The organism is Ancylobacter sp. 3268, from assembly GCF_031456575.1.
Taxonomy (GTDB): Bacteria; Pseudomonadota; Alphaproteobacteria; order Rhizobiales; family Xanthobacteraceae; genus Ancylobacter.
Map to the genome: position 1 here is coordinate 56,214 of NZ_JAVDUX010000017.1, position 56,240 is coordinate 112,453.

General features: G+C 66.8%; 51 protein-coding genes, 2 tRNA genes and 1 pseudogene. 31 read left to right on the forward strand and 23 right to left on the reverse strand.

What is annotated here, in order from left to right; translation table 11 throughout:
- The first annotated feature begins 282 nt into the window (after positions 1-282).
- The 7 genes from J2X65_RS21355 (at position 283) to J2X65_RS21385 (ending at position 10,713) form a co-directional block, all read left to right on the forward strand.
- Entirely contained in the window at positions 283-2,106 is a 1,824-nt protein-coding gene (locus J2X65_RS21355; protein ID WP_404977775.1) for an extracellular solute-binding protein, read from the forward strand.
- A gap of 80 nt (positions 2,107-2,186) precedes the next feature.
- Entirely contained in the window at positions 2,187-4,151 is a 1,965-nt protein-coding gene (locus J2X65_RS21360; RefSeq protein WP_404977771.1) for an extracellular solute-binding protein, read from the forward strand.
- Between the two features lie 77 nt (positions 4,152-4,228).
- The gene (locus tag J2X65_RS21365; RefSeq protein WP_310205522.1) at positions 4,229-5,338 is read left to right on the forward strand and encodes a microcin C ABC transporter permease YejB; all 1,110 of its coding nucleotides are present in this window, start codon (positions 4,229-4,231) and stop codon (positions 5,336-5,338) included.
- A 3-nt stretch (positions 5,339-5,341) separates the two neighbouring features.
- Positions 5,342-6,532 carry an ABC transporter permease gene (locus J2X65_RS21370; RefSeq protein WP_310205524.1) on the forward strand — a complete coding sequence of 397 codons (1,191 nt, stop codon included), beginning with the start codon at positions 5,342-5,344 and terminating at the stop codon, positions 6,530-6,532.
- Entirely contained in the window at positions 6,529-8,190 is a 1,662-nt protein-coding gene (locus J2X65_RS21375; RefSeq protein WP_310205526.1) for an ABC transporter ATP-binding protein, read from the forward strand. Before J2X65_RS21370 ends, J2X65_RS21375 begins: the two co-directional genes overlap by 4 nt.
- Complete coding sequence (locus tag J2X65_RS21380; RefSeq protein ID WP_310205529.1) at positions 8,187-8,840, forward strand: NUDIX domain-containing protein; 654 nt, start codon at positions 8,187-8,189, stop codon at positions 8,838-8,840. The genes J2X65_RS21375 and J2X65_RS21380 overlap by 4 nt, the downstream gene beginning before the upstream one ends.
- 97 nt (positions 8,841-8,937) lie before the next feature.
- Positions 8,938-10,713, forward strand: coding sequence for an alkaline phosphatase (locus tag J2X65_RS21385; protein ID WP_310205533.1), 1,776 nt, complete (start codon positions 8,938-8,940; stop codon positions 10,711-10,713).
- Positions 10,714-10,875: 162 nt separating this feature from the next.
- Here the strand turns inward: J2X65_RS21385 and J2X65_RS21390 are convergent, their stop codons facing one another.
- The 8 genes from J2X65_RS21390 to J2X65_RS21425 all read right to left on the reverse strand — a co-directional run bounded on the left by J2X65_RS21390 (position 10,876) and on the right by J2X65_RS21425 (position 17,696).
- Positions 10,876-11,733, reverse strand: coding sequence for an NlpC/P60 family protein (locus J2X65_RS21390; RefSeq protein WP_310205536.1), 858 nt, complete (start codon positions 11,731-11,733; stop codon positions 10,876-10,878).
- A 125-nt stretch (positions 11,734-11,858) separates the two neighbouring features.
- Entirely contained in the window at positions 11,859-12,221 is a 363-nt protein-coding gene (locus tag J2X65_RS21395) for a MarR family winged helix-turn-helix transcriptional regulator (RefSeq protein ID WP_310205539.1), read from the reverse strand.
- Positions 12,222-12,398: 177 nt separating this feature from the next.
- On the reverse strand, positions 12,399-13,787 hold the full coding sequence (locus tag J2X65_RS21400; RefSeq protein WP_310205542.1) for a leucyl aminopeptidase family protein: 1,389 nt from the start codon (positions 13,785-13,787) through the stop codon (positions 12,399-12,401).
- An 86-nt stretch (positions 13,788-13,873) separates the two neighbouring features.
- Positions 13,874-14,464 carry a histidine phosphatase family protein gene (locus tag J2X65_RS21405; protein ID WP_310205544.1) on the reverse strand — a complete coding sequence of 197 codons (591 nt, stop codon included), beginning with the start codon at positions 14,462-14,464 and terminating at the stop codon, positions 13,874-13,876.
- Positions 14,461-15,114: a hypothetical protein gene (locus J2X65_RS21410; protein ID WP_310205547.1), complete on the reverse strand. Its 654-nt coding sequence runs from the start codon at positions 15,112-15,114 to the stop codon at positions 14,461-14,463. The genes J2X65_RS21405 and J2X65_RS21410 overlap by 4 nt, the downstream gene beginning before the upstream one ends.
- Positions 15,115-15,183: 69 nt before the next feature.
- Entirely contained in the window at positions 15,184-15,981 is a 798-nt protein-coding gene (fabI, locus tag J2X65_RS21415; RefSeq protein WP_310205678.1) for an enoyl-ACP reductase FabI, read from the reverse strand.
- A gap of 158 nt (positions 15,982-16,139) precedes the next feature.
- Positions 16,140-17,114 (reverse strand): J domain-containing protein, encoded by a 975-nt coding sequence (locus J2X65_RS21420; RefSeq protein ID WP_310205549.1) that lies wholly within the window; start codon positions 17,112-17,114, stop codon positions 16,140-16,142.
- A gap of 168 nt (positions 17,115-17,282) precedes the next feature.
- The gene (locus J2X65_RS21425) at positions 17,283-17,696 is read right to left on the reverse strand and encodes an RT0821/Lpp0805 family surface protein (RefSeq protein ID WP_310205551.1); all 414 of its coding nucleotides are present in this window, start codon (positions 17,694-17,696) and stop codon (positions 17,283-17,285) included.
- 121 nt (positions 17,697-17,817) lie between these two features.
- Here J2X65_RS21425 and pdxH point away from each other — a divergent pair, with 121 nt between their 5' ends.
- Together pdxH and J2X65_RS21435 are read left to right on the forward strand one after the other, a co-directional pair.
- On the forward strand, positions 17,818-18,459 hold the full coding sequence (pdxH, locus tag J2X65_RS21430; RefSeq protein ID WP_404977772.1) for a pyridoxamine 5'-phosphate oxidase: 642 nt from the start codon (positions 17,818-17,820) through the stop codon (positions 18,457-18,459).
- Between the two features lie 45 nt (positions 18,460-18,504).
- Complete coding sequence (locus tag J2X65_RS21435) at positions 18,505-19,251, forward strand: SDR family oxidoreductase (RefSeq protein ID WP_310205554.1); 747 nt, start codon at positions 18,505-18,507, stop codon at positions 19,249-19,251.
- 48 nt (positions 19,252-19,299) lie between these two features.
- On the opposite strand, the gene J2X65_RS21440 is transcribed toward J2X65_RS21435, so the two are convergent.
- Both J2X65_RS21440 and J2X65_RS21445 read right to left on the reverse strand, forming a co-directional pair.
- Positions 19,300-20,271, reverse strand: a complete 972-nt coding sequence (locus J2X65_RS21440; RefSeq protein WP_310205556.1) for a magnesium transporter CorA family protein — start codon at positions 20,269-20,271, stop codon at positions 19,300-19,302.
- 155 nt (positions 20,272-20,426) lie between these two features.
- Entirely contained in the window at positions 20,427-20,654 is a 228-nt protein-coding gene (locus J2X65_RS21445; protein WP_310205558.1) for a hypothetical protein, read from the reverse strand.
- Between the two features lie 295 nt (positions 20,655-20,949).
- On the opposite strand from J2X65_RS21445, the gene J2X65_RS21450 reads away from it, so the two are divergent.
- Positions 20,950-21,552, forward strand: coding sequence for a L,D-transpeptidase (locus J2X65_RS21450; RefSeq protein ID WP_404977773.1), 603 nt, complete (start codon positions 20,950-20,952; stop codon positions 21,550-21,552).
- A 286-nt stretch (positions 21,553-21,838) separates the two neighbouring features.
- Here the strand turns inward: J2X65_RS21450 and J2X65_RS21455 are convergent, their stop codons facing one another.
- Together J2X65_RS21455 and J2X65_RS21460 are read right to left on the reverse strand one after the other, a co-directional pair.
- Entirely contained in the window at positions 21,839-23,221 is a 1,383-nt protein-coding gene (locus J2X65_RS21455) for an aminotransferase (RefSeq protein WP_310205561.1), read from the reverse strand.
- 87 nt (positions 23,222-23,308) lie between these two features.
- Positions 23,309-24,889 (reverse strand): extensin family protein, encoded by a 1,581-nt coding sequence (locus tag J2X65_RS21460; protein ID WP_310205564.1) that lies wholly within the window; start codon positions 24,887-24,889, stop codon positions 23,309-23,311.
- Positions 24,890-24,939: 50 nt separating this feature from the next.
- Between J2X65_RS21460 and J2X65_RS21465 the strand changes: the two genes are divergently transcribed.
- Both J2X65_RS21465 and J2X65_RS21470 read left to right on the forward strand, forming a co-directional pair.
- Positions 24,940-25,647 (forward strand): HAD family hydrolase, encoded by a 708-nt coding sequence (locus J2X65_RS21465; protein WP_310205566.1) that lies wholly within the window; start codon positions 24,940-24,942, stop codon positions 25,645-25,647.
- A gap of 7 nt (positions 25,648-25,654) precedes the next feature.
- A complete protein-coding gene (locus J2X65_RS21470; protein WP_310205570.1) occupies positions 25,655-26,440 on the forward strand; it encodes a DUF1499 domain-containing protein in 786 nt (261 codons plus the stop codon).
- A gap of 15 nt (positions 26,441-26,455) precedes the next feature.
- On the opposite strand, the gene J2X65_RS21475 is transcribed toward J2X65_RS21470, so the two are convergent.
- Entirely contained in the window at positions 26,456-27,370 is a 915-nt protein-coding gene (locus J2X65_RS21475) for an MBL fold metallo-hydrolase (RefSeq protein WP_310205573.1), read from the reverse strand.
- Between the two features lie 271 nt (positions 27,371-27,641).
- Here J2X65_RS21475 and J2X65_RS21480 point away from each other — a divergent pair, with 271 nt between their 5' ends.
- On the forward strand, positions 27,642-28,256 hold the full coding sequence (locus J2X65_RS21480; protein WP_310205576.1) for a carbonic anhydrase: 615 nt from the start codon (positions 27,642-27,644) through the stop codon (positions 28,254-28,256).
- A gap of 116 nt (positions 28,257-28,372) precedes the next feature.
- Complete coding sequence (locus J2X65_RS21485) at positions 28,373-28,999, forward strand: FkbM family methyltransferase (protein ID WP_310205579.1); 627 nt, start codon at positions 28,373-28,375, stop codon at positions 28,997-28,999.
- 65 nt (positions 29,000-29,064) lie between these two features.
- Here J2X65_RS21485 and J2X65_RS21490 read toward each other — a convergent pair whose 3' ends face one another.
- Positions 29,065-29,241 (reverse strand): hypothetical protein, encoded by a 177-nt coding sequence (locus J2X65_RS21490; RefSeq protein ID WP_213365476.1) that lies wholly within the window; start codon positions 29,239-29,241, stop codon positions 29,065-29,067.
- 163 nt (positions 29,242-29,404) lie between these two features.
- Between J2X65_RS21490 and J2X65_RS21495 the strand changes: the two genes are divergently transcribed.
- Positions 29,405-30,886 carry an NAD(P)/FAD-dependent oxidoreductase gene (locus tag J2X65_RS21495; RefSeq protein ID WP_310205583.1) on the forward strand — a complete coding sequence of 494 codons (1,482 nt, stop codon included), beginning with the start codon at positions 29,405-29,407 and terminating at the stop codon, positions 30,884-30,886.
- A gap of 26 nt (positions 30,887-30,912) precedes the next feature.
- On the opposite strand, the gene J2X65_RS21500 is transcribed toward J2X65_RS21495, so the two are convergent.
- Positions 30,913-31,563, reverse strand: coding sequence for an arylesterase (locus tag J2X65_RS21500; protein WP_310205586.1), 651 nt, complete (start codon positions 31,561-31,563; stop codon positions 30,913-30,915).
- Between the two features lie 679 nt (positions 31,564-32,242).
- Between J2X65_RS21500 and J2X65_RS21505 the strand changes: the two genes are divergently transcribed.
- Entirely contained in the window at positions 32,243-33,007 is a 765-nt protein-coding gene (locus tag J2X65_RS21505; protein WP_310205588.1) for an acyltransferase, read from the forward strand.
- A 352-nt stretch (positions 33,008-33,359) separates the two neighbouring features.
- Here J2X65_RS21505 and J2X65_RS21510 read toward each other — a convergent pair.
- A tRNA-Pro gene (locus tag J2X65_RS21510) sits at positions 33,360-33,436 on the reverse strand.
- A gap of 187 nt (positions 33,437-33,623) precedes the next feature.
- Between J2X65_RS21510 and J2X65_RS21515 the strand changes: the two genes are divergently transcribed.
- Positions 33,624-33,698: transfer RNA gene (locus tag J2X65_RS21515), tRNA-Gln, on the forward strand.
- A 455-nt stretch (positions 33,699-34,153) separates the two neighbouring features.
- Here the strand turns inward: J2X65_RS21515 and J2X65_RS21520 are convergent.
- Together J2X65_RS21520 and J2X65_RS21525 are read right to left on the reverse strand one after the other, a co-directional pair.
- Positions 34,154-36,751: a PAS domain S-box protein gene (locus tag J2X65_RS21520; protein ID WP_310205592.1), complete on the reverse strand. Its 2,598-nt coding sequence runs from the start codon at positions 36,749-36,751 to the stop codon at positions 34,154-34,156.
- 311 nt (positions 36,752-37,062) lie between these two features.
- Entirely contained in the window at positions 37,063-37,659 is a 597-nt protein-coding gene (locus tag J2X65_RS21525; protein ID WP_310205595.1) for an NAD(P)H-dependent oxidoreductase, read from the reverse strand.
- A 107-nt stretch (positions 37,660-37,766) separates the two neighbouring features.
- Here J2X65_RS21525 and J2X65_RS21530 point away from each other — a divergent pair, with 107 nt between their 5' ends.
- Positions 37,767-38,342 carry a TetR/AcrR family transcriptional regulator gene (locus tag J2X65_RS21530; protein ID WP_310205599.1) on the forward strand — a complete coding sequence of 192 codons (576 nt, stop codon included), beginning with the start codon at positions 37,767-37,769 and terminating at the stop codon, positions 38,340-38,342.
- Between the two features lie 98 nt (positions 38,343-38,440).
- Here the strand turns inward: J2X65_RS21530 and J2X65_RS21535 are convergent, their stop codons facing one another.
- Complete coding sequence (locus J2X65_RS21535) at positions 38,441-38,944, reverse strand: hypothetical protein (protein ID WP_310205602.1); 504 nt, start codon at positions 38,942-38,944, stop codon at positions 38,441-38,443.
- On the opposite strand from J2X65_RS21535, the gene J2X65_RS21540 reads away from it, so the two are divergent.
- Positions 38,928-39,479: a substrate binding domain-containing protein gene (locus J2X65_RS21540; RefSeq protein WP_310205605.1), complete on the forward strand. Its 552-nt coding sequence runs from the start codon at positions 38,928-38,930 to the stop codon at positions 39,477-39,479. The two genes, J2X65_RS21535 and J2X65_RS21540, sit on opposite strands and share 17 nt — an antisense overlap.
- Positions 39,480-39,656: 177 nt before the next feature.
- Here J2X65_RS21540 and J2X65_RS21545 read toward each other — a convergent pair.
- Positions 39,657-40,035 (reverse strand): annotated as a pseudogene (locus J2X65_RS21545) (recombinase family protein); the annotation flags it as partial.
- Between the two features lie 41 nt (positions 40,036-40,076).
- Between J2X65_RS21545 and J2X65_RS21550 the strand changes: the two are divergent.
- The gene (locus J2X65_RS21550; RefSeq protein WP_310205692.1) at positions 40,077-40,265 is read left to right on the forward strand and encodes a hypothetical protein; all 189 of its coding nucleotides are present in this window, start codon (positions 40,077-40,079) and stop codon (positions 40,263-40,265) included.
- Between the two features lie 4 nt (positions 40,266-40,269).
- On the opposite strand, the gene J2X65_RS21555 is transcribed toward J2X65_RS21550, so the two are convergent.
- Entirely contained in the window at positions 40,270-40,920 is a 651-nt protein-coding gene (locus J2X65_RS21555) for a TetR/AcrR family transcriptional regulator (protein ID WP_310205609.1), read from the reverse strand.
- A gap of 153 nt (positions 40,921-41,073) precedes the next feature.
- Here J2X65_RS21555 and J2X65_RS21560 point away from each other — a divergent pair, with 153 nt between their 5' ends.
- From J2X65_RS21560 to J2X65_RS21570, 3 genes are read left to right on the forward strand one after another with little or no spacing between them, the layout of a single operon-like run.
- The gene (locus tag J2X65_RS21560) at positions 41,074-42,342 is read left to right on the forward strand and encodes an efflux RND transporter periplasmic adaptor subunit (RefSeq protein ID WP_404977776.1); all 1,269 of its coding nucleotides are present in this window, start codon (positions 41,074-41,076) and stop codon (positions 42,340-42,342) included.
- Positions 42,343-42,352: 10 nt separating this feature from the next.
- Positions 42,353-45,511 (forward strand): efflux RND transporter permease subunit, encoded by a 3,159-nt coding sequence (locus tag J2X65_RS21565; protein WP_310205612.1) that lies wholly within the window; start codon positions 42,353-42,355, stop codon positions 45,509-45,511.
- 46 nt (positions 45,512-45,557) lie between these two features.
- Positions 45,558-47,141, forward strand: a complete 1,584-nt coding sequence (locus J2X65_RS21570) for an efflux transporter outer membrane subunit (protein ID WP_310205615.1) — start codon at positions 45,558-45,560, stop codon at positions 47,139-47,141.
- 339 nt (positions 47,142-47,480) lie between these two features.
- Here the strand turns inward: J2X65_RS21570 and J2X65_RS21575 are convergent, their stop codons facing one another.
- Entirely contained in the window at positions 47,481-47,714 is a 234-nt protein-coding gene (locus J2X65_RS21575; protein ID WP_310205686.1) for a DUF3363 domain-containing protein, read from the reverse strand.
- Between J2X65_RS21575 and J2X65_RS21580 the strand changes: the two genes are divergently transcribed.
- Positions 47,641-47,838, forward strand: coding sequence for a hypothetical protein (locus J2X65_RS21580; RefSeq protein WP_310205694.1), 198 nt, complete (start codon positions 47,641-47,643; stop codon positions 47,836-47,838). The genes J2X65_RS21575 and J2X65_RS21580 overlap by 74 nt on opposite strands.
- Before the next feature lie 97 nt (positions 47,839-47,935).
- Here J2X65_RS21580 and J2X65_RS21585 read toward each other — a convergent pair whose 3' ends face one another.
- Entirely contained in the window at positions 47,936-49,156 is a 1,221-nt protein-coding gene (locus tag J2X65_RS21585; protein ID WP_310205618.1) for an MFS transporter, read from the reverse strand.
- Between the two features lie 93 nt (positions 49,157-49,249).
- Here J2X65_RS21585 and J2X65_RS21590 point away from each other — a divergent pair, with 93 nt between their 5' ends.
- The 7 genes from J2X65_RS21590 (at position 49,250) to J2X65_RS21620 (ending at position 56,092) form a co-directional block, all read left to right on the forward strand.
- On the forward strand, positions 49,250-49,684 hold the full coding sequence (locus tag J2X65_RS21590; protein ID WP_310205621.1) for a helix-turn-helix domain-containing protein: 435 nt from the start codon (positions 49,250-49,252) through the stop codon (positions 49,682-49,684).
- Positions 49,685-49,943: 259 nt separating this feature from the next.
- Positions 49,944-50,729 (forward strand): IclR family transcriptional regulator, encoded by a 786-nt coding sequence (locus J2X65_RS21595; protein ID WP_310205624.1) that lies wholly within the window; start codon positions 49,944-49,946, stop codon positions 50,727-50,729.
- Between the two features lie 312 nt (positions 50,730-51,041).
- The gene (locus J2X65_RS21600) at positions 51,042-52,208 is read left to right on the forward strand and encodes an aminotransferase class V-fold PLP-dependent enzyme (protein WP_310205627.1); all 1,167 of its coding nucleotides are present in this window, start codon (positions 51,042-51,044) and stop codon (positions 52,206-52,208) included.
- Between the two features lie 58 nt (positions 52,209-52,266).
- The gene (locus tag J2X65_RS21605) at positions 52,267-53,148 is read left to right on the forward strand and encodes an amino acid ABC transporter substrate-binding protein (RefSeq protein ID WP_404977777.1); all 882 of its coding nucleotides are present in this window, start codon (positions 52,267-52,269) and stop codon (positions 53,146-53,148) included.
- 59 nt (positions 53,149-53,207) lie between these two features.
- Positions 53,208-53,981, forward strand: coding sequence for an amino acid ABC transporter permease (locus J2X65_RS21610; RefSeq protein ID WP_310205633.1), 774 nt, complete (start codon positions 53,208-53,210; stop codon positions 53,979-53,981).
- Positions 53,978-54,670, forward strand: a complete 693-nt coding sequence (locus tag J2X65_RS21615; RefSeq protein WP_310205636.1) for an amino acid ABC transporter permease — start codon at positions 53,978-53,980, stop codon at positions 54,668-54,670. The genes J2X65_RS21610 and J2X65_RS21615 overlap by 4 nt, the downstream gene beginning before the upstream one ends.
- A gap of 579 nt (positions 54,671-55,249) precedes the next feature.
- On the forward strand, positions 55,250-56,092 hold the full coding sequence (locus tag J2X65_RS21620; RefSeq protein WP_310205639.1) for a MurR/RpiR family transcriptional regulator: 843 nt from the start codon (positions 55,250-55,252) through the stop codon (positions 56,090-56,092).
- The last annotated feature ends 148 nt before the right edge of the window (positions 56,093-56,240 follow it).

The following is a 56,240-nucleotide window of genomic DNA, read 5'->3' on the forward strand; positions in this document are numbered from 1 at the left end:
CACGATCACGTCAGGCCGGAGGCGCGGCGCGCTTCCGGCCTTATTGTTTTCCGAACGTCACCGTTCATATTCGCTTCGCGGGAGGTAGGCTGTGCCGGCCTGCCCGGTGCGTCGGCCGGTCCGCCGCACAGAGGCTCGAACAAGGAAGTGCGCCGCATGGTCGATCGCCGAGTCACCCCGGTCCGAGTTGCCCCGGTCCGTGTCATCCCGCCGGCCCGTGTCGCCCCGGCCCGTGCCGCGCCGGTCTTGGCCCGTCGCTCGCGCCGGTTGGCCCTGGCGCTGATGGGCGCGGCGCTCATGCTCGGCAGCTTCGGCGGCACCGGCCCGGCGCAGGCAGACCCGGAATGGCGTCACGGCCTCTCCCTGCTCGGGCAGCCGAAATACCCGGCCGACTTCAAGCGCTTCGACTATGTGAATCCCGACGCCCCCAAGGGCGGGCTGCTCAGGCTGTCGGCCAGCGGCACCTTCGATTCGCTCAACGACACCATCCCGCGCGGCAACCCCGCCGCCGGGCTGTCGCTGATCTACGACACGCTGATGAGCCCGGCCGCCGACGAGGTGGCGACCGAATATGGGTTGATCGCCGAGAGCGTGCGCTATCCCGACGACTTCGCCTCCGTCACCTACAAGCTGCGCCCGCAGGCCCGCTGGCATGACGGCCAGAAGATCACCCCCGACGACGTGGTGTGGTCCTTCGAGCAGACGATCAAGAACAACCCGCGCCAGGCGTTCTATTACAGCCACGTCAAATCGGCGGCGAAGACCGGCGACGACGAGGTGACCTTCACCTTCGACCAGGCCGGCAACCGCGAATTGCCGCAGATCGTCGGCCAGCTGCGCATCATGCCCAAGCATTGGTGGACGGCGAGCGGGCCGGACGGCAAGCCGCGCGACATCGGCCAGGGCACGCTGGAAGTGCCGCTCGGCTCCGGCCCCTATAAGGTGAAGCAGGTGGTGCCCGGCCGCTCGATCTCCTTCGAGCGGGTGAAGGACTATTGGGGCCGCGACCTGCCGGTGAACATCGGCACCAATAATTTCGACGAGCAGCGCTTCGAATATTTCCGCGACGACACGGTGGAGCTGGAGGCCTTCAAGGGCGACCAGTATGATTTCCGCATCGAGAGCTCGGCCAAGGACTGGGCCACCGCCTACGACTTCCCGGCGGTGAAGCAGGGCAAGGTGATCCTGGAGGAGTTCGCCAACCGGGCGTCCGGCCAGATGCAGGCCTTCATCCCCAATCTGCGGCGGGCGAAGTTCCAGGACCAGCGGGTGCGCAAGGCCCTCGATTACGCGCTGGATTTCGAGGGCATGAACCGCACGCTGTTCTTCGGCCAGTACAAGCGCACCTCCAGCTATTTCCAGAACACCGAGCTGGCTTCCTCCGGCCTGCCGCAGGGCCGCGAGCTCGCCATATTGGAGAGCGTGAAGGACAAGATCCCGGCGAGCGTGTTCACCACCCCCTACCAGAACCCGCCGCAGGGCGGGGAGGAGGAGCGCCGCACCAATCTGCGCGAGGCGGCGCGGCTGCTGAAGGAGGCCGGCTACACCGTCAAGGACCGCAAGCTGGTCAACGCCAGGGGCGAGCCCTTCACCATCGAGATCCTCATCGCCAACCCGGCCTTCGAGCGCGTGGCGCTGTTCTACAAGCCGGCGCTGGAGCGGCTCGGCATCACCGTGAACGTGCGGCAGGTCGACACCTCGCAATATATCAACCGGCTGCGCGCCCGCGACTACGACATGATCATCTCCGGCTGGGGGCAGTCGCTGTCGCCCGGCAACGAGCAGCGCGACTTCTGGGGCTCGGCGGCGGCCGACCGCGAGGGATCGGCCAATTATGCCGGCATCAAGGACCCCGGCATCGACGCGCTGATCGAGAAGGTGATCTACGCCACCGACCGCGAGGACCTGGTCGCCGCCACCCGGGCGCTCGACCGGGTGCTGCTCGCCTATGATTTCGTGATCCCGACCTGGAACTACCCGAACTACCGCACCGCGCGGTGGAACCGCTTCTCGCATCCGGACAAGCTGCCGGACTATTCCTTCGCCTTTCCCGACATCTGGTGGTGGGACGCGCAGAAGGCGGCGCAGACGGGAGGGGCGCCGTGAGCGGGGAGCGGCGGAATCCTGATCTACTCCCTCTCCTCACTGGGGAGAGGGATGGGGGGAGGGGTCTTCTTCATTCCCCCATGTCGTCCCCCCTCACCGACCCGCTTCGCGGGCCACCTCTCCCCACCGGGGAGAGGGAAAGCCACGGGGGCGTTCGTGATTTGTGCCTGTCCCGTCGAGCCTTGCTGGCGCTTGCGGCCGGGGCCGGCGCGGGGCTCACCCTTCCGCGCGGCGTGCTCGCGCAAGGCGCTGCGCCTGCCGATACGGGACTGCCCGCCGGTGAGCGGCACGGGCTCTCGGCCTTCGGCGACCTGAAATACCCGGCCGACTTCACGCATTTCGCCTATGTCGATCCCGCGGCTGTCCGGGGCGGGGCGTTCTCGCAGATCGGGCCGGTGGCCTATTACAATCAGGCGCTGCAGACCTTCAATTCCTTCAACGGCTATATCCTGCGCGGCGACGCGGCGCAGGGCATCGAGCTGACCTTCGACGCGCTGATGGCGCGGGCGCTCGACGAACCGGATGCCGTCTACGGGCTGGTCGCCCGCTCGGTGGCAGTGAGCGAGGACGGCACCGTCTACCGCTTTCGGCTGCGGCCGCAGGCGCGCTTTCACGACGGCTCGACGCTGGATGCCGAGGACGTCGCCTTCTCGCTGAACCTGCTCAAGGAGAAGGGCCATCCTATCATCCAGCAGGGCCTGCGCGAGATGGTGGGAGCGGAAGCGGAGGGCGCCGACATCGCGGTGGTACGCTTCGCCAAGGGGCGCGGCCGGGACGTGCCGCTCACCGTGGCCCAGCTGCCGATCTTCTCGCGTGCCTATTATGCGACGAAGAATTTCGAGGAATCGACGCTGGAGCCGCCGCTCGGCTCCGGCCCTTACAAGGTCGGGCGCTTCGAATCCGGCCGCTATGTCGAATATGCCCGCGTGACCGACTACTGGGGCGCCGGGCTGCCGGTGAATGTCGGCGTGAGCAATTTCAACACCGTCCGCTACGAGTATTTTCGCGACCGCGAGGTCGGCTTCGAGGCGTTCAAGGCGGGTGCCTGTCGCTTCCGCGAGGAGTTCACCTCCCGCATCTGGGCGACCGGCTACGACTTCCCCGCCTTCAAGGACGGGCGGGTGAAGCGCGAGGAACTGCCCAGCGGCCTGTCCGCCGGCGCGCAGGGCTGGTTCCTCAACCTGCGGCGGCCGCAATTCGCCGACCCGAAGCTGCGCGAGGCGCTCGCCTATGCCTTCGACTTCGAGTGGACCAACAAGAACCTGATGTTCGGCGCCTATAAGCGCACCCAATCCTTCTTCGAGAATTCCGAGCTGAAGGCGCAGGGGCCGGCGGGACCGGAGGAGACGGTGCTGATCGACACGCTGGTCGACCTGGTGCCGGCGGAACAGATCGCGGCGCTGAAGGGCGAGCCGTGGTCGCCGCCGGTCTCCGACGGCTCCGGCCAGGATCGCGCGCTGCTGCGCAAGGCCAGCGCGCTGTTGCGCGAGGCAGGGTTCACGGTGAAGGACGGCCGGCTTACCGACCGCGAGGGGCGGGCGGTCACCATCGAGTTCCTCGACGACGAGGGCTCGCTGGAGCGCCACACCGCGCCCTTCATCAAGAATCTCGGCATGCTCGGCATCCAGGCGCATTTCCGCGTGGTGGACCCGGCGCAATATCAGCGCCGGGTCAACGATTTCGACTTCGACGCCACGGTGCGGCGCTATTCGCTGACCTCGGTGCCGGGGGAATCGCTGCGCAGCTTCTTCGGCTCCAAGGCGGCGACGACGCCGGGCTCGACCAATCTCGCCGGCCTCGCCGACCCGGCGATCGACCGGCTGATCGACCGTGTCATCGCGGCGAATTCGCGCGCCGAGATGACCACCGCCTGCCGGGTGCTGGACCGTCGGCTGCGCTGGAGCCGATTCTGGGTGCCGCAATGGTATTCCGGCAAGCACTACATCGCCTATTGGGACGAGTTCGCCTGGCCCTCGGTGCCGCGCCCGACCTATGGCCGCGCCATTCCCGACATCTGGTCGGCGCGGCTGCGCAAGGCGGGCTGAGAATGAACGGACGTTAAGTTGACCGGCGGGCCGCATCCCGCCAACCTGTCCGCAACCGCCGGAGGTCTCTACCCCGCATGCTCGCCTATATCGTCCGCCGCATCGCGCTGATGGTGCCGACCCTCATCGGCATCATGCTCATCTCCTTCGTGGTGGTGCAGTTCGCGCCCGGCGGCCCCATCGAGCGGGTGATCGCCCAGCTGACCGGCGAGGGCTCCTCCGCCACCCAGCGCATCTCCGGCGGCGGCGGCGATTTCGGCGGCGGGGGCGGCAGCGGCGCGGGATCGAGCGACCCGGCCTCCTCGAAATATCGCGGCGCGCAGGGGCTCGACCCGGCCTTCATCAAGCAGCTGGAAGTGCAGTTCGGCTTCGACAAGCCGGCCTATGAGCGCTTCGGCAAGATGCTGTGGGACTATGCCCGCTTCGACTTCGGGCGAAGCTATTTCCGCGACATCTCGGTGATCGACCTGATCAAGGAGAAGATGCCGGTCTCGATCTCGCTCGGCCTGTGGATGATGCTGATCACCTATGCGATCTCCATCCCGCTCGGCATCGCCAAGGCCGTGCGCGACGGCTCGCGCTTCGACGTGTGGACCTCGGCGGTGATCATCATCGGCTACGCGATACCGAGCTTCCTGTTCGCCATCCTGCTGATCATCCTGTTCGCCGGCGGCTCGTTCTTCTCGATCTTCCCCTTGCGTGGCCTCACCTCCGACAATTGGGCCCAGCTCTCCTGGGGCGCCAAGATCCTCGACTATTTCTGGCATCTCGTGCTGCCGATCACCTCCATGGTGCTCGGCGCCTTCGCCACCATGGCGCTGCTGACCAAGAACTCGTTCCTCGACGAGATCCGCAAGCAATATGTCGTCACCGCGCGGATGAAGGGGCTGTCGGAGCGGGCGGTGCTGTACCGCCACGTGTTCCGCAACGCCATGCTGATCATCATCGCCGGCTTTCCCGGCGCCTTCGTCGGGGCGTTTTTCTCCGGCTCGCTGCTGATCGAGACCATCTTCTCGCTCGACGGGCTGGGGCTGCTCGGCTTCGAGAGCGTGCTGAACCGCGACTATCCGGTGGTGTTCGCCAATCTCTACATCTTCTCGCTGGTCGGGCTGGTGGTGAACCTGCTGTCCGACCTCACCTATAGCTGGGTCGATCCGCGCATCGACTTCGAGACGCGGGACGTCTGAGCCATGGACGCCTCGACACCTCACGCCTCGACCTCCCAGCCCCTCCTGCCGCCGACCACCGGGGCGGCACCCGCCGCGCCGGCTGCCGGACGGTCGCGGCTGTCGCCGATCAACCAGCGGCGGCTGGCCAATTTCCGGCGCAACCGGCGCGGATTCTGGAGCTTCTGGCTGTTCATGGCGCTGTTCGTGATGAGCCTCGGCGCCGAGTTCATCGCCAACGACAAGCCGTTCCTGGTCGAATATGACGGCGGCTATTATTTCCCCGCCTTCAAGGCCTATCCCGAGACCGCCTTTGGCGGCGATTTCGAGACCGAGGCGGATTATCGCGACCCCTATCTGCAGAAGCTGATCGCCGACAGCGGCGGCTTCATGGTGTGGCCGCCGATCCGCTACTCCTACTCCACCCATAATCTCGATCTGCCCACCCCGGCACCCTCGCCGCCGACCTGGATGCTCACCGAGGCGCAATGCGCGCCGGTGGTGGAAAAGCTCGGCCGCACCGGCGGCTGCGGCGCGCTGGAATGGAACTGGCTCGGCACCGACGACCAGGGCCGCGACGTGCTGGCCCGGCTGATCTACGGCTTCCGGATCTCGGTGCTGTTCGGGCTGATCCTCACCATCATCTCCTCGGTGATCGGGGTGGCGGCCGGCGCGGTGCAGGGCTATTTCGGCGGCTGGACCGACCTGCTGTTCCAGCGTTTCATCGAAATCTGGACGGCGATCCCGGCGCTGTACCTCCTGTTGATCATCTCCTCGATTCTGGCGCCGGGCTTCTGGATCCTGCTCGGCATCCTGCTGCTGTTCTCCTGGGTGGCGCTGGTCGGCCTCGTGCGCGCCGAGTTCCTGCGGGCGCGCAACTTCGAATATGTGCAGGCGGCGCGGGCGCTCGGGGTGTCGAACGGCGTGATCATGTGGCGGCATATGCTGCCCAACGCTATGGTGGCGACGCTGACCATGATGCCGTTCATCGTCTCCTCCTCGGTGATGACGCTGACCGCGCTCGACTTCCTCGGCTTCGGCCTGCCGCCCGGCTCGCCCTCGCTCGGCGAGCTGCTGGCGCAGGGCAAGTCGAACGTGCAGGCGCCGTGGCTGGGGCTGACCGGCTTCTTCACCGTCGCCTTCATGCTCAGCCTGCTGATCTTCATCGGCGAAGCGGTGCGCGACGCCTTCGACCCGCGGAAGACCTTCACATGAGCGCGACGTCCGCCTCCGACGCCCCCCTGCTCGCCGTCGAGGATCTCTCCGTCGCCTTCGCGCGCGAGGGCGGTGCCGCGGCGGTGGCGGTCGACCATGTGTCGTTCCAGCTCAAGCGCGGCGAGACGCTGGCGCTGGTCGGCGAGAGCGGCTCCGGCAAATCGGTGACCGCGCTGTCGATCCTCAAGCTGCTGCAGTATCCCGCCGCCTCGCACCCCTCCGGCCGGGTGATGTTCGAGGGCCAGGACCTGCTGGCGATGAGCGAGCGGCAGCTGCGCAAGGTGCGCGGCAACGACATCACCATGGTGTTCCAGGAGCCGATGACCTCGCTCAACCCGCTGCACACGGTGGAGCAGCAGATCGCCGAGATCCTCTCCCTGCATCGCGGGATTGCCGGTGCGGCGGCGCGCCGGCGGGTGATCGAGCTGCTGACCGAGGTCGGCATATCCGAGCCGGAGACGCGGCTCGGCTCCTATCCGCACCAGCTCTCCGGCGGGCAGCGCCAGCGGGTGATGATCGCCATGGCGCTGGCCAACGAGCCGAAGCTCCTGATCGCCGACGAGCCGACCACCGCGCTCGACGTCACCGTGCAGGCGCAGATCCTCGCGCTGCTGAAGCAGCTGCAGGCGCGGCTGGGCATGACGCTGCTGTTCATCACCCATGATCTCGGCATCGTCCGACGCATCGCCGACCGCATCTGCGTGATGAACAAGGGCAAGATCGTCGAGGAGGGGACGGTGGGCGAGGTGTTCGATGCCCCCCGGCATCCCTATACCCGCCAGCTGATCGCCGCCCAGCCTTCGGGCACGCCGGCAGCGGCGCAGCCCGACGCCGAGTTGATCATGGAGGCGAAGGACCTCAAGGTGTGGTTCCCGATCAAGGCCGGGCTGCTGCGCAAGACCATCGGCCACGTCAAGGCGGTGAACGGGGTCTCGGTCGCCATCCGCAAGGGCGAGACGCTGGGCGTGGTCGGCGAGAGCGGCTCGGGCAAGACCACGCTGGGATTGGCCTTGCTGCGGCTGATCTCCTCCGACGGGCCGATCGTGTTTATGGGTTCCCAGATCGATACGCTGGGCTTCAAGGACATGCGGGCCCATCGCCACGACATGCAGATCGTGTTCCAGGACCCGTTCGGCTCGCTCTCCCCGCGCATGTCGATCGCCGACATCATCGGTGAGGGGTTGCGGGTGCACCGGCCGGAGCTTTCCGCCGACGAGCGCGACGCCCGGGTGGTGGAGGCGCTCGGCGATGTCGGCCTCGATCCGGCGAGCCGGCACCGCTACCCGCACGAATTTTCCGGCGGCCAGCGCCAGCGCGTCGCCATCGCCCGCGCCATCGTGCTGGAGCCGACCTTCGTGGTGCTGGACGAGCCGACCAGCGCCCTCGACATGATCGTGCAGGCGCAGATCGTCGACCTGCTGCGCGAGCTGCAGGAGCGGCGGGGGCTGACCTACCTGTTCATCAGCCACGACCTCAAGGTGGTGGCGGCGCTCGCCTCGCGGCTGATCGTCATGCGCCATGGCGAGGTGGTGGAGCAGGGCGAGGCGGGGCCGATGTTCGCCGACCCGAAGACGCCCTATACGCGGGCGCTGTTCGCCGCCGCCTTCCATCTGGAGGAGGCGCCGGGGGCGGCGGGCGCCAGCGGGGCTCCGGCGTGAGCCGTGCGCGGTCCGCGCCGCTCGGCGACCGGGCGGTGGCGGTGACGCTGGAAGGCCCGGGCGCCATCGGCGACGGCTTCCGGCCGTATGAGCGTTTCACCGTGACGCTGCCCGGCGCTGGCGGCGCATCGCTGACGCAGGTGCGCGACATTTTGCGGGTCGGGCCGGTGGCGGGGGTGCTGGCCTGGGACCCGGTCGCCGGCGTGTTCGCGCTGATCCGCCAGTTCCGCCTGCCCGCGCATCTGGCGACCGGGCGCGGCGAACTGGTGGAGATTGCCGCCGGACGGATCGAGGCGGGCGAGACCGCCGAGGCCGCGGCACGGCGGGAGTGCCATGAAGAGCTCGGCGTCGCGCCGGCGGCGCTGCTGCCGATGCTGAGCTTCATGCCGACGCCGGGCGTCACCGACGAGCATGCCGACCTGTTCCTCGCGCTGGTCGATGCCGCCGCCGTACCGGAAGAGGCCGGGGAGCCGGGCGAGGCCGAGCACACAAAGCCATTCCTGCTCCCGGTCGAGGAGGCGGTGGCGGCGCTGGCCGCGCCGGCGCCGGGGCTGATCGGCAATGTTTTCGTGCTGGCGGCGCTGCAATGGTTCGCGCTCAACCGTGCGCGGGCGGAGGCTTTCGCCGCCGAACATATGCCGGCAAAATAACGCCGGCGTCCGCTACTGTCACCGGCGTGACATTGAAGCTGCCTAGAGGGTTCTTCCGATCCGCGGCCGCGCCGCATGTCTGAAGCGGAGACCCTTCATGCGCAAGACCTTGCTGGCTGCCGCCAGCCTCGCCCTTCTGTCCAGCACCGTGCTGTCCGGTGCGGCCTTCGCCAATGATACAATATATCCTATCGACCGCGCGACGATTTTGCAAGGCTCGCCTTTCGACTTCAAGGTGGAGTTCGACGGCGTCGTGAAGCCGGAAGAGGTGAAGATCACCATCAATGGCGAGGACTATAAGAAGCTCCTCGGCAAGGACGTGACCTTCGTCGAGAAGGAGCCGGGCGTCGAGGCGTCGGCGGTGGTGCTGCGCGGCGTGACCATTGCCGCTCCCGGCAGCTACAAGGTCGAGGCCAGCGCCGGCGGCAAGACCAAGGCCGTGACCTGGGAGGTCTACGGCACCCCGGCGCAGCCCAAGGTCAAGAATGTGATCTTCTTCCTCGGCGACGGCATGTCGGTGGCGCACCGCACCGCCGCCCGCATCATGTCCAAGGGCAACACCGAAGGCAAAGCCAACGGCAAGCTCAACATGGACCATATGGACCGCATGGCTTTCATCGGCACCTCCTCGACCGATTCGATCGCGGTGGACAGCGCCAACTCCATGTCGGCCTACATGACCGGCCACAAGACGGCGGTGAACGCCATCGGCGTCTATGCGGACCGCACCAAGGACAGCTTCGACGACCCGAAGGTCGAGGTGCTCGGCGAGGCGGTGCGCCGCACCGGCAACAAGGCGCTCGGCATCGTCTCCACCGCCGAACTGCAGGACGCCACCCCGGCGGCGGTGGTCGCCCATACGCGCCGGCGCGCCGACAAGCCCGAGATCGCGCAGATGATCTACGACGTCCGCCCGGACGTGGTGCTCGGCGGCGGCGGCGCCTACTTCATCCCGAAGTCGACCCCCGGCTCGAAGCGCAAGGACGACAAGAACTTCGTCGAGATGTTCAAGGCCGACGGCTACCAGATCGCCACCACCAAGGCCGAGCTGGACGCCGCCTCGAAGTCCAACTCCGGCAAGATCTTCGGCGTGTTCCACCCCGGCAACATGGACACCTGGCTCGACCGCAACCAGCTGAAGAAGGGCACGGTCGGCAAGTTCCCCGACCAGCCCGGCCTTGTCGACATGACGCGCACCGCGCTCGACGCGCTGTCGAAGAACCCGGACGGCTTCGTGCTGATGGTCGAGGGCGCGCTGATCGACAAGATGTCGCATCCGCTCGACTGGGACCGCGCGGTGCTGGACACCATCGAGTTCGACCAGGCGGTGGGCGTTGCGCGCGAGTTCATGAAGTCGCATCCCGACACCCTGCTGGTGGTCACCGGCGACCACACCCACGGCTTCTCGGTGATCGGCACCATTGACGACACCAAGCCGGGCACCGAGATGCGCGAGAAGGTCGGCACCTATGCCGACGCCGGCTTCCCCAACTATGAGGATGCGAACGGCGACGGCTTCCCCGACCGCGTCGACGTCACCAAGCGCCTCGCCATGTTCTCCAACAACTTCCCGGACTATTACGAGACCTTCCGTCCCAAGCTCGACGGCCCGTTCACGCCGGCGGTGCAGAACGCCGACAAGCAGTACATCGCCAACGAGCAGTACAAGGACGTTCCCGGCGCGGTGCTGCGCCTCGGCAACATCCCGCGCGACGGTGACAGCGGCGTGCATGCGGTCGACGACATCGTGCTGCAGGCGACCGGCCCGGGCTCGGAAGAGTTCAAGGGCTATATGGAAGAGAGCGACGTCTATCGCGTGATCGCCGACGCGCTGGCGCTCGGCGCGCCGAGCAAGCGCGCCGCCGCGCAGTGAGGCCGCGCGGGGGCTGTCCCCGCGGCCGATGGACGTGACGATGCCCGGCCCGCCTCGTGCGGGCCGGTTTCGTTTCGGGCGACGGCGGGTGGCGCTGGCGCGCCATCCTCTCGCCGGCGCAGCGGCAAGCGGCGATGGCGATCGGGCGAGGCGGCCGATCCTTTAGAGCCGCTTCACCGTGCGTACCGGCGCGCTCGCCGCCTCGATGCGGGCGAGGGCGGCGTCGAGCGGCTCCCGCACCACCGACATGAAATGCGCGGTGGCGTGCAGCAGCGTCTCGCCATTCTCGACGATGCCGACATGGCCGGGCCAGAACACCAGATCGCCGCGCCGCAGGCTGGCAAGGTCGCCGGCGAAGCCGATGTCGCGGCCGAGCGTGGCTTCCTGCATGTCGCTGTCGCGCGGACAGGCCATGCCGCAGGCGGTGAGCGCCGCCTGCACCAGCCCCGAGCAGTCGAGGCCGAGGCTGGAGCGCCCGCCCCACAGATAGGCGGCGCCGAGGAAGCGGGCGGCGACATCGACCGGATCGGCCTCGAAGCGGTCGAGCGGGGCGAGATGATCGGCGAAGACGTAGCCGCCCTCCGCCGTCACCAGGAAGCGGTCGCGGGCGCCAGCGATGGAGAGCCGCGCGCCGAAGGAGAGCAGGGCGGTGGGCGGCAGCTTGATGCTGGGGCCTGGGAACACCGGGGTCCGCAGCGCCGCTACCTTGTGGGTCGCCGGTGCCCCGGGCGGGGCCAGCGCTTCCAGCGCCATCCAGCCGACATAGCCATCGGCGTCGAGCTGCACCCAGGCCCAGCCTTCCTCGGTCGCCTCGTAGACGGTGACCGTCTCGCCGAACAGCGCCTCGGTGGTGAGCGACCCCATCGGATCGGGAGCGCGGGTGATGCCGGCGCGCTCGCGCACCACGCGGTGCGGCGTGCCCTCGACATAATCAGCGGCTTCCACCGCGCCGCGCAGATGCGCGGCGGCGAGATCGGGGCGGGCGGGGGTGAGGCGGGGATCGAGGGCGTTCATGCGCATGAGCCGTGATGAGCGGGAAGCCACTTCAGATGCGCCGGCCGGCGGCGGGATGCAAGCACGGCGTCGGGCCGCCTTGCGCCCGGCTGGCGCCGCCCGATCGGCAAGCGAGGCGGATTCATCAGGTTCTAGCGCGGCAAGGAGCGGGCGGTGGCGACCACGAGGTCGCCGAGCCGTTCGAGATAGAGCGCGCCTTCGACGGTGCGCTGGACGATGACGTTGCGCCGGTCGGCGTCGTCGCGTCGCCGCGACAGCAGCTTGCGGGCGCCCAGCGTGTCGAGGGCGCGGGTGATCACCGGCTTGGTGACGCCGAGGCGGGCGGCGAGGCCGCGCACCGTATGCGGCGGACTCTCCAGATAGACGCTGAGCAGGATGGCGAGCTGGCGCTGGGAAAGGTCCGGCGCCTCGTCGCGCACCTGGTCGCGCACCTGCGCCAGCGCCAGCTCGTGCAGCAGGCGCAGCGCCTGCGAGGCGCGCATCTCGACCGCCATTCCTCCGCCTCCGCCCGGCCGGCCGCAATCGTTACGGCGACGGATTGTTCTCGCACTCCGGCGGCGGAACGGCAAGGAAACCTTGCGCAAAGGCTTAACGCGTCATCACTTTCGCGTTTCCGGACGGGCCGTGCGGGTCGAGGGCGGCCGGTGTCCGGCCACCATGAGACCTCGGCGTCAGCCGTAGCGCTCGGCGAGCAGCGCATCGAGGGCGCGGATCGTCTGCGCCTCGCCGCCTTCCGGCCGGGCGGGACGGGAGGACGGGTTCCAGGCATAGATGTCGAGATGCAGCCAGGCGCTGGCGCGCTCGACGAAGCGCTGGAGGAACAGCGCCGCGGTGATGGAGCCGGCAAAGCCGCTGCCGGGAGCGTTGTTGAGGTCGGCGATCGGGCTGTCGAGCAGACCGGCATAGGGCTGCCACAGCGGCAGGCGCCACAGCGGATCGGCTTCGCCTGCCGCGTGGCGGGCGAGGTCGGCGGCCAGCCCCTCGTCATCGGTATAGGCCGGGGGGAGCTGCGGACCGAGGGCGACGCGGGCGGCGCCGGTGAGCGTCGCGAAGTCGATCATCAGCTCCGGCGCCTCCTCATCGGCGAGGGACAGCGCATCGGCCAGAACCAGCCGCCCTTCGGCGTCGGTGTTGCCGATCTCCACCGACAGGCCCTTGCGCGAGCGCAATATGTCGCCGGGGCGGAAGGCGGAGCCATCAATGGCGTTCTCCACCGCCGGGATCAGCACCCGCAGGCGGACGGGCAGCTGGCGCGCCATGATCATGTGCGCGAGGCCCAGCGCGCTGGCGGCGCCGCCCATATCCTTCTTCATCAGCAGCATGCCGCTCGACGGCTTGATGTCGAGGCCGCCGGTGTCGAAACAGACGCCCTTGCCGACCAGCGTCACCTTGGGGGCATCGGCCCCGCCCCAGGCGAGATCGATGAGGCGCGGGCGGCGCGGGCTGGCGCGGCCCACGGCGTGGATCATCGGCAGATTGGCGGCGAGCAGATCGTCGCCTGCGGTGACCTCGATGGCAGCGCCGTGGCGGGCGGCGAGCGCGCGGGCGGCGGCTTCGAGCTCCGCCGGCCCCATGTCGTTGGCCGGCGTGTTGACGAGATCGCGGGCGAGCGACACCGCCTCGACGGTGCGGATCAGCGCCGCCTCGTCGACGCCCTCGGGGACGACGAGGCGCGGGCGCGGGGCATTGCGGCTGCGGTAGCGCTCGAAACGGTAGGAGCCGAGCGCGAAGGCGAGGGCGGCCAGCCGCGGATCGGGTGCGCCGCTCGCCAGCCGATAGTCGCCGGCCGGCAGCGTGGTGGCGAGCTTGCCGAAGGCCAGCGGATCGCGCGGGGTCGCCTCGGCGCCGAACAGCACGCCGGCGATGGCGCCGGCGGAATCCGGAACCACCAGCACCTTGCCCGGCTCGGCGCGGAAGCCCGACGCCTCGGCGAAGGCAACGGCGATCGGCGGCAATTCGCCGGCGGCCTTGCGCCAATCCTGAGCGGTGACGCACCAGATCGGGCGCGGGTGGTCGGCGGCTTCGGCACGGATCAGCACGGTGTGGGCGTCCTGCGGCATGTCTTCCTCAAACTTCTCTTCCTCGGTCTCCGGCTTCCGGCCTTGCGGTCGCGACGGCATGTCCCCGAAGCCCGCGCCGCCGGCGGTCAGGCGACGGCGAGCTCGAAGGCACCATCCTCGATGAGATAGACCGCGCCCTGCCGCACCGGCAGGAACACGGCCTCCTGCGCCGGCATGCCGGCGAGGGCGTGCAGCATCGCCCGCACCACGCCGCCATGGGTGACGACCACGGCGTCGCGGGCGATGTCGGCGATCGCCGCCAATACCCGCACCGAGAGATCCGAATAGCTTTCGCCGCCCGGCGGGCGGTAGCGCCACGGATCGGCGCGGTGATCGGCGACCGATTGCGGATCGCGCCGGCGCAGCTCGGTCCAGGTATGGCCTTCCCAGCGGCCGAACGAGATTTCCTTGAGCCGCGGGTCGCGGCGGAAATCGTCGGGCGACAGCCCGAGCTCGGCGCGCAGGATCGCCATGGTCTGGGCGGTGCGGGACAGCGGGCTGGCGATATAGTCCAGGGGCGCCACGTTGCCGGCCAGCCGCTCGATGACGCGGGCGAGGCCCGCGGCCTGCTCACGTCCGAGATCGTTGAGCGGTATGTCGTGGCCGCCCTGCAGGCGGCCGGCGAGGTTCCAGTCGGTCTCGCCGTGGCGGACGAGGAAGATGCGCCGCTTGCTCATCGCGACGGGAGAGACACAGTGTGCGTGTAGCTGGTGCCGCCATTGCGGCCGACGCGCGGCCAGGCGACGCGGACCGTCACGCTGCCGCCGCCGCGCGGCGGCCGGCCGGCCAGCACGACACGGGTGCCGCGAATGTCGCGGCCGCGGCAATAGGTCGAGCCCGCATCGTTGCCGGTAGCGGTGAAGGCGCCGTAATCGGTGGTGAGGTTCACGCCCCGCGGGGCGCTGAGGATGCTGATGGTCGGCGCGTCGGCCGGCTGGCAGAGCGTATCGGCCATGCCGGCGGCGAACACGACGCGGCCGGAGCCGCCGCCGGTGAGCAGCGCGAGGCGCTGATAGCTGCTGTCATTGCTGGTGGGCGACGTGTAGCCGGGGAAAATGGCGCCGCCGCCGCCGAAAATGCGGTTCCAGAACGGGTATTGCTGGAAGCTGGGCGGCAGGCCGCTGTCCTGGTTCGGCGAGCCCGGCGTCGCCCAGTCCGGCGGCAGGCCGGAGCCCGGCGGGGGATAGACGGTGATGGCGGTCTCGGCCGAGGCCGGCAGGGCCGCCGGGGCGATGCCCGCAAGCAGCAGGGCGGCCACGGCGAGGCGGAGAGTACCGCCGAGGGTGCGGCGCATGCTGCCTTGTCTGCCGCCGGGAGCCTTCATCATCGCCGTCTCCTGTTGGTCCTGGAAGCCGCTTGGTGCCGGAAGCCGCTTGGTGCCGGAAGCCGTTCGGCGTCAGTCGCGCTCGAGCGTCAGGTCCGGCGCCTCTGGATTCTTCATGCCCACCACATGGTAGCCGGCATCGACATGATGAATCTCGCCGGTGACGGCGCGACCGAGATCGGACAGCAGGTACATGCCGGTATCTCCGACCTCGTCGATGGTGACGGTGCGGCGCAGCGGCGCGTTCAGCTCGTTCCACTTCAGGATGTAGCGGAAGTCGCCGATGCCGGAGGCGGCCAGTGTCTTGATCGGGCCGGCGGAGATGGCGTTGACGCGGATGTTCTTCGGGCCGAGATCGGCGGCGAGGTAGCGCACGCTGGCCTCCAGCGCGGCCTTGGCGACGCCCATCACGTTGTAGTGGGGCATCCATTTCTCGGCGCCGTAATAGGTGAGCGTCAGCATCGAGCCGCCGTTGGTCATCAGCTTCTCGGCGCGCTGGGCGACGGCGGTGAAGCTGTAGCAGGAGATCAGCATGGTCTTGCTGAAATTCTCCGCCGAGGTGTCGACATAGCGGCCGTCGAGCTCGTTCTTGTCGGAAAAGGCGATCGCGTGGACCAGAAAATCGAGGCCGCCGAGCTGGCGCTCGGTCTCGGCGAACACCGCGTCGATGGTCGCCGGATCGGTGACGTCGCAATGGCCGACGAGGGCGGCGTCGAGTTCGGCGGCGAGCGGCTCAACGCGCTTCCTCAGCGGCTCGCCCTGATAGGTAAAGGCGAGCTTCGCCCCCTGCATATGCGCAGCCTTCGCAATGCCCCAGGCAATGGAGCGGTTATTGGCCACCCCCATCACCAGGCCGCGCTTGCCGCTCATCAAACCGGCCGACACTCTGCCTTGCTCCGTCACGCCCTGCTCCGTAAACCCAATTCAACGCCGTGCGGCGAGAGGTTCCTATCGCACAGCGGCGGGGAGTGCTCAAGCGAGCCGGAAGCAGGGCGGGTCTGCCCGCGGCGCGGCCACCCCCCGCCTGTTCAGCCTTCCTTGTCGGCATAGCGGCGCATCAGCGCCTCGAGTTCCGGGTCCGGCTTCTCCGGCAGCATGATGCGCAGCGTGGCGAGGATGTCGCCATCGCCGGTCTCGCCGACCGGCAGCCCCTTGCCGCGCAGGCGGAACGTGCGTCCCGAACTGGTCCAGGCCGGCACGTTCAGCTCGACCGAGCCGGTGAGCGTGGCCACCCGCACCTTGCCGCCGAGCACCGCCTCGGCCAGCGGCACCGGCACGTCGATGCGCAGATCGGCGCCGTCGACGCGGAACTGGCGGTGCGGGGCATAGGCGACCACCACATAGGCGTCGCCCGGCGTGCCGCCAAAGGCGCTGGGCTCGCCCTGGCCCTTGAGGCGCATACGGAAGCCTTCGACGGTGCGCGGCGGAATCTTGACCTCGACCGAGCGGCCATCGGGCAGCGTCACCTTGACCGGGCCGCCGGCCACCGCGGTTTCCAGCGGCACCGGCAGGCGGATGTCGATGTCGCTGCCGCGCGGCGGCTCGAAGCCGGCCGACGAGCCGCGCCGGCCGGAGCGGCCGCCGCGGCCCATGCCGCCGAGAATATCGGAGATGACGTCGTCGAAGCCGCCGGCGTCATGCATGCCGGCGCGCCCGCCGCCCGCCGGGCCGCCCTGGCCGAAGGAAAAGCTCTCGAAGATGCTGTCGTCGTCGGCCGCGCGGCGGAAGCCGCCGCGCCGGAAGCCTCCGCCTCCGCCGCCGAAGCCTTCGAAGCCGCGGGGCTTGCCCTCGGCGTCGATCTCGCCGCGGTCGAACTGGCCGCGCTTCTCGGTGTCGGACAGGATCTCATAGGCGCCGTTCAGTTCGGCGAACTTGTCCTGCGCCTTCGGATCGGAGGCGTTGGCATCGGGGTGCAGCTTCTTGGCGAGGCGCCTGAAGGCACGCTTGATCTCGGTTTGGTCGGCGCTGCGGGCGACGCCAAGGATGTCATAGGGATCGCGCATGGATGGTCTTCTCGGCCGGCGGTTCCGGGCTTACGCCCTCATATGGAGCCGGTGTTGCGCCGATGCAACGGCCTCGCGCGCCCTTGACGCGGATATCCGCGTTAATCCGCGCGAAACCATTGCTTCCCGCCGGTTCCCGCTGCCGCGACGGCCCCGTCGGCCGGCGGGTCAGCCGCGTTCCAGCATCCGCGCCTGGCCGATGCGCCAGCCGCGCGAGGCGGTGCGGCAGGCCTCGCCCTGCAGCCAGTCCTCATTGTCCGCCCGCACGAAGCTGACGAGGAAGCTGCGGCACTTGCCGTCGTCCTTGCCGGCGATCGGCGTGACAGTGCCGCGCGTCGCGGTGGCGGAGTTCTCCCACGGCACGCTCGGGGCGGCATCGCGGGCGGCGAGCGCCTCGGCCAGCGCCCGGCGGGCGGCGATCCAGTCGTCCGGCGTCACGCCGTTCGGCACCGGCTCGCTGGTCGAGACCGGCGCCGGGGCAGGGGCGATCGATCCGGTGACGGTGCCGTCGAGCCCCGGCGCCAGCGCACCGCAGCCGGCGAGGGCCGCCGAAGGGAGCAAGGCGAGGAGACGGAAAAGCACTGGGCGGGATGCCCACCGCCGACTATATGGGAGGCGACGGCCGAACATGTCGTCCGCCGCCGCTGCCCGCCCGATAGCTGTCACCATGGGCCGCCCCCGGTCCTGCGCCACTGATGAAGCCATGAATACGCAAGAACCGTTAACAGCCGGTGATTTTACCGCGGCCGACGAGCCCTTTGCCCTGTTCGAGGCGTGGTTCGCCGAGGCGCAGGCGAGCGAGCCGAACGATCCGCACGCCATGGCGCTCGCCACCGTCGATGCGGATGGCCTGCCGGACGTGCGCATGGTGCTGCTCAACGCCCGCGACACCCGCGGCTTCGTGTTCTTCACCAATACCGGCAGTGCCAAGGGGCAGGAGATCGCCGCCACCCCGAAGGCGGCGGCGGTGTTCCACTGGAAGTCGCTGCGCCGGCAGATCCGGCTGCGCGGCCCGGTGGAGCAGGTGAGCGACGCCGAGGCCGACGCCTATTTCGCCACCCGCCCGCGACTCTCGCAGATCGGCGCCTGGGCGAGCCAGCAATCGCGTCCGCTCGAGGGGCGCTTCGCGCTGGAGACGGCGATCGCCAAGGTGACGGCGCAATATGCGCTCGGCAGCGTGCCGCGCCCGGCGCACTGGACCGGCTTCCGCATCAAGCCCGTGCAGATCGAGTTCTGGCACGACCGGCCGTTCCGGCTGCACGATCGCATCGTGTTCCGCCGGCCGGAGGAGGGGCCGGGCGGCGGCGAAGGCCTGTCATGGATCAAGACACGCCTCTATCCTTGAGCTAGACCTGTCTCCCAACACGCGATCCACCAGACAAGGTTCATCATGTCGGGCACCAACCAGCCCCGCCGCACCCTTTTGCTGACCGGCGCCTCGCGCGGGATCGGCCATGCCACCGTGAAGCGATTCTCGGCGGCCGGGTGGCGGGTCATCACCTGTTCGCGCCACGCCTTCCCGGAGAATTGCCCGTGGGAGATGGGGCCAGAGGACCATATCCAGGTCGACCTCGGCGACGAGGCCGATACCCGCCGCGCCGTCGAGGAGATCAAGAGCCGGTTGCCGGACGGCCAGCTCCACGCCCTCGTCAACAATGCCGGCATCTCGCCCAAGGGGCAGGGCGGGGCGCGGCTCGGCACCATCGATACGCCGGAGGAGACCTGGCGCAAGGTGTTCCAGGTGAACTTCTTCGCTCCGATCCTGCTTGCGCGCGGGCTGCTGGAAGAGCTGAAGCGCACCCATGGCGCGGTGGTGAACGTCACCTCCATTGCCGGCTCGCGGGTGCATCCCTTCGCCGGGGCCGCCTATGCGACCTCGAAGGCGGCGCTGGTCGGGCTGACGCGCGAGATGGCGGCCGATTTCGGCCGGCTGGGCGTGCGGGTGAACGCCATCGCCCCCGGCGAGATCGACACCTCGATCCTGTCGCCGGGCACCGAGAAGATCGTCGAGCAGATTCCGATGCAGCGGCTCGGCACCCCCGACGAGGTGGCGAAGATCATCTATGTGCTGTGCACCGATACCTCGTCCTACCTGAACGGGGCGGAAATCCACATCAATGGCGGCCAGCACGTCTGACCCCGGCGGGGCCGGCCCCGGCCCCGGCCCCGCGCCGCCGCCGGCGCGCTACAGCCAGCGCTTCCACTTGAAGAAAAAGTAGGGGCCGATGGCGGCGGCGAGCATGGCGAGCAGGGCCACCGGATAGCCCCAGTGGTCGGCGAGCTCGGGCATGTACTGGAAGTTCATGCCGTAGATCGAGGCGATCAGCGTCGGCGGCATGAACACCACCGACAGCACCGCGAAGATCTTGATGATGTTGTTCTGCTCGATCGACACCATGCCGAGCGTGGCATCGAGCAGGAAGGTGATCTTGTCGCCGAGATAGGACACGTGATTGGTCAGCGAGGAAATGTCGCGCTGCAGGCTCTTGAGCGCCGCGCGCTGCTCCTTGCCGGGTTTGCGCGCCTCGCCCTCGGCGATGAGGAAGGTGACGATGCGCGCCATGGAGACCAGGCTCTCGCGCGCCTTCGACGCGAGGTCGCCCTTGCGGCCGATCTGCCGCAGGATCGCCCGGTGGCGCTGGCTGCCCTGGCCGTTGTCGCGCTCGAAGATGCGGCGGGAGATCAGGTCGATATCCGCCGCCACCCGCTCGATGATGTCGGCGCTGCGGTCGACGATGGCGTCGAGCAGCGACATGAAGATCTGGTCGCCGCGCAGCCCTTCCGGACAACCCCGCTCCAGCTGGCCGACGACCAGGCTGAAGGCCTTGAACTCGCCATAGCGCACGGTGAGGAGCCGGCTGCGGAACAGGATGAAGGTGACTTCGGACAGGCCGGGCCGCTCGCCCTCGCTGCCCAGCACCAGCGAGCCCGTCATGTATTGCGCCTCGTTCTCCACCCTGAGGCGGCTCGAGGGCTCGATCTCCGCCATCTCCTCATGGGTGGGAATGGCGATGCCGAGCGCGGCCTCGACGAAACGGTCTTCCGTCGGGGTGGGGGCGAACAGGTCGATCCAGACCGCGTCGGCGGGCATGTCGCCGCCGACCGGCACCTCGATGAGCCTGAGCGCGCCATCGCGCAGGCAATAGGCGTGAATCATGGTGTCTCCCCGCCCGCGTGCAGGCCAGCCTTACTCCCTCCGGCCGGCGGCAACAACCACCGGCGCGTCGGGACACACGCCCCGATGCGGGTCGCGGTCAGGATCTCGGCGAAGGGAAAGGGAGGGGCGGCAACCGGTCGAGGTGACCGTAAAGGTCAGGCCGCGAAGAACTCGATGTCCCGAAGCGTGACGACCTTGGGCTCGGCCGGCTCGGATGGAGCGACATTGCGACCGGGCGGGGCCAGCGGCGGCTGGGGCGCAGCGGCGTAGCGCGCTGCCGCGGCGACGGCGGATATTCCGATTTCGCGCCAATGGGCGCTTTGCTGCGAACGCTCCCAGCGCCCGCGACCGGGTTCGAGATCCCGGCTGTCCTCGGCCGACATTTTATCCTCCTATGCATCGCCCGTGACGGGTTCGACTGCCAAAGAATTGGGCGGCGACTGCGTCAGAATTAAGCAATTCGCGGCGAGTCGATAGGTGCGCATGGATTTTGTCGCCGTTTTGGTTAACTATTTGAATCGTTGCAATCCAGCTGCGGCCTTTTGGCAACAGTCGCGCGCGACCGACATGTGACCCTCGCATGGCCTCTTCAAGGCGAAGCGAAGTTCGGCTATCCCGAATACAGGATGCGGCGCGTAATGCGTGCCGCTGCGGCAAGTGATTTCGGAGAACTCGAAAATGAAATTGCGGGGGATGAGCGTGGTGCTCATCGCGCTTAGCTTGGGTGCTTGCAGTAATTCGGTGAAGGCGCCGGCGCCGGAAGCTTCCCTGACGCCCCGCGATAAGCAATTGCTGGCGAAGGCGCCGTATCAGAAGGTGCTTCCGCCGGACATGTACCAGCGGCACATCGTCGACTATACCGGCGCCGAGAAGCCCGGCACGATCGTGGTCGATACCGACAAGAAGTTTCTCTATCTGGTCGAGAACGACGGCAAGGCGATACGCTACGGCGTGACCGTCGGCGAGGAAGGCCTGGCCTTCAAGGGCGAGGCCAAGGTGGGGCGCAAGGCCGAGTGGCCGCAGTGGGTGCCCACCCCGGAGATCAAGCAGCGCATCGCCGGCGTGCCGGACTTTGTCGGCCCCGGCCCGCACAACCCGATGGGTGCGCGCGCGCTCTATCTCTACCAGGGCAACAAGGACACGCTGTTCCGCATCCACGGCACCAACCAGCCGGAATATATCGGCCAGGCGATCTCCTCGGGCTGCATCCGCATGCTGAACGAGGACGTGATCGACCTTTACACCCGCGTTCCGCAGGGGGCCGAGGTCGTCGTGCTCTGACCGCGACAGCGGCAAGCGGCATTTCGGAAAGGGCGCAGCTTCGGCGGCGCCCTTTTTCGTTGCGCGGTGGCCCGCTCCGGCGGAGGCCGTCCCGGCGCGCCGGGAGACCCTGTCACAGCCGAATCAGCTGGATGCCGAAACAGGGGAGAGGCTCGGCTTCGTGACTTTGCCGCCATGGCGCTCGCGACCCGGCCGGCACCGTGCGCCGCCGGCAGGGCGGTGATTCGCTCGAGCCCGCGGACACGGACCTCGCGAATCACCGTCCCATGGCGGCCGGCGGCGGGGATCAGGCCGCCAGATGTTGTTCGCGCACCGCCCAGTCGAGCGTCCTGTCGAGGGCGCGGGTCAGGCGGTCGAACAATTCGTCGATCTCGGCCGGCGAGATCACTAGCGGCGGGCAGATGGTGACCGCATCGCCGAACACGTTGCGCACGATGAGACCCTCTTCCTGCGCGAAGGCCACGCATCTCGCCGCCATGCCGAGCTTGGGATCGAACTGCGCCTTGGTCTTCTTGTCGGCGACCAGCTCGATGCCGGCCACCAGCCCCTTGCCGCGCGCCTCGCCGACCAGCGGGTGATCCTCCAGCGCGGCGCGGCGGGCATCGAATTGCGGGATCTTCGCCCGCACCCGCTCGAACACGCTTTCGCGGTCGTAGATCTCCAGGGTCTTCAGCGCCACCGCCGCCGCCACCGGGTGGCCGGAATAGGTGAAGCCATGGCCGAAGGAGCCGAGCTTGCGGCTCTCCACCAGCAGCGCCTCATACATGCGCTCGGGAATCATCACCGCGCCGATCGGCTGGTAGGCGGAGGACAGCGCCTTGGCGATGGAGATCGAATCCGGCTGCATCTCCATGGCTTCCGAGCCGAAGGCGGTGCCGAGCCGGCCGAAGCCGGTGATCACCTCGTCGCCGATGAAGAAGATGTCGTAGCGGTCCAGCACCGCCTTGACCTTCGGATAATAGGTCTTCGGCGGCACAATGACGCCGCCGGCGCCCATCACCGGCTCGGCGATGAAGGCGGCCACCGTGTCCGGCCCCTCGGCGAGGATCAGCGCCTCGAGATCGGCGGCGAGGCGGGTGGCGAAGTCCTCCTCGCTCTCGCCCGGCAGGGCGAGGCGGTAATGATGCGGGCAGGTGGTGTGGCGCACGCCGGCGATCGGCAGGTCGAAATCGTTGTGGTTGCCGGCCAGCCCGGTGAGCGAGGCCGAGGCGATGGTAACGCCGTGATAGGCGCGCATGCGCGAGATGATCTTCTTCTTGTTCGGCCGGCCGAGCGCGTTGTTCATGTACCAGACGAGCTTCATCTGGGTGTCGTTGGCCTCGGAGCCGGAATTGGTGAAGAACACCTTGGAGATCGGCACCGGCGCCATTTCCTTGAGCTTCTCCGCGAGCTCGATCGCCGGGTCGTGGCTCTTGCCGCCGAAGATATGGGTGAAGGGCAGCCTGCGCATCTGCGCCGCAGCCGCCTCGACCAGCTCGTCATTGCCGTAGCCGAGCGCCGTGCACCACAGCCCGGCCATGCCTTCGAGATAGGGCCTGCCGTCGACATCGTGCACCCACACGCCCTGGCCGCGCTCGAGAATCAGCGGGCCGGTGTCGCGGAGGGTGGCGAGGTTGGTGTAGGGATGAACCAGCGTCTCGACGTCGCGAGCCTGAAGATTGGTCAGCATGGGGTGCTCCGGGGACCGATAGTCGGCGCTAGCCTAATGCGCGCCGTCCGGGGCCGGAAGCGCGCCCTTGGTCGGAGCCGGGCCCGGCTATTTTCGCCCGCCACCGGCGCGCGCCGCTCCGGCACCGGTGGCCGGTGCCTCCGATTCGGGCGCGTCCGTACCCTCCTCGTCGCCGGGCTCGGTTTGCTGCGACGGGGAAGGCGACGCCGCAGACGGCTTGCCGGGGGATTTGTCCGGACCCGGGGCGGGGCTCTCGGCACCCTCCGCGCCGGTCTTGCCGGGCGTGTCGGCTTCGCTCCCGGCGGCTTCCGCCCTGGTGCCGGGTGGCCGGGTGCCGATGGCCCAGCGGCACAGCACCATATTGTTGCGTCTGACGGCACGGTCCACATGCAGGTGCAGTTCGTGGAAGCCGTCCGACCCCGGGCCGAGAATGGTGGTGAAATCGGCGCAGGCGCTGGCCTTCAGCAATTCCTGGAAGGCGAGCGGCATCGCCTGCGCGCCGGCGCCGCCGACCAGCACGCTGCGCCCGTCCATCAGCGTGTAGCCGCGCGTATCCATGGCGTTGCCGGAGCCGTGCTCGCTGAGCTTCGCTCCCTTGACCCGGTTGCGCGGGCGGCAGGAATAGGAATCGGCAACCTGGATCCTCGCCAGCGGGCTGCCGAGCGTCTCGACGGCCGGGGCGACGCCCTCGCGCACCCAGCGCGCCACCGCCGCCGCCATGTCGCAGCGTAGCGTCGCCGCCGGTTCGAGCGGGATCAGGCGGCCGTCCGTCAGCTTGATGCCGGTGAGGCTGACTGGGCGTTCGATGCGGCAGGCCGGAGACGTTTTCACCTCGGCGGCCGCGATGGTGCCGAGGTCGCCGACGGTCAGTTCCGGGCAGCCGGCGAGGGGGCCGGGAGGCGGGGTGAGGGCCGATCCGGCCGGTGCGGGCGCCGCTGTGTCGGCGGGGGACAGCATCGCCGTCTGGGTCCGGCCCTGCGGCCGGGGAGGCGGCAGCGGCACGTTGGCGGCTTCGGTTTCGGCATCCTCGGGGTCGGAGGCGACATCGGCGACCGGGGAGTGGCCGCCAGCGGGCGGCGTGACGGCGGCAAGGCGCGGCCGGGCCGGCGGCAGCGGCATCTGCGCAGCCGGGGCGGCGGGCGGCGTGGTGCGTCCCGGACGCTGGGGCGGCAGCGGGATTCCGGGCGCTTCGGCAAGAGCCGGCTCCTCATCGGCGGCTTCCTTCACCGGGCCGGCCGGCTGGGCCGGACGGGCCGCGAACAGCGCGGGCGCTGCCGGCTTGCCGGCGGGTTTGCCGGCGGGCTTGGCAGCCGGTTCGGCGATCGCGCCGGCCGGAGCGGCGGCTTGCTCTTCGGCGTCGGCGCCGGGATGCTCGTCGGCCGGGCGCGGCGGCGGCAGCGGCACGGCAGACGCCGTGGGTGGGCCGGCTGCCGGCTTGGTCCGGGGCTTGCGCACCGGCTTGGGAGCAGGAGCGCCGAGCCATTGCTCGATCTGCTGGCTGGCGGCGCTGCCGGCGCGATCAATGCTCGATTTCAGCTCCTGGGTCTGCGCCACCTGCTGCGCCTGTGCCGCCGGGAGAGCGGCGGCGAGCACGAGACCCAGCCCGCCCAGCACGGCCGAAACGCGAATCGGCCCGCATGGCGTGGTTGGGAGCCACCTCGATTTCATGCTATTCGGTGCTCCCCTCGCCCCGCGATCCACCCGGAGGTCTACACCACGTGAACGCCGTTCGCGCCATTCTGTTCGACAAGGACGGCACGCTCATCGATTTCGATCGCACCTGGGGCCCGGCCGCCGGTGGGGTGATGGCCCGGCTAGCCGGCACCGACGGGGCGGCGTTGTCGCGTCTGCATGAGGTGAGCCACTATGTGGCGGAGCGTCGGCAGTTCCTGCAGACCTCGCCGCTGATCGCCGGCTCCTCCCGCCAATACGGCCCGTTATGGGCGCAGGTGCTCGGCCGCCCGGCCAGCGAAGCCTTCTTCGTCGAGATCGACGAATTGTTCATCGAGGAAGGCCAGGCGCACCTCGCGCCGCTCGGCCGGCCGAGCGCGGCGCTGGCGCGGCTTGCCCGGCTGGGCCTGCCGCTCGGCATCGCCACCAATGACAGCGAGCGCAACGCCCGCATCCAGGCCGACATTCTCGGGCTCACCGATCTGCTGGCGGCGATCTATGGCCATGATTCCGGCCACGGCTCCAAGCCGCTGCCGGGCATGGTGCGGGCCTTCGCCGAGCTGACCGGCCTGCCGACCTCGGCGGTGGCGCTGGTGGGCGATACCCATCACGACCTGATGACCGCGCGGGCGGCGGGCGCGCTGTCCATTCTGGTGCGCAGCGGGCCGGGTCCGATCGACGCCTTCGCCGGCGAGGCCGACCTCGTCGTCGACGATGTCGAGGCGCTGACCGAGCTGTTCCTCGAGCCGGCGTGAGGGCGCGATGATCCGGCGGCGGCTCTATGTCGAGGAGCGCATGTCGCGGCTGGCGGTATGGAGCCTGCGCCTCGCCGTGTTTTCGCTGCCGGTCACGCTCATCGGCGTCGCCTGCTATTTCACCGAGGTGTTCGACCTGACAAGCGCGCTCTATGCAGTGCTCGCCGGCATGGCGCTGGCGGCGCTGGCGCTGCTGCTCGCGCTCGCCGCCTTCGTGGTGATCTGGAACGAGGGGCTGCGCGGGCTCGGGCGGGTGATCGGGGCGAGCGCGCTGGCGCTGGCGCTGATCGCCCCCACCGCCGGCCTCGCCGCCTTCGGCGCCCGGCTGCCGGTGCTGCACGAGGTGAGCACCGATTTCGACGACCCGCCGGCCTTCGCGACGCTGGCCATGGCGCGCTCGCGCGCCGCCAATTCGCTCGACGGCCCCGACGAGGCGGCGGTGGCGGCGCAGGAGGATGCCTATCCCGCCATCCGCCCGATCGATTTCGATTCGACGCCCGACGACGTCTTCAACGACCTCATGGCGCTGGTGGCGCGGCGCAAATGGACCGTCGTCGACGCGGTGCCGCCGCGCGGCGGCCAGCGCGACGGCCGCATCGAGGCGGTGGCGCGGGGGCTTCCATTGGGGTTGCGCGACGACATCGTCATCAGGGTGCGGCGCACCGCCGAGGGCACGCGCGTCGACATGCGCTCGGTGACGCGCAACGCCGCGCGCGACTTCGGCACCAATGCCCGGCGCGTCGACGACCTGTTCGCCGAGCTCGCGGAGCGGCAGGGCAAAAGGCGGCGCTGAAGCACCCGCGACGCCTCAGGGGCGCCGGCCATACAGGCCCGACAGCGTCGGCGGGCCGTCGGTCTCCACCTCGCCGCGGGCGACGAGATCCTCCAGATGCGCCAGCGTCGACAGGCCGGCGGCCCCGAACAGCCGCGGGTCGAGGCCGATATAGATCGTCCGCACAATGTCCGGGATGCTGGCCGCCCCCCGCGCGAGCGCCCGCAGGATCGCGGTTTCGCGCGCCTCGCGATGGCGGAGATAGCGGGCGACGAAGGCCGGCCCCTGCCGTACCGGGCCGCCATGGCCGGGCAGATAAAGCTCTTCCGGCCGCTCGCCGAGCCGCCGCAGCGAGGCCATGTAGTCGCCCATCGCGCCGTCCGGCGGCGCCACCACCGAGGTCGCCCAGGCCATTACGTGATCGCCGACGAAGATGAGGCCGGTACCGTCCAGCACGAAGGCCATGTGGTTGGCGGTGTGGCCGGGGGTGGCAAGCGCGGTGAGGGAAAAGCCGTCGCCAGCGATGCCCTGCGCATCGGCGACGAGGAGATCGGGCACCACGTCGCGATCGCCGGCGGCGTCGAGCACGTTGGTCTCGCCTTCGTGCAGAGGCCGGGCCGGGCGGTGCCGGCCCTCGGCGACCACCGGCGCGCCGGTGGCGGCCTTCAGCGCCGCGAGCGCGCCGGTGTGGTCGCGATGGGTGTGGGTGAGCAGGATATGGCTGACCCGCCGGCCGCCGACCGCCGCCAGCACCGCGCCGACATGGGCGGCGCTGTCGGGGCCCGGATCGAGAATCATCACCTCGTCGCGGCCGATGAGATAGGTGCAGGTGCCGGTAAAGGTGAACGGGCCGGGATTGGGCGCCAGCACCCGCACGACGCCGGGCGCAACCTCCTCCGCCACGCCGGGCACGGCGGCGAAGTCGCGATCGAAGGGGATATCGTCGGCCATGTCGGTCGGGTTCCGTCGTTTCGGTGTCGTACTGATGCGCCCGTCCTGGCGCGGCCGCCTCGCCTGCGGGCCCGCCATGACCCCGCCGCGCGTCCCCGCACCTAGCCCAGCAGAAGGCGGGCGTCGAGGCCGGAGACCGCGCTCCGCAAGGGAAGAGATGGGCTTTTGTCACCGGGACGTCATCCACCGCTTGTCAGGGACGGCCCGGTGACGGCATTTTCGCCACGCGGCGGCCCGTTCCGGGTGATGGGCCGCGAGGGAAGGATCTGGCATGGACGATTTGTTGGACGGCTATCGGCGCTTTCGCGTCACCTCATGGCCGGAGCGCAAGGCGCTGTTCGAAAAGCTGGCCCTGCGCGGCCAGAGCCCGCAAACGCTGGTGATCGCCTGCTCCGACAGTCGCGTCGATCCCACCATGATCTTCGATGCCGGGCCGGGCGAATTGTTCGTGGTGCGCAACGTCGCCAATCTGGTGCCGGCCTATTCGACGCCCGACCATGCGCATCACGGCACCAGCGCCGCCATCGAGTTCGCGGTGAAGGTACTGGAGGTGAAGCAGATCGTCGTGCTCGGCCATGCGCTGTGCGGCGGCGCGCGGGCGTTGCTCGACGGCGCGCCGGACATGGCGCAGGATTTCCTGCCGGACTGGATCCGCATCGCCGCTCCGGCGAGCGAGACGGCGCGGCACCTCACCGATGACGAGGCCGAGCAGCGCCGCCTGGTGGAATATGGCTGCGTGCGGGTGTCGCTGAAGAACCTTACGACCTTTCCCTGGCTGAAGGAGCGGCTCGACGATGGCCGGCTGGCGTTGCACGGCTTCTATTTCGCCGTGGCGACCGGCGTGCTGGAGCGGCTGCGGCCGGACGGCACCTTCGGGCCGGCGTGATCCTCGGACGGCCGGCACGGGGGTTCCGCCGGCGCGCCCGGCGGCTATAAGGGGGCGACCTGTCCCGCCGGTACCGTGTGCCGGTTCGCGCGCGGGCTGCCACGGAGCGTGACGGCATGTTTGAAGAGCTCGACGGCGTTAAGCTGATCGCCGAGGAAGACAACGTCCTTGCGGCGGAGAAGAAGCGCAGCAAGGGCTTCGAGCCGATCTCGCGGCGCCTGTGGGCGGAGCTGGCCGGCCGGGGCGGCACGGTGGTCGATGCCGGCGCCTATACCGGCTTCTATTCGATCCTGGCCGCCCGGTCCGGGGCCGGACCGGTGCATGCCTTCGAGGCGAGCCCGCTCATCGTTCCGCGCCTGCTCGCCAATCTCGAACTCAACGAGATCGGCACGGTGGTGGTGCACCCTCACGCCCTTGCCCAGGCGTCGGGGCGCCGGATCGCGATCCGCGGCAAGGACGGCCTGAGTTCGGCCGGCAGTATCGTCGGCGAGGGAAGGGTGATTGGCAGTGCCAGCACGCTGGCGCTGGACGATATCGGCCTGAAGGATCTCTCCCTGATCAAGATCGATGTCGAGCGGGCCGAGTTCGAGGTGCTGCGCGGCGGAGCGGAAACGATTCGCCGCTTCCGGCCGCATATCCTCATCGAATTGCTCGACAATATCGGCCCGGTGGACGAATTGCTGCGGCAGTGGGGCTATACGGGCGAGAAGACCGATACCAGCATGTACCATTATCACGCCTGAGCCCGTGCCCCGCGGCATGTAGGGCGTCCGCGCCGGCAAGCGCCGTGCTGGTGCGGCGGCGTCGCTCAGCGCTTCTTCAGGTCTTCCATCATGGCTTCGATGGCGCCGATGGTCACCTCGATATCGGCGATCTTTCGCAGCGCATTGTCGGAGGGATGCGTGCCGGCCTCGGCCGCTACCCTGATCAGGTCGCGCTGGGCGGTGAGCAGCCGGGTGCGAAGGGCAATGAGCTTTTCAATCATGCAGTGGGACTAGCGCAATGATTGCCGGGGTTCAACAACCAAGCGGGCAATCGACGCTCTCCACGCATCTTTGCCGGTGCAAAATCTGCCGATGCCGTCGATTCATCGGACAGTAGGCCTTTTCCGCTAGATAAACGGCAGTCTTCCGCAGTTCGAGGCGCCGATGAGCTCTGATCCCGTTTCCAAATCCGGCATGTCGCGCCGCGACGCGCTGCGCGCCGGCGCGGCCGGCCTGTTGTCCGCCGCGATCGCCGGCCCCACCCGCGCCTTCGCCGCCGAGGGGCGGCGGCGGATTCTGGTGCTCGGCGCCGGCATGGCCGGGCTGACGGCGGCGCTGTCGCTGCTGCGGCGCGGGCATGAGGTCACCATCATCGAGGCACAGGACCGCATCGGCGGCCGGCTGCTGTCGCTGCCGCTCGGCGATGGCATGTTCACCGAGGCCGGTGGCGGCCATTTCCGCTCCAACATGCCGTATGTGCTGCACTATGTGCGGCAGTTCAACCTGCCGCTTCTCGGGTTGAACGACGGTTTGCCCCGCTATCTGGTGGATGGCGAGACCGGCGATGGCGCCCATCTGGCGGCGTGGCCCTGGCCGCTGGCGCCGGACGAGCGCAATGTCAGCGTCTCGACGACGCTGAACCGCTATCTCGAGCGCGTGGGCCTCGACGCCGATACGGCGCTGGATGCGCGCTGGCCGGATCCCGACGTCATGGCGCGGCTCGACAATGTGCGGCTGTCGGACCTGATCCGCAGCGTCGGCGCCTCGGATGGCTTCTGCAAACTGCTTAACGCCCATGCCGGCCCGTTCACCGGCGATTCGCCGGCGCTCGGCATGGTGCCCCGGGCGGCCTATCATTTCGGCGACAAGAACCTGTTCCGCATCCAGGGCGGCAACAACCGGCTGCCCGTGGCCATGGCGCAGACCATCGGTCTCGATCGGATCGTGCTCGGCGCGGCGGTCGCCGAGATCGATCAGAATGGTCCAAGCGTGCGGGTGACGACGCGGGACGGGCGGGCGTTTCATGGCGACGCGGTGATCTCGACCATTCCCTTCAGCGTGATCGGCGACGTGCGTGTGACGCCGGGCTGGTCGTCCGGCAAGGTCCGGCTGTTCGCCGAGATGGGATGGGACAAGACCGTGAAGGTCATCGTCAAGACGCGCACGCCGTCCTGGCTCGCCCACGGCGTCTATGGCTGGCCGATGGCCGGCGGCGACCGGCCCTGGGAGCGGGTGATCGACATCACCGGCAATGAACCCGGCGGGCATGGCAGCCTGTTCTTCTATCTCAATGGGCCCAATGCCGAGGCGGTGATGGCGCGCCCGAAGCCGGAGCGCGCGCGTTCTGTGGTGGAGCAGTTCAGGGCCGACATGCCGGATCTGCTCGACGAGGTGTTGTTCATGGACGACTTCGCCTGGGCCGAGCAGCCCTGGATCAAGGCCTCGTTCGGCGGCACGCCGCTCGGGGGCGGCTGGATGATCGGGGAATGCGCACGGCCGGAGGGGCGCATCCACTTCGCCGGCGATTTCACCACTTTGAAGACCGGCTGGGTGGAGGGGGCGATCGAATCCGGTTTGCGGGCCGCCCGCCAGATCGATGCCGCGGCCGCGCCGGAGGGCAATCCGCGCATACGCCAGGAATTGTGAGGTGGGCGACCGGAGCGGCGCGGCCCTCACCGGCCCGCCGCGATGGTCGCGAGCCAGGCCTCCGCGGTCGGCAGCAGGCGCGCGACGATGACGTCGACCCCGGCTGCATTCGGGTGCATGCCATCGGGAAGGTTCAGCGCCGGTACCCCCGCCACGCCGGCCAGGAAAAATCGGTAGAAGGCGACGCCGTGCTCCCGCGCCAGCCTCGGGAATATCGCCTGGAACCGCGACATGTAGACGAGGCCCCTGCTCGGCGGCGCCAACATGCCGGCAAGCAGCACCGGGATGCCGCGGCGGCGAAGCCGTGACAGTATATCGTCGAGGGCTGCTTCCGTCACCGCGGGATCGATGCCGCTCAGGGCATCGTTGGCGCCGAGTTCGAGAATCACGCCATGCGTGCCGCGGGGTACCGAACGGTCAAGGCGGGCAGCGCCGGCGCTTGCCGTGTCGCCGGAGACCCCGCCATTGACGATGACCACGTCGTACCCGCGGGCCCGCAGGGCGGCCTGCAGCCTCGCCGGGAAGGCCTCGTCGCGGGATAGGCCGAGACCGGCGGTCAGGCTGTCGCCGAGCGCGACGATGCGGATCGGCTCGGCCTGCACCGCAAGGGAGGGCAGCAGAACCGCCAGCAGGATGAGCAGCGTCCGACGGCATGCGGGAAAGAGCTTGATCCTCATTTCGAACTCCTTCGCCTTTCGGGCGGTACGGTCAATCGACGCTAAGATAATTGCTGGAAGGGCACCATCCCGTCATGGGAATGAAGCCGAGCGTCGAGTCCGATGCGGCGGTGACGCTTCCGCCGCGACATGGTTCCGCGGGCGGCAAACCAGATCGACAACGGACGTTCTCGTCGAAAGGTTTAGCTGTTGGCCTGGCCGGGGCTGCGACGCACCCGTGGCGGCGTTGTCGCCAAGCCGAGCCGATGCGCGGCTACCGATTGGATGGCCTCATCTCGCGCGTGCCGATAACGGCGCGGGCGGAGGTGTGGACTTCGCCGTTCATGCGGATAAAACGCCGGTGAGAGGCACGGCCACATTCGCCTTGTAATTCCGCCGCCGGGCAAGAATCCACCAGCCCCTATCCTGGTGCCGGCGAGATGGATCTGTTCTTCATCTCCTAAGGCGCGCCCGAAATCTTAGGTGGTCGCCGCCAGAACGCTCCCGGGCCTGCCCGGCCGGGATTGCGTTGCAGGCACACCCCTTGGTCTCATGCGACGATTTCCGGACTTTTGCCCCATAGGGGAACTTGGTGGGTGACGACGTAGCGGTAGGTTGCTAGTCTCCAAATATTGACGCGCTACTCAGAAGCACCCCTGCGAGGCCACTGGGCTTCGTTCGATGAGAAGGCTCGTAATTTATGAAAATCGACAATTTTGCTCATAAATTCAAAATTGATGGCAATGTGTCAGGTCGAAACCCGCTCTTCCGGAAGTTGCCGCTGGAGCATTTTCCGGATGTTTCGATCCATGGAGCAAATCTGCACGAATTGTATAATGGTTATGTTAAGAATTCAAAATTAGTATACGTGACAAAAAATAGAAATAAAATTATCGTCGATGGTCAGGTCGATATTGGTTCGTTAAAAAATACCACGGTTTTTTTCTCCGGCAGCGACAACGTCGTTACGATAAGAGGATTGCGAAACGTTGCAAAACTCGATCTCGTTTGTGTAAACCAGTCTAAAATTTCTATCGGTTCACCCACTACAATTCGTGGAATGACGGTGTTTTGTGCACATGAGAGCGAGATAAATATAGGAGAGAATTGCATGATATCGCGGGATATCATTGTATATTCTTCTAAAGCTCACGGGCTGTACAGTGTTGCTGACGGATCCCGGCGTTCCAAGTCGGAAATCAACATTGGCGATCGGGTCTGGATCGGGCAGGGAGTGAGAGTCCTGGCGGGCGCGAAAGTGGGCAATGGCTCTGTTATTGGGTCATATAGCGTGCTGGCGGGCCGTATTCCCAATAATTGTGCGGCGGCAGGCAATCCATGCCGTGTCACGACCAAGGATATTTTCTGGACGGACCATGCGGTTCCCGACGATGGGAACTATTTTGAAATGCTGACGGCGCTGAAAAAGCCGATTCCGGAATATATTCGGCCGACGGAAGATTGAATTGCTGGCAGGTTGTGCCGGAGCGATCGCGATGGCCGCGTCTTGGCCGGATCTGTCATGGGAAAGGACAACGCCCGTCGCACCACGTTCCGCGAGTTTCGACAGTCGCGGGATATCCGAATGCTGATCAAGGGGTGTCGGGACGAGGTCGAGGGATTCGGTGCCCTTGGACGCGATGGGCGCGCAACGCCACTCGAAGGCGGCAATCGAAGTCGGCGAGTATCGCCGGAACGAGGAGCAGGCGCCTCTCATTGCGGCGCTCTCCAGGACGGAGAATACCGCTGCGGCGGGACGATATGGCGACGTATCTGTTCCCCTACAGGGGAGGGCTTCGGGAAGCCCATTTGCCGCATGGTCGGAGTGGCAGGATTTGAACCTGCGACCCCCTCGTCCCGAACGAGGTGCGCTACCAGGCTGCGCTACACTCCGATGCGATGGGCGAGCCTCTAACACGGGGATGAGCCGGCCTGCAAGGGCGGCTTCGCACTTCTTCACATGGGCTGTTGATGGCGCCGCCTTCTGCCGCAGGCAATCTCACGCATGACGGTTGAAAGCGGCGCGTTCCTGTGGCTATGTCCGCGCCCGCACGATCCGCATCGTCGAAGGTGCGGAGCGTTGGGGCGTCGCCAAGCGGTAAGGCAGGGGATTTTGATTCCCCCATGCGGAGGTTCGAATCCTCCCGCCCCAGCCAACCATTCCTTTTTTGCTGAGAATTCGGCCGCCCCGGCAATTCCTGCGGCTGTGTCGAGGGTTAGCGTGGAGTTCGTCCAGGCGGAGACTCGTGTCCATCTCGCTGGGCGGTGTTCGACGCGGTTTTCCGCCCTCGCCTTGGCGTGAGATGTCCGCGCTGTGGCTGGGAAGGGATTCTCCGCCGTCATGCCGATCAATGAAGTCGATTGCCGGATTCCAACCCAGGCGCCTCATTTTCCTTGTTTGGAGAGCCTGCTCGTACTCATTCGTGAACGACCAAGCATGCGTGAGATGGCTACAGCGGACGCATAGTTCTCTTCTTGGTCGCTCGCGCCGCTCGCCGCCGCTTTCAATCTCCAAGCCGCCGCGAACGCCTTGTGCGACATTCCCGACCGCCTGTTCTTTAGGGCGACGGGACGGACAGCGCCTCTCGGTGAGCTTCGGGATCCGCGTTGATCAGGCACCAAGGTGCCGATTTTCGATCATGTCGGTGATCTTGTTTGCCAGCTCCGTCATCATAAACGGCTTGGTGATTACCTCCATGCCCGCCTCTAGATGACCATTGCCGACAGCGGCATTCTCCGCGAAGCCGGTGACGAAAAGCACCTTCAGGTGTGGGCGACGGAGACGGGCAGCATCGGCGACCTGACGACCGTTCATGCCTCCGGGCAATCCGACGTCGGTAATAAGCAGATCGACCCTGACGTCGGACTGAAGGATCTTCAATCCCGACGGACCATCTTCGGCTTCAAGCGCGACATATCCGGCCTCTTCGAGCACTTCCACGATGAGCATGCGAACGGTTGGTTCGTCGTCGATCACAAGCACGGTTTCGCCCGCGCCCATTTCCGGGATCGCCGATTCCACCGCCTCGGCATCTTCCGCGATATCGCCGAAGTAGCGGGGTAGGTAAAGGCACATCGTCGTTCCATGCCCCGGCTCACTGTAGACGCGAACCTGGCCGCCAGACTGCCGCACGAAACCGTGGATCATGGAAAGACCCAAACCCGTGCCCTGACCGATCGGCTTGGTCGTGAAGAACGGATCGAAAATGCGGTCGGCGATGTCCTTGGGGATGCCTGTCCCCGTGTCGGTGACGCACACCGAGATGTACTGTCCGGGCGGGAGGTCACGCTCACGCCCGGCGCGGGTGTCCAGCCATTTGTTCGCGGTCTCGATCGTCAGTTTGCCGCCATCGGGCATGGCATCGCGAGCGTTGATGGCGAGATTGAGAAGCGCGCTTTCGAGCTGGGCGGTGTCGACCCTGGTCGGCCAGAGGCCTGCGGCACCGACAACCTCGACCTTGATGGCCGGGCCGACGGTGCGCGTTATGAGGTCCTCCATACCGAAGACCAGCCGGTTCACGTCGGTAGGCTTCGGATCGAGGGTCTGGCGACGCGAGAAGGCAAGCAGCCGCTGGGTCAGTGCTGCAGCACGCTGCGCGGAGGTCTGGGCCGCGCTGATGAAGCGCTCGATGCCATCGCTTCGCCCTTGAGAAAGGCGCCTTTCGATGATCTCGAGACTGCCCGTGATCCCCGCTAGAAGGTTGTTGAAGTCGTGCGCGATACCGCCCGTAAGCTGACCGACCGCCTCCATCTTGTGCGCCTGGCGGAGCGCCTCTTCAGCCTCGGCGCGTTTGGCAATCTCGGCTTCCACCTGCTCTTCCAGACGGTCGTTGAGCTGGTGCAGCCGCTCCTCGGTCGCCTTCCGTTCGGTGACATCGATCACCGTGCCGACAAACCGCGTTCCCTGACGCGTATTGAAGAACGCGCGTCCGCTCGCGGAAATCCACCGCTGCTTTCCGTCCTCAATGCCAATCGTGCGATATTCGATGTCGTATCGGCCCAAACCCGCGGGATCGATCGCGCGTCGGACGGCCTCATCCGCGCGCTCACGGTCATCCGGATGAATTCCCGCAATGAAGGAGCCCTCATAGGTGACCGTCGCCTCCGCTGACAAACCAAAGAGCTGCCGGCACCGAACGTCCCAGCGCAGCTCGTTCGACGCGGGGTCATAGTCCCAGGTGCCTATTTCGGCCGCTTCGGTGGCCAGTCGCAAGCGAGCCTCGCTGGCGGCGAGTTCGCTCTCCGCTTTACGCCGTTGTGCGAGTTCGCGTTCGAGTGCCTGAAACAGCCTCGCATTATCGATCGCCACGGCCGCCTCCGCCGCCAGGCCTTCCAGGCCCCGCTCCGAACGATCGTCGAAGACGCCAATATCGGCATGGCCGAAGAACAGGCCTCCAATCACCTCTCCGGTTCGCGAGATGACCGGCACCGCGAGATAGCTGCGAACAGGCAGATGTCCCTCGGGCATGCCTTTGCGCGGCGCATTCTGCCCGTAACGCGGGTCCCTGGTTATATCGTCAGAGCGCACGATCCCTTCGCCCGAGAAGGTCGGCGCGAAGACGGATGTGTTGCGCGGCATCGGAAATTTAGCGAACGCTTCGGCTGGCACCCCGGACAGGGTGTAGAGCATATAGCTCTCCCCAGCCTGATTCTCGACGTTGTAGAAGAAGGCGCCGAACTCGGCGCCTGTCAGTTCCACGCCCGCGTCGGTCACGATCTGGACGAGCTCTTGAAGATCGGTCTTGGCCGCCAGGGCGGAGCCGGCCCGATTGAGTATCTCGAGCGCGCGGCGTTCTTCGGAGATCGCCTCCTGAGCTTCTCTCTCGCGCGTGCGATCGTGCAAAATCTTTGTGAACCCGATCACGGTACCGGCTTGATCGCGGATCGGCGACATCTCGCCTACGGCCCATACCTGCGATCCGTCGCGTCGAATGCGCCAACCTTCCGTTCCGCCCCCTCGGCCAACGGTTAGCGCGTCCCTCATCTCCTGTCGGAGCGCTGAAGCGCCCTCTCCGGGGGGAAACAAGCGCTCCAACGTTTCGCCAAGAACGTCAGGAGCGGTCCAGCCCAGCATCCGGGAGGCGCCCTCGTTCCAGCTCGTCACCCGGCCTTCGAGGTCGGTGGTAATGATCGCCGTCCCGACGGCGCTGTCGACGATCTGACGCCATTCGTCAGCGCTTATTGCGCGCGACGTGTACGGCCTGGTCATCGATCCCCCGGAACAACGTTTCCCTTCTTCGGCTCTCAAACGCAAAGCCATTGAAATGGTTGCAGAAGCCCAATGAGTTAAGCCAGGATTCCTTCCACTTGGCGCTCCGTGACCAGGCGCGTGCATGGACGCACGCCCCGACCCATGAACTGACCCGCGCCGACAGCCGTTTGAGGAAGGATAGCGGCAGAGATCGATGTCGCGCCAGCAGCGGAAGTCAATCCGCCGCTCCGAAGCTGACGTTCCGTCCGATGTTCCCGAACTCCTTCCGCCGCGATGGGCAATCGAGCCGGGGAAGCTTTGCCGACGGCTTACAGGTAATTCCACCTTGCGACACGCCGGCCGATATTGAAGGCGTCCTGCAATCCTTGCTCAGCCGCCGATTGGTTGATCGGGAGCAACAAGTCCATGCCGATGGGCTGGATGCCGCAATACCCAAAGATGCCCTGGACGATCTGCGCCTTCATCGCGTCGAGATAGCCCCGGTGATCGTAGGTGTCGCTATCCACGCCGCCGATCGCGACGACCTGTCCCCTCAAGCGCCCCAGAAGGCCAGTCGTCTTCCTGGCTGGATCATCGTCGAATGCCCAGTTGCGGATGAAGACCCGATCGATCCATCCCTTCATAACCGCAGGCATGGACCACCAATAGACCGGGAACGCCAGCACCAGGACGTCGGCCTTGTCGACGCGTCTTTGTTGATCGATGACGTCGACCGGCGTCTGCCCGCCGGCATGGAAGAGGTCGTTGTCGGGAACGCCGAAAAGTGGGTCGAAGCCGCTTGATGCCAGATCCAGGATTTCGTGCGTGGTGTCGGGCACGCTTTTCAGTCCATCGACAAGCTGGCCTACCGCAGCGTGAGTGTAGGAAGCGGGGTTGGGATGAGCCGTTACGATGAGGACGTGCATCAATCTCTCCGGAAAGGCATGCGGGCTCTTTGAATGAAACCGGCCAGATGCTACAATCAGTAAGTTACTATTAGTAGTTATGATCCGCGTCAAGAGAGCCGGTCGGGATGTCGAAGAAGCTGCCGAGGCCTGAACGCCGCGCCCAACTCCTCGAAGTTGCCTCTGCCATCGTGCGCGAAGAGGGTACGGACGCCTTGACACTCGGCCTGCTGGCGGAACGTGCGGGAGTGAGCAAGCCGATCGCTTACAGCCACTTCGAGACCCGCTCGGGGCTGATGATCGCTCTCTCCAAGGTGGCAATGGATCGGCAGGTCGCGGCTCTGGCTGCCGCCTTGGAGGACGCCCCAAAGGAGCCAGAGCGGATCGCGCGGATCCTGTCGAGCGCCTACCTGGAATGCGCGCTGACGATCGGGCCGGAATGGCATGCGATCGATGCAGCACTCCGTGGTGATCCAACCATGGAGGCCCACCAGCGTCGGACCCGGCAAGACCATGCGGCCTTCTACGCCGCAGCCATCCAGCCGCTTTCGAAACTCGATGCCAAGGTCGTGCAGCGACGGTGCGTCGGCTTGATCGGAACGATGGAGGCACTATCGGCCGAGGTCATGGAAGGCGGCATGCCCTTGGAAGCAGCCGTCGATGACCTGGTAGCCTTGATCCGACAATGGCTGATCGAATGCTGAGACTTGATACCGAAGCGAAAGTTGGGCTGACGAAGACGTTCCAGCGGTCGGGAACAGCAACCTGGAAAGTGGCTGCTTACAAATCGTCATTTCGTTTCTCAGGGCGACCCGAACAGCGTCGTGTAGTTTGCCGGCTGCCACACCTGCCCGGGCTGGTAGCCGGCTGCGCGCAGGTTCTCGATCAGATGACCGCAGCACGCGCTGTAGAGTTCGCCGGCGCCGGTGTCGATGAGCGTGACGTGGCTGTCGAGATTGACGAGAAAGGCGTTGATCAAGCCCCTGAGCGGTAGGCCGAGCCGCTCCTCGGCGAGACGCGCGGCCGCCTCGCCCGGATGCACCTCCTCCAGCAGCCCGTGGGGGCCGGCATCCGCGCCGTCCGCCGGTGCTTGGAGCGCGGTGGGGATGGGAAAGGTGTTGGTGCCGTCGAGCAGCGCCGTGATCTCGGCATCCCCCAGCATGAGCCGGTAGAAGCCGCGGGCCTGGCTGCGCAGCTGCGTCGCGCCCGTGCGCCCGGTGACGGAGGGCGGCTTCGGCCTGTTGCGGCTCACCAGCTCGGCCGCCTTCGGGCGCAAGGTCATCGCGCCGATGATCCCCGACTTCATGCGCGCCAATCCAGCGCTGAAGGTGGACCTGATGATGACGGACGGCCTGGTCGACCTCGTGACCGAGGGGCTGGACCTCGCCATCCGCATCGCCAAGCTGAACGACAGCAGCCTCGTCGCGCGGCGGCTCGCTGACAATCCGCGCGTGTTGCTCGCCTCGCCCGACTATCTCGAACAGTATGGCGCGCCGACGACGCTTGGCGATCTCCCGCGGCACGAATGCCTTGCCACCAGCGGGACGACGCATTGGTCCTTCAAGACCCCCAAGCACCTGACCACGGCACGGATCGAGGGGCGTTTTTCCGCCAACTCCATCGAGGGATTGCTGCAGGCCTGCATGGGCGGCCTGGGAATTGCCAACCTCTCCCTATGGTTCGTCCGGGACGAGATTGCCGATGGCCGCGTGAAGGTCATCGAATTGCAGGATGCCATCCCCGAGCCGCTTGACGTCTGGGCCGTCTATCCGACCAGCCGGATGGTTCCGTCGAAAGTCCGCCTGTTCATCGACGCGCTGGCGGCCCGGCTCAGGAGATGAGCCTGGAGCGTTGTTCTATTCGTCCAAGTACGACAGCGCCAGAACCGGACGTTGCAGGTAGATGACCACGCTGGTGCGCTCATGGAGTCTGCTCAGCAGGTGTCCCCCGCGTGTTCCGCGTGAGACGTGGTGAAAATATGGGTCACTTCTCGATGGAAAAATCCCCGCCTGCCGGGTCATATCTCGATGGAAATCGACAGGCTCCCCTCGGGCATCGAGTTGCTTCACCACGCGATATCCATAGGCATTGCCGCCACCGCGCTTGCCGGTTTCCACCCGGCCGCGAATGCCACGATGTGTCTTCAGCGCCAGGTCCTTCAGGAACAGCGCGTTCATCGTGCCCTTGAGGCCGACATGCTGTTCGCTGATCTCGCCTTCGAAGGGCGATCAACTGCATCCCGGCAAAGCGCAGGCGCTTATGGACGGCGGCGACATCCTCCTGATCGCGGCTGATGCGGTCGAGCGCTTCCGACAACACGATATCGAAACGGCCGCCGTGCACGTCCGCCATGAGCTTCTGGATGCCGGGGCGGATCAGTGAGGCCCCGGAGGTTGCTGCACCGCATCGGGCGGATCGGCGGCTTCTTGTAGGGCTTGGTGTTCGGCCTCGGCGGGCTGGCGGCGGCGACGCTCGGCGTGTTCGCCGACAGCCACGGCATCGACGCGTTTATATCGACGCGTTTTATCATGTCCGCGCCTACCTGCCGGCCTTCGACCTGCTCGCTTGGCTCCTGCCGAGCCGGCGCGACGCGCGATTACGGCGAGCGGCTGGTCCTGCGCGACTGAACGCTCAGGGACGCGGTTCCAAGCCCTTGGCGATGAGAGCAAAGGCGCGGCGCAGATAAAGCCTCCCGTCGGGAAAGCTGGGCCACTCCCAGTCATGGCCGGCGGCCACCGCCAGCGGGCTGAAGGCGACGTCGAGCAGCACCCGCGCCGATACCGCCGCGTCCTCGACATCGACCCGGCCGAGGGCCTGCTGGCGCTCCAGCCAGGCGACGACCATCGCATGGGTGTGATCGCGCCCGCGCGTCTCCACCAGCGATCGCAGTTCCGGGAAAGCCAGGCTGTCCACCATGATCACGCGCACGAAGGCGGTGCGGGCGCGATTCTCCTCGTCGTCAATGTCCAGACGGAACATGCGCTCCAGCGCCTCGACCAGCGGCAGGTGGTCCCAGTCGGGGCGGATGTCGACCATCGTCTGGCGGTGCGCATCCACGATCGCGCCGGTCAGCTCCAGCTTGCTGGGGAACAGGCGGTACAGTGTCTTCTTGGATATTCGGCAGCGCGCGGCTACCTCGTCCATGTTCATACCGCTGTAACCGCGGTCGCAGAACAGGTCGAACGCCTGCGCGACGATTCTCTCCTTTTGTTGATCGTCGGGAATGACTTTCGGTCGGCCACGAAGTTTCGCCGAAGATGGAGGGAGGGCGCCGAGTGTCATTGTCCGTCTCTATCATGCATCGCGGAAACTTAGGGCAACGCTCGGAAATTGAAACGCCGGTTTGACAGTTCCGCCGCTCTTAAATATAGAAACTCAGACGTTTCTTAAAGAGCGAGGGCTCCCGTGGCCTCCCCGAACCGCCGTTCGTCCGCCGTGCCCTTCACCGCTTCCTCCTCCCCGGCGTCACGCCGGCGCGTGCTTGCCGGACTGGGGGCGGGTCTGCTCGCCACCACCCTGCTCGCCGGCTGCGACAGTCAGCAGCAGGCTGGTTCTGGGCCGGGCGGGCCGGGCACGCAGGGGCGTCCGCAGGTCGGTGTGGTGACCCTGCACCCGCAATCGGTGGCGATCACTGCCGAGATGCCCGGCCGGACCGTCGCCTCACTGGTTGCCGAGGTACGCCCGCAGGTCGGCGGCATCATCAAGCAGCGCCTCTTCGAGGAGGGTGCCGAGGTCAAGGCGGGCGACGCACTCTACCAGATCGACCCGGCGAGCTATCAGGCCACCTATGACAGCGCGGTCGCCAGCCAGCAGAAGGCCGAGGCGGCTGTGCCGAGCGCCCAGTCCAAGGTCGATCGCTATGCGGGCCTGATCAAGCAAAACGCCGTCAGCAAGCAGGACTATGACGACGCCATCGCCTCGCTGGCGCAGGCCAATGCCGAGGTGGCCGGCGCCAAGGCCGATGTCGATACCGCCCGCATCAACCTGAACTACACCCGCATTACCGCCCCCATTGGCGGGCGCATCGACAAGTCGACCCTGACCCCCGGCGCGCTGGTGACGGCGAGTCAGGATACCGCGCTCACCACCATCCGCACGCTCGACCCGATCAATGTCGACGTCACCCAGTCGAGCACCAATCTGCTCAACCTGCGGCAGGCGATCCGCGAAAGGCGCATCAAGATCAGCGGCGATCAGGTTCAGGTGCGGCTGAAGCTCGACAATGGCGAGATGTACCCGCTTGCGGGGACTCTGGAGTTCACCTCCGCCTATGTGGATACCACCACGGGCACCTATGGCTTGCGCGCGCAGTTCCCCAACCCGGACCGGCTGCTGCTGCCCGGCATGTATGTGCGCGCCATTGTCGAGGAGGGCGTCGCACCCGACAGCTACCTCGTTCCCCAGCGCGGCGTGACGCGCAACACCAAGGGCGAGCCGGTGGCGCTGGTGGTCAACGCCGACAACAAGGTCGAGCAGCGCGTGCTCAGCGTCGGGCGCAGCGTCGGCAATAGCTGGCTGGTCGATACCGGCGTCAAGGATGGCGACCGCGTCGTCGTCGAGGGCAGCCAGTTCGCCCGCCCCGGCCAGGACGTGACCCCCGTCGACGTGGTGGTCGACGAGACCACCGGCGAGGTGCGCGAGCGCGGCCAGCAGAGCGCGGCGCCCGCCGCCAGCGCTGGCGCTGGCACCGCGACGGCGAACTGAAGGCGTCCCCATGTCCCGCTTCTTCATCGACCGCCCGGTCTTCGCCTGGGTCATCGCCCTGCTGATCATGCTGGGCGGCGTTCTCGCGCTGAACAACCTGCCCATCGCGCAATACCCGCAGATCGCCCCGACCACGGTGAGCGTCACCGCCTCCTATCCCGGCGCCGACGCGCAGACCGTCGAGAACTCGGTGACCAAGGTCATCGAGCAGGGCATGACCGGCATAGACAATCTCGACTACATGTCGGCGACCTCGACCTCGACGGGCCAGGCGACGATCACCCTCACCTTCACCAACGCCGCCGACCCCGACATCGCCCAGATGCAGGTGCAGAACAAGCTGCAGCTCGTCCAGGCGCAGCTGCCGAGCGTGGTGCAGACCAACGGCATCTCGGTCGAAAAGGCCTCGGACGGCTTCCTGCTGGTCATCGGCTTCGTCTCGACCGATGGGCGCCTGTCGTCCACCGACGTGTCGGACTATGTCGACTCGACCCTGAACGACACGCTGAAGCGCATCGAGGGCGTAGGCTCCACCACGCTGTTCGGCTCCTCCTATGCCATGCGCATCTGGCTCGACCCGGAGAAGCTGTCCAAGTACCAGCTCATGCCGGGCGACGTGACGAGCGCCATCGAGGCGCAGAACACGCAGGTTTCCGCCGGCCAGCTTGGCGGCCTACCGGCCCGCACCGGCCAGCAGCTCAACGCCACGGTCACCGCGCGCTCGCGCCTGCAGACGCCCGAGCAGTTCCGCAACATCATCCTCAAGAGCACCACCGACGGCTCGCTGGTGCGCATCAACGATGTCGCGGATGTCGAGCTGGCGGCGGAGAGCTTCACCACCGCCTCGCGCTATAATGGCAAGCCGGCGGGCGGCCTCGCCATCAATCTCGCCACCGGCGCCAACGCCATCGCCACCGCCGAGCGGGTCAAGGCGGCGCTGGAGCGGATGAAGCCGACCTTCCCGGAAGGGGTCGAGGTCGTCTATCCCTACGACACCACGCCCTTCGTCGTGCTCTCCATCGAGGAGGTGGTGCGCACGCTGGCCGAGGCCATCGTCCTCGTCTTCATCGTGATGTTCGTCTTCCTGCAGAGCTTCCGGGCGACGCTCATCCCCTCGCTCGCGGTGCCGGTGGTGCTGCTCGGCACCTTCGGCGTGCTGGCGCTGTTGGGCTACTCGATCAACACGCTCACCATGTTCGCCATGGTGCTGGCCATCGGCCTTCTGGTCGACGACGCCATCGTCGTGGTCGAGAATGTCGAGCGCGTGATGGAGGAGGAGGGGCTCTCTCCCAAGGAGGCCACCCGCAAGTCGATGGGCGAGATCACCGGCGCGTTGATCGGCATCGCCACCGTGCTCTCGGCCGTGTTCATCCCGATGGCCTTCTTCGGCGGGTCGGTGGGCGTGATTTACCGCCAGTTCTCCGTCACCATCGTCTCGGCGATGATCCTGTCGGTGCTGGTGGCGCTGATCCTCACCCCGGCGCTCTGCGCGACGCTGCTGCGCCCGGTGCAGCACGGCGCCAAGCAGACCGGCTTTGCCGGCTGGTTCAATCGCAATTTCGAGCGCGGCACCAAGGCTTATCGCACCGGCACGGCCAGGGTGGTGGCGCGCAGCGGGCGCTTCCTCGTGCTGTTCCTCGCCATTGCCGTGACGATGGGCTGGATGTTCGTGCGGCTGCCCTCCTCCTTCCTGCCGGAAGAGGACCAGGGCATTCTCATCACCATGGTGCAGCTGCCGGCCGGCGCCACTTCGGACCGCACCGAGAAGGTGCTGGACACCGTCCGCCGCCACTTCCTCGAGGACGAGAAGGATGCGGTCGAAGGCGTCTTCAGCGTCAACGGCTTCGGCTTCAGCGGCCAGGGCCAGAATCTCGGCATCGCCTTCGTGCGGCTGAAGCCGTTCGACGAGCGCAAGTCTCCCGCCTTGTCCTCGCAGGCGGTGGCCGGCCGCGCCATGGCCAGGCTGCATGTGCGCGACGCCATGGTGTTCACCCTCATGCCGCCGGCCATTCAGGGCATGGGCAATAGCGGCGGCTTCAGCGTCTATCTCCAGGATATCACCGGTGCCGGCCATGAGAAGCTGATGACGGCGCGCAACCAGGTGCTGGGCATGGCGGCGCAAGACCGCCGCCTCGTCGCCACCCGCCCGAACGGGCTGGAGGACGAGCCGCAATTTGTCGTCGACATCGACCAGGAGAAGGCGGGCGCGCTCGGCGTTTCGCTGGCCGACATCAACGACACGCTCTCCACCGCCTGGGGCAGCAGCTATGTGAACGACTTCCTCGACCGTGGCCGCGTGAAGAAGGTCTATCTCCAGTCGGCTGCCGCGTTCCGCATGCAGCCGGAAGACCTCGCCAAGTGGGAGGTGCGCAATTCAGCCGGAACCATGGTGCCGTTCTCCGCCTTCGCCTCGACCCACTGGACCTACGGCTCGCCACGGTTGGAGCGCTTCAACGGCTCCTCGGCGGTGGAGATCCAGGGCCAGGCCGCGCCGGGCATCTCCTCGGGCGACGCCATGACGGCGATGGACGAGATCATCGGCCGGCTGCCGGCGGGCTATGGCCATGAGTGGACCGGCCTGTCGCATCAGGAGCGGCTTTCAGCCAACCAGGCGACGGCGCTTTACGTCATCTCGCTGCTGGTCGTGTTCCTCTGCCTCGCCGCGCTCTATGAGAGCTGGTCGATCCCCTTCGTGGTGCTGATGTCGGTGCCGATCGGCATATTCGGCGCGCTGCTCGCTGCGACGATGTTCGGCCAGAGCAACGACGTCTATTTCAAGGTCGGCCTGCTCACCACCATCGGCCTCGCGGCGAAGAACGCCATCCTCATCGTCGAATTCGCCATCGAGCGGCAGGCGCATGGGATGGGGCTGGTCGAGGCGACGCTGGACGCGGCATGCCAGCGGCTGCGCCCGATCCTGATGACCTCGCTCGCCTTCATCCTCGGCGTGACGCCGCTCGCCATCGCCAGCGGCGCCGGCTCGGGGGCGCAGAACGCCATCGGCATCGGCGTCATGGGTGGCATGATCGCCGCCACCGTGCTCGGCGTGTTTTTCGTGCCGCTGCTCTTCGTCGCCGTGCGCCGGATCTTCCGCGGCAGGGCGCCCGAACCGTCACCCGTCGGCGGGGCGGCTCCGGGCGGGGAGGCGCGTAATGCCCATGCCGGCTGACCCTCATTTCCGCCCTGCGATTCTCTCCCGCCCGTCAGGTGAGCCTATGCCGACCCCGTCCGCTTCCCGCTCCCTGCGCGCTCCGCACCTCACATGCGCGCTCTTCGCCGCCCTGCTGCTCGGCGGCTGTGCGGTCGGCCCCGACTACAGCGCGCCGGCCCTGCAACTGCCCGCCAAATGGGGCGCGGCGGCGCCGGCCGTCATGGCGAACGGTGAGGAGCCGGCCAACCGGCCGCCTGAACTCGCCCGCTGGTGGGAGCGGCTCGGCGACAAGACGCTGAACCGGCTGATCGACGAGGCGGTGGCCGGCAATCTCGACGTCGCGACCGCCAAGGCACGCGTGCGGCAGGCCCGCGCCACCCGCCAGCAGGCCATCGGCGCGCTGGCTCCCTCGGTCACCGGTTCGGGCAGCTACACCCGTGCCGACGACGGCAGCAACGTCTCCAGCACCGGTGGAGTGACGGTGGCGGGTCCGTATGACTCGTTCTCCCTCGGTGCCAATGCGAGCTGGGAGCTCGACCTGTTCGGCGAGAACCGCCGCGCCGCCGAGGCCGCAACCTACGGGCTCGATGCCGCCGAGGAGACGCTGCGCAACACGCTGCTCACCCTGATCGGCGACGTCGCGACCTATTATGTCGAGGCGCGCGGCTATCAGGCCCGCGCCGCGCTCGCCCGCCGCACCGCCGCTTCCCAGCGCGAGACCGCCGCACTCACCCGCACCAAGCTGCAGGTCGGCTCGGCCTCCGCCGTCGACGTCGCCAATGCGGAAGGGCAGGCGGCGAGCACCGAGGCCAACATTCCCGAGCTTGAATCGAGCTACCAGCAGAGCGTCCATCAACTCGCCATCCTGCTCGGCCAGCCGCCGAGCGCGCTCAACGACCAGATGAAGCGCAGCGCGCCCATTCCCACGCCGGTCAAGGCGGTCCCCCGCGGTGTGCCGGCGAACGTGCTGCTCTCGCGCCCCGATGTGCGGCTCGCCGAGCGCCAATACGCGCAATACACCGCCAGGATTGGCCAGGCGGAGGCGGCGCGCTATCCCGATGTCAGCCTGGTCGGCGATGTCTCGACCTCGTCCACCAAGGTCGGCGATCTCGGCAAGAGCTCAAGCATCAGCTGGAGCTTCGGGCCGAGCGTGAGCATCCCGATCTTCAATGCCGGCCAGCTCAAAGCCGCGGTGGACTACGCGCAGGCCCAGCGCGACGAATATTTCCTGGCCTATCGCGCCGCCGTGCTCGGAGCCCTGCAGGATGTGGAGAACGCCAGCGTCTCCCTGCAGCAGGAACGCATCAAGTACCGCAGTCTCACTTCCTCCGCCGCTTCTTACCGGCAGGCCGTCTCGCTCGCCCGCACCCTCTATCAGAGCGGCTCGTCGAGTTTCCTCGACGTGCTGGACGCCGAGCGCTCGGCCTATTCCGCCGACGACGCAGTGCTTACCAGCCGGGTCGCCATCGCCACCGACTATATCGCGCTCAACAAGGCGCTGGGCGGCGGCTGGACGGGCACGGTGGACGACCGCACGCCAGCGGTGGTGGACACGCAGATGGCGCCGCGGCTGGTCTCCCTCGACAAGACCGGCCTGAAGCCGCGCGACCGCGAGAACCAGGGCGTCGACCAGGCCTTTGCGCACTGAGGCCGCGGCACGGCGCAGCGGGGCCGGCCTTCCACGCCCAGGCGATCTCGTCGGGATGTTTCCAGCGCCGTCTCGATTGGCGTAGGCCGGCCGGTGAGATGGCCCCGCACATGGCGCCGCCGAGGTTCTCGACGACGTCCTGCGCCTGCGCCCTCTCAAGGCTTCCGCCACCGCCGAGATGCTCAACGCATGGTCGAGGTCAATCATTGCCGCAAGGATCTTGCGGGCGGGCGGCTGAGCGGCCAGCTCGGTCATGAATGTGAATCGGCGTGCATTCGTGCCTACCGGGCGAAGCGCGGTGAGCCCAGGATGCCAAGGCTGCTATGATACCATGCGCCGTCATGCCCGGAGGTGGCCGCGTGGGAAGTGGGGCGAACGGGAACGGCCTTCGGGCCGGTCCCGATCTGGAGGCCCCGCCGCTGCAGGGCAGCGCGAGCTAAAGCCCCAGTCCCGGCGTCGGCCGAGGCTCCACTCGAGCTCATCGCGGAAGACACCGGAGATGTGCCGGCCGATCTGCTTCTGCGGTACCGGCTGCCAGGGCACCGGCTGGAAGCCAACGCCATCGTCGATCATGGCGAAACGCACATTGCTGGTCGAGATCGGAGGCAGAGAGCGTGCGGACCGCGAAATCCTTACCTGCGGTTCGCGCATCATGGGCGATGCCGCGCTCGGGAAGGTCACCAATGCCAAACCGTGAGGGGTGACGCGTATGGAGCCGGCCGGCGCTGATGATCGGCACCATGGCGGCGGCGCTGACCAAAAGGAACTGGTGGCGCTCGGGCGCCGGGAGGTCGTCACCGATGAAGCCCGCGCCTAGCGGAACGACGATGCCCAATCGTAACCGCGATGGCGGCGAGCATCATGGCGCCAGCCAGCAGGAAGGTCAGCCGCATCCCAGAGGCGATGGCCAAAGGCGTCGCGCGCGCGAATTCCTCCGTCCCCACGCCGAAAGCGAAGACGGCACCCATGGCGGACGCCCCGGCAATGAGGCCGATATTGCGTGACAGGCTGAGCAATCCGGAGATCGTGCCGCGCCGGTCCTTGGAGATGTCGGCCAGCGCAGCGGTGTTGTTGGCCGCCTGAAACAGCTGATAACCGGGCGTCAGCACGATGATGGACAGCACATAGCCCGCAACACCGATCCCGTTCGGCAGAAACGCCAGCAAAAGCGCGCCTGTCGCCAGTAGGGACAGGCCCACTGCGAGCATGCGATTGCTGCCCCAAGCATCCACCAGCCTCCCGGACGGAACGCCGCTGAAGATGGAGATCACAGGGCCGACCGCCATGACTAAGCCGACCTGCGGCGCCCCCAGACCAAGCCCGACGCTGAGATAGAAGGGCCCGACCACCAGTGTCGTCATCATGACGGCGGCGACGACGATATTCACCAGAAGGTTTGGTGCGAGGTTCCGGTTCATGACGGAGCGCAGGCGGACGGCCGGTGCCCTCTCCTTGACGGGCTCGGGCGGGAGCATGGTGATCGCCAGTATCAGGGCCAGAGCCGCCAATGGCACCTGCACCCAGAAGATGCCGCGCCATCCTGCCACCGGGATTAGCAGCCCACCCAGCGAGGGGCCAAGCGCGGTGCCCAGCGCCGACACGGTGCCGAGCAGGCCCATGGCTCGCCCGACGCGCGCCTCGCTCGCGGTCTGGCGCATCAGCGCCATGGCAAGCGTCATCAGGAAGGCCGAGCCCAGCCCCTGAAGCGCCCGCGCCCCGATCAGCAGCGGCAGGTTCGGCGCGACCGCGCACAGCACTGAGGCGACGGCGAACACGGCGAGGCCGGCCACCAGCATGGGCTTCAATCCGCAACGGTCACCGAGCCGACCAGCGATCACCACGCAGACCGTCAGGGCCCCGAGATAGGCGACGACCACCGCCTGCACCTGTGCGAAGGGGGCTGAGAAGGCCTCGGCAAGCGCCGGCAATGCGATATTGGCAATGCTCGTGCCGAGGGCGGCCAACAGCATCGCGAGCGCGAGCGTGACCGCGATTCCCGCTTGCGCTTTCTCCATTACGCCTGATCGTGCCAGTCCCATTGCCGCGTCCTCTTGCTTCGAGAGCCGTTGGCGAGCAGGCTGCCACTTCAAGTCAACTTGAGGTCAAGCATGAAGTTTCTGGATATTGGCGAGGTTGCGGAAAAGAGCGGGAACACGCCCTCGGCACTACGCTACTACGAGGAAGCCGGGCTGATTTATTCAGTCTCCCGGCACGGATTGCGCCGGCAATTTGCCCCCGAGGTGCTGTTGCAGCTCAAGCTGATCTCAATGGGCAAATCGGCCGGCTTTTCGCTCGGCCAGATCGCTGGGATGTTCGGCAGGAACGGTATGCCGGATCTGCCACGCGCGACACTTCACGCGAAGGCGGAAGAGATTGACCGGAAAATCCGCGAGCTGACGGCGCTGCGCGACACCCTCCGCCATGTCGCCGATTGCCCGGCCCCCTCTCACATGGAGTGCCCGACGTTTCGCCGACTGGTGGACATAGCGGGCAAACGCAGCGGCCAGCGCGGGAAAATGGCAAAGCCGAAAAGGGGCGCCTGACCGGCATAGAGGTTTCCGTGCGCCTGCGACGGCTGGCGGGCCATAGACGCCAATATTGAAAATTCGTTGATGCCCAGAAGCGGAGATGCAGGCATGTCCGCTTCTGGGCGTGTGCATCGCCGCGTGTGGCCTCCATGCATTTTCCGGGAGGGCTCGCATAGAGGATAGGTCGCTTCGACACGTTGCGCTCTGCCGTCGTCATAGGCTAGCTCTCCGGACAACGCCCGTCGTTGAATCCTCATCAAGGTCATTCACGCTGATGTCGCTGGGCAGCACTGAAGGTCCACTCGATCGCGCTTTCGCCGTGCTGGATTTCGTCGCGGGGCAACTGAAGGCGGTGTCCGCTGCCGAGATTGCGAAGAATCTTAACCTGCCTCTCCCGACCGCACATCGGTTGATCGGAAATCTGGAAGCGCGCGGGATGTTGCAGCGGGCGGCTGGAACCAAGCGTTACATGGTTGGCAACAAGCTGGTCGTACTCGCGGGGAAAACCATCGGCTCCGCGTTCCGGTCGGCGCGCCGGCATGCCGTCCTGCAAAATGTCGCCGCCGAAATCGGTGAACAGTGCGAGATCGGCATCGTGCGTGACAATCTCGTTGTCTATGTCGATAGCGTGCGTGCGTCCGTCCCGCAGGGCCTGCAGTTTGATCCCGGCAACAGCGCCCCGCTCTACTGCACGTCGACCGGCAAGATCTACATGAGCATGCTGCCCGCCCGCGCGCGGGAAAAGCTGATCCGCTCGCTCCTCATGGTACGGCACACCGAGCGCACCGTGGTCGAACCGGATGACCTGCTCACCATTCTCGAACAGACGCGGGTGGCAGGCTGGGCGCGTACCAATGAGGAGTTCGTCAAGGGCGTCGTCGGCTGTGCCGTACCGATCAAGGCGCCCGACGGCACGCTCATTGCGTGCCTCGGCGTCTCGGTGCCGGTAGCCAGGGTCAGCTTCGAGGAACTGGAGCGATTTCGCGATCCCCTGCTGCGAGCGGCCCGCCTGCTGTCAGACACTATCCTGCAGGCGGATGACGAGTTTGCTGAAGACTAAGCCTCGCGAACACGGGTGACCGCTCCGCCTGAAAACCCTGAACTTTCGGATATTTGGTGATGGCCTTCGGGCCTCAGGCCGTGAGACATGCGGTCATTTATTAGATTTCTCAAAAATCGGAATAAATAAATCCGTAAAATGATATTTCAATGGACGGCCTCTCTCATTCGCCTATCTTTTGATCGACCTTCTGGTGCGGCCTGGATTTGTGCAACTCAGGTCACCCGCGGGGGTGAGAGATGAAGCGGGCGTATGGCGGCGCTGCGGTGATGGGGTCTTCGAGGTCCAGAAGCCGGCCGATCGGAGACGAAGATGACCAAGCACTACGATGTCGAGGCCGTCAGGAAACTATTTCCTGCCGCGGAGAAGATGACCTATCTCGACTCCGGCTTTCAGACGCCGATGTCGACGCCGGTGCGGCAGGCGCTCGAGGTGTTCATCGAAGAGGCCTATGAGACCGCCGGCCCGAAGGCCATCTGGGTCGAGCGCATGGAAGGCGTGCGAGCCAAGGTCGCCACCCTGCTGAACGCCGGGCCGCAGGAAATTGCCTTCACCAAGAACACCTCCGAGAGCATGAACATTGCCGCCAATGCCTTGCCGCTGAAGCCGGGCGACAATGTTCTCATGCTGCATGGCGACCACCCGAACAACGCCTATGCCTTCCTGAATCTGACGCGAAAGGGTGTCGAGATCCGCTTCGTGCCGATGTCGGAGGTCGTGAACGCCGACAGCTTCCGTCCGTACATCGACGCCAATACCCGCGCCATTTCGATGTCGCAGGTGACCTTCCATGCCGGGCACTGCTTCGACATCGAAAGCGTTGGCCGGTTGTGCAGGGAGCGAGCCCTCTATTACGTCCTCGACATCATGCAGGGTATCGGCGTCGTGCCGATTGACGTGAAGCGCGTCGGCGCCACATTTATCGGCGCGGGCACACATAAGGGCCTGCTGGTGCCGCAGGGTCTGGGGCTGCTTTATTGGGACAGCTGCTGCACCGAGCTTGAGCCGGCCTACCTTGCGGCCATCAGCCTCGCCCATCCGCCGGCGGATTTCATTGCCCGGCCGGACGAGCTTGAGCTCTCCGCCACGGCGGGACGCTTCGAGATCGGCAATTTCAACCTGCCGGCAACGCACGCATTGGGTGCCGCGCTTGACCTGATCGCCTCGATCGGGGTCGAGAAAATCGCCGCGCATTGCCTGGATCTCGGCGACCGGCTGATCGCAGGGCTGGATGCGTGCGGCGTCGCGCTGGTCGGGCCGCGAGAGCGCCACCACCGTGCTCCGCACATCTATGTCGCGGCGCTGCCGGCCGATGAATGGCTGAACTACTTCGCGGACAAGGGTGTGCGCCTGTCGCCGGAACGCGATGGCCTGCGCATCTCCTTCGGCATGTTCAACACCGCGTCGGATGTCGACCGCTTCCTCGATGTCTTGCGGGAACACGGCAGCGCTTCGGGTTGCTCGCCCAAGGCCGCCTGACGGCTACGCCGCCCGGAACCCATCACTCCCCTATAAACAACCAGAGGGAACCATGACGATGAAACTGACCGCGTTTCTGTCGGCTGCCGTGACGGTGCTTTCGTTGTCCGCCGCGCAGGCGGGGCCGACTCTCGATCGCATCAAGTCCAGCAAATCGATCTCGCTCGGCTATCGTGAGGCGTCGATACCTTTTTCCTATCTCGGCGCCGACCAGAAGCCGATCGGCTTCTCGCTCGACCTGTGCAAAAGCCTCGTGAAGCGGCTCGAGGCCGATCTCGGCGAGAAGATCACCGTCAATCTCGTGCCGGTGAACTCGTCGAACCGCATTCCGCTCATCCAGAACGGCACCATCGATATCGAATGCGGCGGCACGTCCAGCAGCAAGAAGCGGCTGGAACAGGTGATGTTCAGCGTATCGACCTTCGCCAGCCAGCCGGCCTGGCTCACCATGGCAGCCAGCGGCCTCAAATCCGCGGCCGACATGAAGGGCAAGACAGTCGTCGTCACCCAGGGGTCGAATGCGGTAGGCATTGCCCAGGGCATTTCACAGAAGGAAGGGCTCGGCCTCAACATCGTTCAGGCCAAGGATCACGCGGAATCCTTCCTCATGCTGACCTCCGGCCGCGCCGCCGCCTTCATGGAAGACGACATTCTGCTCGCCGGTCTGAAGGCCCAGTCGCGTGATCCTGAGACGTTGGTGTTCCTGTCGGATCCGTATCCCAAGACCTTTTACGGGCTGATGTTCTCCAAGGACGATCCCGAATTCAAGAAGACCGTCGATCAGGTTCTGGCCGGGCTGATGGCCTCGGGCGACTTCACTACGACTTACGACAAGTGGTTCGTGTCGCCGATTCCGCCCAAGAACATGAACCTGAACTTCCCGATGAACGAGGCTCTCAAGCAGCGCGTCGCCGCGCCGAGCGATCTCGTCGATTACTGATCGTCCCGGGGGCGCGGTTCCTGCCGCGCCGCTTCGGGCGGGAATGAAAGAGGTGCACCATGTTCACCGTGCTTTTCGAGCAGGGCTCGGACGGGCGCATGTATCTGGTCTGGCTGCTATCCGGTCTCGGCTGGACGCTCAGCCTGGCCTTCTTCGGCTGGTGGCTGGCCTTCGCCATCGGCGTGCTGGTCGGCATTGGCCGCACGGTCGACAACAGGACGGTTGCCTTCCTCGCCCGTTGCTATGTGGAGGTTTTCCGCAACATCCCCGTCCTTGTGCAGATGTTCCTCTGGTACTTCGTCATGCCGGAACTGCTGCCGACGGCAGCAGGGAACTGGGTCAAACAATTGCCGCCGCCATGGGGGGCCTTCTTTCCCGCCCTCATCTGCCTGTCGCTTTACACTGCCTCGCGCGTTGCGGAGCAGGTCAGGGCAGGCCTTGAGGCGCTGCCGGCAGGCCAGCGCGAAGCCGCCGCCGCGCTCGGCTTGAACCAGCGTCGGACCTACTGGCTGGTGCTCGTCCCACAGGCGCTGCGCCTGATCGTACCGAGCCTGACCAGCGAGGTCATGGGCATCTACAAGAACACCTCGGTCGCGCTGGCGATCGGCCTGCTCGAACTGACCGCACAGGCGCGCCAGATCAGCGAGGAGACGTTCCAGACCTTCGCTGCCTTCGGCGCGGCGACGATCATCTATCTCCTGCTGGCGCTCGCCGCCTATCGGCTGATGAACGGGATCGACGAGAAGCTGAAGATCCCCGGCACCGCGGCTCCGCCCCGCAAGAAGGGCTGGCGGTGGCCGACGCGCCGTGCGCCGGGAGAAGCCGTGTCATGAACGAACTCGATTTCAGCATCGTCTATGAGAGCCTGCCTTATCTCTGGGAAGGGCTGCGCTTCTCCTTGCTGCTGACGGCGGTAGGGTTTTCCGCCGGCATGGCGCTGGGTACCGGTCTCGCGCTGCTGCAGCATCTGGAGGTGCCGTTCGGCGCACCATTCGCGCGCGGCTACGTGGTGCTGATACGATCGATCCCACTGATCCTGGTGCTGTTCTGGTTCTTCTTTCTTGTTCCGCTGATGCTCGGTGCGCTGCTGAATGGCGGGCGCCCGATGCCGATCGGCGGGGTATGGACCGCGTTCATCACCTTCTCGCTGTTCGAGGCCGCCTATTATTCGGAGATCATCCGTGTCGGCCTGCGTTCGGTGAGCAAGGGGCAGTACGAGGCCGCGCAGGCGCTTTCGCTCTCGACCTACAAGACCTATCGTTTTGTCATCCTGCCGCAGGTGGTGCGGGTGACCAGCCCCATCATCCTCAGCCAGACCATCATCCTGTTTCAGGACACCTCGCTGGTCTACGTGCTCTCGCTGACCGATCTGGTCGGCGCCGCGTCCAAGGTGGCGCAGCTCAATGGCCGGCTGGTGGAGATGTATCTGGCGGTCGCGGTCATCTACCTCGTCATCTGCGGTGCAGCGTCCCAGTTGGTCGCCCATCTGCGCCGCCGCACCCAACTCAATACAAGCCGATAAGCCGGCTATGAATGAGCATGTTTCCCCGCCGATCGTCGAAAGTTCGACGCAGTCGCAGACCGCAAACCTTCCGGAGGGCGTCTGCAAACAATACGGAGGCTTCAGGGCGCTCAACCGAGCTGACGTCTGCATTGTGCATCAGCTCACTGCGACAGTTCGATGAGCTTGTGGCCGATGTGCCGTCGCTCTGCCCGCGACGCGCCGAAGTCGCGGAGGCGTTGCGCATACATCCGCAGCGGTGGAACGACGCGGATCGAGCCATCGGCTACAGCGCCACCAGACACGAAGAGGCAGTGGCTTCCGCCGCTGAAGAGCGACCGACTGCGCGGCTTTTTGCAGCGAAGGCCGCCTCTCTGCGTGGCCTCTTCGCTCCGGTTGAACAGCCATGACCGTTGGAATGGCGTCCTCCACCCCGTTAAGTATCTCGTCATCGGGCCGCTTGCTCGGCCATGGCCTCGGTGCCAGCTTGATTTCCTTTGGGCAACCGGGAAAGGCCGCCGACGGACGCTATCGGGCATGGGCATCGTATAGTGTGGTGGCGCCGGCCGTCCTCGCCGAGCCAACGCACAGGGTCGTAGAATGCTCGAAATTCCCCACGGAAAGCGGCTGAGTGCCGCTGCGCAGAGGCTCCTTGCTCACGTCGAGCGGCATCCAAATGCCGTCCTTGTGAGCTCTGCCATGGATCTGGCCGCGGTCATCGATGCCTCGGACGCTACCGTGATCCGTGCCATCCAGTCGCTGGGGTTCGATGGCTTGCCGCACCTCAAGACCGTGATTGCGGAGAAGCTGGATCGGGGTGTCCGCACTCCCGTGGAAAAGGTCGGCGTCACGCTCAGCCACCTCTCGCAGGAGCGCGAACGCGCGCCGCTTGATCTCGTGCTCGAAGCCTATGCTCCCATGCTCACCCTGCTGTCGCAGCGCTCGCTGCCGCGGGATCTGGAGGTCGCGGTGAGCCTGCTGAACCAGGCGAAGCGGATCGGCCTCTATGGCGGCGGGCCGCCGGGCGGGCTGGCGTGGCAAGCCGCCACGCACCTGACGCGCATCGGCCGATCGTGCTTCCTGCTGAAAGATTCCGGTCACGCCTTCGCGGATCAGGTCATGGGGCTTCAGCCCGATGACGCCGTCATCCTCATCGCCTATGGCACCGCTCTCAAAGAGGCATTGCTGGTCAAGACCGAACTTCAACGGATCGGCGGCAGGCTTGTCGTCCTCACCGACAATCCGGACGGCCGCCTGGCCCGCGGCGCCGATGTCGTCCTTGAGGTTCCCCGGACCGAGGTGGGCAACATGATGCTCTACGGGACGATCCTGTTGACGCTGGAGGCCATCGTCCTCTCGCTCACGAAAGAGGACCCGGCGCGCTCCATGGCGGCAGCCCGGCGATTGAGCGGCCTCCGCGAGCAGTTGCAGCGCGGCGAATGAGAGCAACCTCGATATGTAATAAACACTACATATCAAGGTTGCTCTGCAGAAATTCATTCTTTAGATTTAGTCTAAATATTATTGTACGCGCCAAGAGGAGATGTTGCTCAGGGCCTGTCTTGAATCTGGCAGTCACGAATGGTAGTCA

Coding starts and splice junctions, on each gene's coding strand:
- J2X65_RS21355 (WP_404977775.1), top strand. CDS start 283: ATGGGCGCGGCGCTCATGCTCGGCAGCTTCGGCGGCACCGGCCCGGCG.
- J2X65_RS21360 (WP_404977771.1), top strand. CDS start 2,187: ATGTCGTCCCCCCTCACCGACCCGCTTCGCGGGCCACCTCTCCCCACC.
- J2X65_RS21365 (WP_310205522.1), top strand. CDS start 4,229: ATGCTCGCCTATATCGTCCGCCGCATCGCGCTGATGGTGCCGACCCTC.
- J2X65_RS21370 (WP_310205524.1), top strand. CDS start 5,342: ATGGACGCCTCGACACCTCACGCCTCGACCTCCCAGCCCCTCCTGCCG.
- J2X65_RS21375 (WP_310205526.1), top strand. CDS start 6,529: ATGAGCGCGACGTCCGCCTCCGACGCCCCCCTGCTCGCCGTCGAGGAT.
- J2X65_RS21385 (WP_310205533.1), top strand. CDS start 8,938: ATGCGCAAGACCTTGCTGGCTGCCGCCAGCCTCGCCCTTCTGTCCAGC.
- J2X65_RS21390 (WP_310205536.1), bottom strand. CDS start 11,733: ATGCGCATGAACGCCCTCGATCCCCGCCTCACCCCCGCCCGCCCCGAT.
- J2X65_RS21395 (WP_310205539.1), bottom strand. CDS start 12,221: ATGGCGGTCGAGATGCGCGCCTCGCAGGCGCTGCGCCTGCTGCACGAG.
- J2X65_RS21400 (WP_310205542.1), bottom strand. CDS start 13,787: ATGCCGCAGGACGCCCACACCGTGCTGATCCGTGCCGAAGCCGCCGAC.
- J2X65_RS21405 (WP_310205544.1), bottom strand. CDS start 14,464: ATGAGCAAGCGGCGCATCTTCCTCGTCCGCCACGGCGAGACCGACTGG.
- J2X65_RS21410 (WP_310205547.1), bottom strand. CDS start 15,114: ATGATGAAGGCTCCCGGCGGCAGACAAGGCAGCATGCGCCGCACCCTC.
- fabI (WP_310205678.1), bottom strand. CDS start 15,981: ATGAGCGGCAAGCGCGGCCTGGTGATGGGGGTGGCCAATAACCGCTCC.
- J2X65_RS21420 (WP_310205549.1), bottom strand. CDS start 17,114: ATGCGCGATCCCTATGACATCCTTGGCGTCGCCCGCAGCGCCGACCAA.
- pdxH (WP_404977772.1), top strand. CDS start 17,818: ATGAATACGCAAGAACCGTTAACAGCCGGTGATTTTACCGCGGCCGAC.
- J2X65_RS21435 (WP_310205554.1), top strand. CDS start 18,505: ATGTCGGGCACCAACCAGCCCCGCCGCACCCTTTTGCTGACCGGCGCC.
- J2X65_RS21440 (WP_310205556.1), bottom strand. CDS start 20,271: ATGATTCACGCCTATTGCCTGCGCGATGGCGCGCTCAGGCTCATCGAG.
- J2X65_RS21445 (WP_310205558.1), bottom strand. CDS start 20,654: ATGTCGGCCGAGGACAGCCGGGATCTCGAACCCGGTCGCGGGCGCTGG.
- J2X65_RS21450 (WP_404977773.1), top strand. CDS start 20,950: ATGAAATTGCGGGGGATGAGCGTGGTGCTCATCGCGCTTAGCTTGGGT.
- J2X65_RS21455 (WP_310205561.1), bottom strand. CDS start 23,221: ATGCTGACCAATCTTCAGGCTCGCGACGTCGAGACGCTGGTTCATCCC.
- J2X65_RS21460 (WP_310205564.1), bottom strand. CDS start 24,889: ATGAAATCGAGGTGGCTCCCAACCACGCCATGCGGGCCGATTCGCGTT.
- J2X65_RS21470 (WP_310205570.1), top strand. CDS start 25,655: ATGATCCGGCGGCGGCTCTATGTCGAGGAGCGCATGTCGCGGCTGGCG.
- J2X65_RS21475 (WP_310205573.1), bottom strand. CDS start 27,370: ATGGCCGACGATATCCCCTTCGATCGCGACTTCGCCGCCGTGCCCGGC.
- J2X65_RS21480 (WP_310205576.1), top strand. CDS start 27,642: ATGGACGATTTGTTGGACGGCTATCGGCGCTTTCGCGTCACCTCATGG.
- J2X65_RS21485 (WP_310205579.1), top strand. CDS start 28,373: ATGTTTGAAGAGCTCGACGGCGTTAAGCTGATCGCCGAGGAAGACAAC.
- J2X65_RS21490 (WP_213365476.1), bottom strand. CDS start 29,241: ATGATTGAAAAGCTCATTGCCCTTCGCACCCGGCTGCTCACCGCCCAG.
- J2X65_RS21495 (WP_310205583.1), top strand. CDS start 29,405: ATGAGCTCTGATCCCGTTTCCAAATCCGGCATGTCGCGCCGCGACGCG.
- J2X65_RS21500 (WP_310205586.1), bottom strand. CDS start 31,563: ATGAGGATCAAGCTCTTTCCCGCATGCCGTCGGACGCTGCTCATCCTG.
- J2X65_RS21505 (WP_310205588.1), top strand. CDS start 32,243: ATGAAAATCGACAATTTTGCTCATAAATTCAAAATTGATGGCAATGTG.
- J2X65_RS21520 (WP_310205592.1), bottom strand. CDS start 36,751: ATGACCAGGCCGTACACGTCGCGCGCAATAAGCGCTGACGAATGGCGT.
- J2X65_RS21525 (WP_310205595.1), bottom strand. CDS start 37,659: ATGCACGTCCTCATCGTAACGGCTCATCCCAACCCCGCTTCCTACACT.
- J2X65_RS21530 (WP_310205599.1), top strand. CDS start 37,767: ATGTCGAAGAAGCTGCCGAGGCCTGAACGCCGCGCCCAACTCCTCGAA.
- J2X65_RS21540 (WP_310205605.1), top strand. CDS start 38,928: ATGATCCCCGACTTCATGCGCGCCAATCCAGCGCTGAAGGTGGACCTG.
- J2X65_RS21535 (WP_310205602.1), bottom strand. CDS start 38,944: ATGAAGTCGGGGATCATCGGCGCGATGACCTTGCGCCCGAAGGCGGCC.
- J2X65_RS21555 (WP_310205609.1), bottom strand. CDS start 40,920: ATGACACTCGGCGCCCTCCCTCCATCTTCGGCGAAACTTCGTGGCCGA.
- J2X65_RS21565 (WP_310205612.1), top strand. CDS start 42,353: ATGTCCCGCTTCTTCATCGACCGCCCGGTCTTCGCCTGGGTCATCGCC.
- J2X65_RS21570 (WP_310205615.1), top strand. CDS start 45,558: ATGCCGACCCCGTCCGCTTCCCGCTCCCTGCGCGCTCCGCACCTCACA.
- J2X65_RS21580 (WP_310205694.1), top strand. CDS start 47,641: ATGTGCCGGCCGATCTGCTTCTGCGGTACCGGCTGCCAGGGCACCGGC.
- J2X65_RS21575 (WP_310205686.1), bottom strand. CDS start 47,714: ATGATCGACGATGGCGTTGGCTTCCAGCCGGTGCCCTGGCAGCCGGTA.
- J2X65_RS21585 (WP_310205618.1), bottom strand. CDS start 49,156: ATGGAGAAAGCGCAAGCGGGAATCGCGGTCACGCTCGCGCTCGCGATG.
- J2X65_RS21590 (WP_310205621.1), top strand. CDS start 49,250: ATGAAGTTTCTGGATATTGGCGAGGTTGCGGAAAAGAGCGGGAACACG.
- J2X65_RS21595 (WP_310205624.1), top strand. CDS start 49,944: ATGTCGCTGGGCAGCACTGAAGGTCCACTCGATCGCGCTTTCGCCGTG.
- J2X65_RS21600 (WP_310205627.1), top strand. CDS start 51,042: ATGACCAAGCACTACGATGTCGAGGCCGTCAGGAAACTATTTCCTGCC.
- J2X65_RS21605 (WP_404977777.1), top strand. CDS start 52,267: ATGAAACTGACCGCGTTTCTGTCGGCTGCCGTGACGGTGCTTTCGTTG.
- J2X65_RS21610 (WP_310205633.1), top strand. CDS start 53,208: ATGTTCACCGTGCTTTTCGAGCAGGGCTCGGACGGGCGCATGTATCTG.
- J2X65_RS21615 (WP_310205636.1), top strand. CDS start 53,978: ATGAACGAACTCGATTTCAGCATCGTCTATGAGAGCCTGCCTTATCTC.
- J2X65_RS21620 (WP_310205639.1), top strand. CDS start 55,250: ATGCTCGAAATTCCCCACGGAAAGCGGCTGAGTGCCGCTGCGCAGAGG.